At 57.4% G+C, this 56,364-nt stretch carries 57 protein-coding genes and 1 tRNA gene (2 of these 58 running past the window's edge); 46 read left to right on the forward strand and 12 right to left on the reverse strand.

All coding sequences use genetic code 11. From position 1 onward, the window contains the following. The 5 genes from VRY85_RS09510 to VRY85_RS09530 form a co-directional block, all read right to left on the reverse strand. Positions 1-149 carry the beginning of a CHAD domain-containing protein gene (locus VRY85_RS09510; protein WP_414598349.1) on the reverse strand. It extends 1,378 nt beyond the left edge of the window, so the window shows 149 of its 1,527 coding nt (coding positions 1-149); the start codon lies at positions 147-149; the stop codon falls past the left edge of the window. A 91-nt stretch (positions 150-240) separates the two neighbouring features. Next, positions 241-582, reverse strand: a complete 342-nt coding sequence (locus tag VRY85_RS09515) for a zinc ribbon domain-containing protein YjdM (protein ID WP_414598350.1) — start codon at positions 580-582, stop codon at positions 241-243. A 137-nt stretch (positions 583-719) separates the two neighbouring features. Next, on the reverse strand, positions 720-1,655 hold the full coding sequence (ppk2, locus tag VRY85_RS09520; protein ID WP_414598419.1) for a polyphosphate kinase 2: 936 nt from the start codon (positions 1,653-1,655) through the stop codon (positions 720-722). 136 nt (positions 1,656-1,791) lie between these two features. Next, positions 1,792-3,558 carry an SLC13 family permease gene (locus VRY85_RS09525; protein ID WP_414598351.1) on the reverse strand — a complete coding sequence of 589 codons (1,767 nt, stop codon included), beginning with the start codon at positions 3,556-3,558 and terminating at the stop codon, positions 1,792-1,794. A gap of 344 nt (positions 3,559-3,902) precedes the next feature. Then, entirely contained in the window at positions 3,903-4,139 is a 237-nt protein-coding gene (locus VRY85_RS09530; protein WP_414598352.1) for a hypothetical protein, read from the reverse strand. Positions 4,140-4,375: 236 nt separating this feature from the next. Here VRY85_RS09530 and VRY85_RS09535 point away from each other — a divergent pair, with 236 nt between their 5' ends. The 11 genes from VRY85_RS09535 to VRY85_RS09585 all read left to right on the forward strand — a co-directional run bounded on the left by VRY85_RS09535 (position 4,376) and on the right by VRY85_RS09585 (position 14,669). After that, positions 4,376-4,990 (forward strand): DNA-3-methyladenine glycosylase I, encoded by a 615-nt coding sequence (locus VRY85_RS09535; protein ID WP_414598353.1) that lies wholly within the window; start codon positions 4,376-4,378, stop codon positions 4,988-4,990. 291 nt (positions 4,991-5,281) lie between these two features. After that, positions 5,282-5,548 carry a hypothetical protein gene (locus VRY85_RS09540; RefSeq protein ID WP_414598354.1) on the forward strand — a complete coding sequence of 89 codons (267 nt, stop codon included), beginning with the start codon at positions 5,282-5,284 and terminating at the stop codon, positions 5,546-5,548. A gap of 2 nt (positions 5,549-5,550) precedes the next feature. Continuing rightward, positions 5,551-6,846, forward strand: coding sequence for a hypothetical protein (locus VRY85_RS09545; protein WP_414598355.1), 1,296 nt, complete (start codon positions 5,551-5,553; stop codon positions 6,844-6,846). A gap of 3 nt (positions 6,847-6,849) precedes the next feature. Beyond that, entirely contained in the window at positions 6,850-7,635 is a 786-nt protein-coding gene (locus VRY85_RS09550) for a hypothetical protein (protein WP_414598356.1), read from the forward strand. A gap of 193 nt (positions 7,636-7,828) precedes the next feature. After that, a complete protein-coding gene (locus tag VRY85_RS09555; RefSeq protein WP_414598357.1) occupies positions 7,829-8,344 on the forward strand; it encodes a hypothetical protein in 516 nt (171 codons plus the stop codon). A 1-nt stretch (position 8,345) separates the two neighbouring features. Beyond that, positions 8,346-9,437, forward strand: a complete 1,092-nt coding sequence (gene cpaB, locus VRY85_RS09560) for a Flp pilus assembly protein CpaB (RefSeq protein WP_414598358.1) — start codon at positions 8,346-8,348, stop codon at positions 9,435-9,437. Positions 9,438-9,441: 4 nt separating this feature from the next. Next, on the forward strand, positions 9,442-10,848 hold the full coding sequence (locus tag VRY85_RS09565) for a type II and III secretion system protein family protein (protein WP_414598359.1): 1,407 nt from the start codon (positions 9,442-9,444) through the stop codon (positions 10,846-10,848). A gap of 9 nt (positions 10,849-10,857) precedes the next feature. Next, a complete protein-coding gene (locus VRY85_RS09570) occupies positions 10,858-12,579 on the forward strand; it encodes an ATPase, T2SS/T4P/T4SS family (protein WP_414598360.1) in 1,722 nt (573 codons plus the stop codon). Beyond that, positions 12,567-13,415, forward strand: coding sequence for a type II secretion system F family protein (locus tag VRY85_RS09575; protein ID WP_414598361.1), 849 nt, complete (start codon positions 12,567-12,569; stop codon positions 13,413-13,415). The genes VRY85_RS09570 and VRY85_RS09575 overlap by 13 nt, the downstream gene beginning before the upstream one ends. A gap of 106 nt (positions 13,416-13,521) precedes the next feature. Beyond that, positions 13,522-14,283, forward strand: a complete 762-nt coding sequence (locus tag VRY85_RS09580) for a type II secretion system F family protein (protein WP_414598362.1) — start codon at positions 13,522-13,524, stop codon at positions 14,281-14,283. Beyond that, positions 14,280-14,669 (forward strand): DUF192 domain-containing protein, encoded by a 390-nt coding sequence (locus VRY85_RS09585; protein WP_414598363.1) that lies wholly within the window; start codon positions 14,280-14,282, stop codon positions 14,667-14,669. The genes VRY85_RS09580 and VRY85_RS09585 overlap by 4 nt, the downstream gene beginning before the upstream one ends. Here the strand turns inward: VRY85_RS09585 and VRY85_RS09590 are convergent. Both VRY85_RS09590 and VRY85_RS09595 read right to left on the reverse strand, forming a co-directional pair. Further along, the gene (locus VRY85_RS09590; RefSeq protein WP_414598364.1) at positions 14,615-15,400 is read right to left on the reverse strand and encodes a BPSS1780 family membrane protein; all 786 of its coding nucleotides are present in this window, start codon (positions 15,398-15,400) and stop codon (positions 14,615-14,617) included. The two genes, VRY85_RS09585 and VRY85_RS09590, sit on opposite strands and share 55 nt — an antisense overlap. 13 nt (positions 15,401-15,413) lie before the next feature. Next, a complete protein-coding gene (locus VRY85_RS09595; protein WP_414598365.1) occupies positions 15,414-16,382 on the reverse strand; it encodes a homoserine kinase in 969 nt (322 codons plus the stop codon). A 234-nt stretch (positions 16,383-16,616) separates the two neighbouring features. On the opposite strand from VRY85_RS09595, the gene dusA reads away from it, so the two are divergent. After that, positions 16,617-17,591: a tRNA dihydrouridine(20/20a) synthase DusA gene (gene dusA, locus VRY85_RS09600; RefSeq protein WP_414598366.1), complete on the forward strand. Its 975-nt coding sequence runs from the start codon at positions 16,617-16,619 to the stop codon at positions 17,589-17,591. A 138-nt stretch (positions 17,592-17,729) separates the two neighbouring features. Here the strand turns inward: dusA and VRY85_RS09605 are convergent, their stop codons facing one another. Both VRY85_RS09605 and VRY85_RS09610 read right to left on the reverse strand, forming a co-directional pair. After that, on the reverse strand, positions 17,730-18,182 hold the full coding sequence (locus VRY85_RS09605; protein WP_414598367.1) for a CBS domain-containing protein: 453 nt from the start codon (positions 18,180-18,182) through the stop codon (positions 17,730-17,732). 53 nt (positions 18,183-18,235) lie between these two features. After that, a complete protein-coding gene (locus VRY85_RS09610; RefSeq protein WP_414598368.1) occupies positions 18,236-19,426 on the reverse strand; it encodes a YihY family inner membrane protein in 1,191 nt (396 codons plus the stop codon). Positions 19,427-19,577: 151 nt separating this feature from the next. On the opposite strand from VRY85_RS09610, the gene VRY85_RS09615 reads away from it, so the two are divergent. From VRY85_RS09615 to VRY85_RS09680, 14 genes are all read left to right on the forward strand, one after another. Next, positions 19,578-19,967: a DUF2069 domain-containing protein gene (locus VRY85_RS09615; RefSeq protein WP_414598369.1), complete on the forward strand. Its 390-nt coding sequence runs from the start codon at positions 19,578-19,580 to the stop codon at positions 19,965-19,967. Beyond that, on the forward strand, positions 19,967-21,436 hold the full coding sequence (locus VRY85_RS09620; protein ID WP_414598370.1) for a protein adenylyltransferase SelO: 1,470 nt from the start codon (positions 19,967-19,969) through the stop codon (positions 21,434-21,436). The genes VRY85_RS09615 and VRY85_RS09620 overlap by 1 nt, the downstream gene beginning before the upstream one ends. Positions 21,437-21,568: 132 nt before the next feature. Further along, the gene (gene aroC / locus VRY85_RS09625; protein ID WP_414598371.1) at positions 21,569-22,630 is read left to right on the forward strand and encodes a chorismate synthase; all 1,062 of its coding nucleotides are present in this window, start codon (positions 21,569-21,571) and stop codon (positions 22,628-22,630) included. Positions 22,631-22,671: 41 nt separating this feature from the next. Continuing rightward, entirely contained in the window at positions 22,672-23,508 is an 837-nt protein-coding gene (locus VRY85_RS09630) for a M48 family metallopeptidase (protein ID WP_414598372.1), read from the forward strand. Between the two features lie 143 nt (positions 23,509-23,651). Further along, the gene (gene leuC / locus VRY85_RS09635) at positions 23,652-25,055 is read left to right on the forward strand and encodes a 3-isopropylmalate dehydratase large subunit (protein ID WP_414598373.1); all 1,404 of its coding nucleotides are present in this window, start codon (positions 23,652-23,654) and stop codon (positions 25,053-25,055) included. A gap of 10 nt (positions 25,056-25,065) precedes the next feature. After that, a complete protein-coding gene (leuD, locus tag VRY85_RS09640) occupies positions 25,066-25,716 on the forward strand; it encodes a 3-isopropylmalate dehydratase small subunit (RefSeq protein WP_414598374.1) in 651 nt (216 codons plus the stop codon). 38 nt (positions 25,717-25,754) lie between these two features. Then, entirely contained in the window at positions 25,755-26,831 is a 1,077-nt protein-coding gene (gene leuB, locus VRY85_RS09645; RefSeq protein ID WP_414598375.1) for a 3-isopropylmalate dehydrogenase, read from the forward strand. Between the two features lie 48 nt (positions 26,832-26,879). Further along, a complete protein-coding gene (gene asd, locus VRY85_RS09650) occupies positions 26,880-28,010 on the forward strand; it encodes an aspartate-semialdehyde dehydrogenase (RefSeq protein ID WP_414598376.1) in 1,131 nt (376 codons plus the stop codon). Further along, positions 28,000-30,003 (forward strand): FimV family protein, encoded by a 2,004-nt coding sequence (locus VRY85_RS09655; RefSeq protein WP_414598377.1) that lies wholly within the window; start codon positions 28,000-28,002, stop codon positions 30,001-30,003. The genes asd and VRY85_RS09655 overlap by 11 nt, the downstream gene beginning before the upstream one ends. Positions 30,004-30,006: 3 nt before the next feature. Beyond that, positions 30,007-30,810: a tRNA pseudouridine(38-40) synthase TruA gene (gene truA / locus VRY85_RS09660; protein WP_414598378.1), complete on the forward strand. Its 804-nt coding sequence runs from the start codon at positions 30,007-30,009 to the stop codon at positions 30,808-30,810. Positions 30,811-30,905: 95 nt separating this feature from the next. Then, positions 30,906-31,526, forward strand: coding sequence for a TRAP transporter small permease subunit (locus VRY85_RS09665; RefSeq protein WP_414598379.1), 621 nt, complete (start codon positions 30,906-30,908; stop codon positions 31,524-31,526). Between the two features lie 2 nt (positions 31,527-31,528). Beyond that, complete coding sequence (locus VRY85_RS09670) at positions 31,529-33,268, forward strand: TRAP transporter large permease (RefSeq protein WP_414598380.1); 1,740 nt, start codon at positions 31,529-31,531, stop codon at positions 33,266-33,268. A gap of 33 nt (positions 33,269-33,301) precedes the next feature. Next, the gene (locus VRY85_RS09675; RefSeq protein ID WP_414598381.1) at positions 33,302-33,964 is read left to right on the forward strand and encodes a phosphoribosylanthranilate isomerase; all 663 of its coding nucleotides are present in this window, start codon (positions 33,302-33,304) and stop codon (positions 33,962-33,964) included. A gap of 86 nt (positions 33,965-34,050) precedes the next feature. Continuing rightward, the gene (locus VRY85_RS09680; protein ID WP_414598382.1) at positions 34,051-34,845 is read left to right on the forward strand and encodes a siderophore-interacting protein; all 795 of its coding nucleotides are present in this window, start codon (positions 34,051-34,053) and stop codon (positions 34,843-34,845) included. 198 nt (positions 34,846-35,043) lie between these two features. Here the strand turns inward: VRY85_RS09680 and VRY85_RS09685 are convergent. After that, positions 35,044-35,120: transfer RNA gene (locus VRY85_RS09685), tRNA-Val, on the reverse strand. A gap of 340 nt (positions 35,121-35,460) precedes the next feature. Between VRY85_RS09685 and thrS the strand changes: the two genes are divergently transcribed. The 15 genes from thrS (at position 35,461) to VRY85_RS09760 (ending at position 49,605) form a co-directional block, all read left to right on the forward strand. Beyond that, positions 35,461-37,383: a threonine--tRNA ligase gene (gene thrS / locus VRY85_RS09690; RefSeq protein ID WP_414598383.1), complete on the forward strand. Its 1,923-nt coding sequence runs from the start codon at positions 35,461-35,463 to the stop codon at positions 37,381-37,383. A gap of 30 nt (positions 37,384-37,413) precedes the next feature. Further along, positions 37,414-37,983 carry a translation initiation factor IF-3 gene (gene infC, locus VRY85_RS09695; RefSeq protein WP_414598384.1) on the forward strand — a complete coding sequence of 190 codons (570 nt, stop codon included), beginning with the start codon at positions 37,414-37,416 and terminating at the stop codon, positions 37,981-37,983. A gap of 75 nt (positions 37,984-38,058) precedes the next feature. Beyond that, a complete protein-coding gene (gene gshB, locus VRY85_RS09700; protein ID WP_414598385.1) occupies positions 38,059-39,018 on the forward strand; it encodes a glutathione synthase in 960 nt (319 codons plus the stop codon). Beyond that, positions 39,019-39,420 (forward strand): PTS sugar transporter subunit IIA, encoded by a 402-nt coding sequence (locus VRY85_RS09705; protein WP_414598386.1) that lies wholly within the window; start codon positions 39,019-39,021, stop codon positions 39,418-39,420. A 54-nt stretch (positions 39,421-39,474) separates the two neighbouring features. Next, on the forward strand, positions 39,475-39,744 hold the full coding sequence (locus VRY85_RS09710; RefSeq protein WP_414598387.1) for an HPr family phosphocarrier protein: 270 nt from the start codon (positions 39,475-39,477) through the stop codon (positions 39,742-39,744). 113 nt (positions 39,745-39,857) lie between these two features. Beyond that, positions 39,858-41,549 (forward strand): phosphoenolpyruvate--protein phosphotransferase, encoded by a 1,692-nt coding sequence (ptsP, locus tag VRY85_RS09715; protein WP_414598420.1) that lies wholly within the window; start codon positions 39,858-39,860, stop codon positions 41,547-41,549. A gap of 363 nt (positions 41,550-41,912) precedes the next feature. Continuing rightward, positions 41,913-42,425 carry a hypothetical protein gene (locus VRY85_RS09720; RefSeq protein WP_414598388.1) on the forward strand — a complete coding sequence of 171 codons (513 nt, stop codon included), beginning with the start codon at positions 41,913-41,915 and terminating at the stop codon, positions 42,423-42,425. A gap of 83 nt (positions 42,426-42,508) precedes the next feature. Continuing rightward, a complete protein-coding gene (locus VRY85_RS09725) occupies positions 42,509-42,799 on the forward strand; it encodes an accessory factor UbiK family protein (RefSeq protein ID WP_414598389.1) in 291 nt (96 codons plus the stop codon). 112 nt (positions 42,800-42,911) lie between these two features. Then, entirely contained in the window at positions 42,912-44,435 is a 1,524-nt protein-coding gene (locus VRY85_RS09730; protein ID WP_414598390.1) for a YifB family Mg chelatase-like AAA ATPase, read from the forward strand. Between the two features lie 205 nt (positions 44,436-44,640). Then, the gene (gene rpmI, locus VRY85_RS09735) at positions 44,641-44,838 is read left to right on the forward strand and encodes a 50S ribosomal protein L35 (RefSeq protein ID WP_414598391.1); all 198 of its coding nucleotides are present in this window, start codon (positions 44,641-44,643) and stop codon (positions 44,836-44,838) included. Between the two features lie 16 nt (positions 44,839-44,854). Then, positions 44,855-45,214 (forward strand): 50S ribosomal protein L20, encoded by a 360-nt coding sequence (gene rplT / locus VRY85_RS09740; RefSeq protein ID WP_414598392.1) that lies wholly within the window; start codon positions 44,855-44,857, stop codon positions 45,212-45,214. Positions 45,215-45,283: 69 nt separating this feature from the next. Then, positions 45,284-46,306, forward strand: coding sequence for a phenylalanine--tRNA ligase subunit alpha (pheS, locus tag VRY85_RS09745; RefSeq protein ID WP_414598393.1), 1,023 nt, complete (start codon positions 45,284-45,286; stop codon positions 46,304-46,306). A gap of 79 nt (positions 46,307-46,385) precedes the next feature. Next, positions 46,386-48,794, forward strand: coding sequence for a phenylalanine--tRNA ligase subunit beta (gene pheT / locus VRY85_RS09750; protein WP_414598394.1), 2,409 nt, complete (start codon positions 46,386-46,388; stop codon positions 48,792-48,794). 23 nt (positions 48,795-48,817) lie between these two features. Then, positions 48,818-49,135, forward strand: coding sequence for an integration host factor subunit alpha (locus tag VRY85_RS09755; protein WP_414598395.1), 318 nt, complete (start codon positions 48,818-48,820; stop codon positions 49,133-49,135). Positions 49,136-49,173: 38 nt separating this feature from the next. Further along, the gene (locus tag VRY85_RS09760; protein ID WP_414598396.1) at positions 49,174-49,605 is read left to right on the forward strand and encodes a MerR family transcriptional regulator; all 432 of its coding nucleotides are present in this window, start codon (positions 49,174-49,176) and stop codon (positions 49,603-49,605) included. A gap of 101 nt (positions 49,606-49,706) precedes the next feature. On the opposite strand, the gene VRY85_RS09765 is transcribed toward VRY85_RS09760, so the two are convergent. Beyond that, on the reverse strand, positions 49,707-50,918 hold the full coding sequence (locus VRY85_RS09765) for an anti-sigma factor domain-containing protein (protein WP_414598397.1): 1,212 nt from the start codon (positions 50,916-50,918) through the stop codon (positions 49,707-49,709). After that, entirely contained in the window at positions 50,915-51,409 is a 495-nt protein-coding gene (locus VRY85_RS09770; RefSeq protein ID WP_414598398.1) for a sigma factor, read from the reverse strand. The genes VRY85_RS09765 and VRY85_RS09770 overlap by 4 nt, the downstream gene beginning before the upstream one ends. A gap of 130 nt (positions 51,410-51,539) precedes the next feature. Here VRY85_RS09770 and VRY85_RS09775 point away from each other — a divergent pair, with 130 nt between their 5' ends. The 5 genes in view from VRY85_RS09775 to VRY85_RS09795 are tightly spaced (at most 15 nt apart) and all read left to right on the forward strand, a layout consistent with a single transcriptional unit that may run on beyond the window. Beyond that, positions 51,540-52,040: an SUF system Fe-S cluster assembly regulator gene (locus VRY85_RS09775; protein ID WP_414598399.1), complete on the forward strand. Its 501-nt coding sequence runs from the start codon at positions 51,540-51,542 to the stop codon at positions 52,038-52,040. Further along, positions 52,037-53,488, forward strand: a complete 1,452-nt coding sequence (sufB, locus tag VRY85_RS09780; protein ID WP_414598400.1) for a Fe-S cluster assembly protein SufB — start codon at positions 52,037-52,039, stop codon at positions 53,486-53,488. Before VRY85_RS09775 ends, sufB begins: the two co-directional genes overlap by 4 nt. Positions 53,489-53,503: 15 nt before the next feature. Beyond that, the gene (gene sufC / locus VRY85_RS09785) at positions 53,504-54,271 is read left to right on the forward strand and encodes a Fe-S cluster assembly ATPase SufC (protein ID WP_414598401.1); all 768 of its coding nucleotides are present in this window, start codon (positions 53,504-53,506) and stop codon (positions 54,269-54,271) included. After that, the gene (sufD, locus tag VRY85_RS09790) at positions 54,268-55,578 is read left to right on the forward strand and encodes a Fe-S cluster assembly protein SufD (RefSeq protein ID WP_414598402.1); all 1,311 of its coding nucleotides are present in this window, start codon (positions 54,268-54,270) and stop codon (positions 55,576-55,578) included. The genes sufC and sufD overlap by 4 nt, the downstream gene beginning before the upstream one ends. Further along, positions 55,575-56,364 carry the 5' portion of a cysteine desulfurase gene (locus VRY85_RS09795; RefSeq protein ID WP_414598403.1) on the forward strand. The gene runs 473 nt beyond the window's last position, so 790 of the gene's 1,263 nt are visible here — the first part of the coding sequence; it begins with the start codon at positions 55,575-55,577; the stop codon falls past the right edge of the window. The genes sufD and VRY85_RS09795 overlap by 4 nt, the downstream gene beginning before the upstream one ends.

Here is a 56,364-nt window from a genome sequence, read left to right on the forward strand (position 1 = left end):
AGGGGTTGATCAAAGCAGTCCAGAGCTGTGAACGCGGTTGACTCGGCTTCAAGAGTAGAAACTGGAACTAACTTGCCGACGGGCCGGCTAATGAGGTGATCGACGCTGGCGAGCAGCAGAAGTTGGTGTTGGATCTTTGACTGGCTCATCGTGTCTGACACCCAGAGGTTCCTTAATGCGTTGTTTTTCGTTGGCCGGCGTTGCGACTTGATGTCATGGCGCTGGCATGGCCTGCCAGCATCAGATCTTTTTCACAAACTGCGTTTTCAAGCTCATAGGGCCAAAGCCGTCGATTTTGCAATCGATATCATGGTCGGAATCCACCAAGCGGATATTCTTGACCTTGGTACCCATTTTGACGACGCCGCTTGAGCCTTTTAGTTTCAAATCCTTAATCACAGTAACAGTATCGCCGTCCTGAAGCACATTTCCGGCGGAATCACGGTAAACCTTTTCGGTGGGCTCGCCCGCGCTAGATTCGCTCTGCGACCATTCGTGCGCGCACTGGGGGCAAACATAGAAATTGCGGTCTTCGTAGGTGTAGTCAGCCTGACATTCGGGGCAAGGGGGTAAGGTGCTCATTGTGGTTTGAAAGACGGGCGCTGAAGCGCCTTCATATGGTTGATTACCAGGCCATTGTCTCATTTTCATTCGTATCGGGCGAATAAGCGCCGATGTTCCGGCCTGTGCCGGTGAGCTAGCCTTGCCTTGTCGTGCGGTCAATACACGTCGGGTACGTACATCTCGTCGGGAACGGGGGTGCGCAGGTAGTCCGGGTGATATTCGCGTTTGGGCAGCACAATATTGGGCTGATCTAAATCACCATAAGGAACTTGGCTGAGCAAATGGGATATGCAGTTCAGGCGAGCCCGCTTTTTGTCCACCCCTTCAACAATCCACCAGGGCGCTTCTTCAATATGGGTGCGCTCCAGCATGATTTCCTTTGCCAGAGTGTAGCTTTCCCAACGGCGACGCGACTCAAGATCCATGGGGCTGAGCTTCCATTGCTTGAGAGGGTCGCGGATACGCATCAGGAAGCGCATATGTTGTTCATCATCCGTGATGGAGAACCAGTATTTCACTAGGATGATGCCCGAGCGCACCAGCATTTTCTCGAATTCGGGAACAGTGCGGAAGAATTCTTCGTACTCATCTTCCGTACAAAAGCCCATCACGCGCTCGACGCCCGCGCGGTTGTACCAACTGCGGTCGAACAGCACCATTTCTCCGCCTGCGGGAAGGAGAGAAACGTAACGCTGAAAATACCATTGCGTGCGTTCTCGTTCGCTAGGAGCGGGCAGCGCTGCTACACGGCAGATACGGGGGTTGAGCCGCTGTGTGATGCGCTTAATGGCGCCTCCCTTGCCTGCGGCATCGCGGCCTTCAAACAAAACAACGACTTTTAGCTTATGTGCTTGCACCCAGTCTTGGAGTTTGACCAGCTCGCGCTGCAGGCGAAACAGTTCTTTGAAGTAGAAACGCCGGTCCAGACGGCCTTGTTGAACGGGGCCTTGCGGCGGGACTTCCAGCAGCAGCTCATCCAGCCTGTCATCGTCCAGCTCCATCTCAAGCTCTTCGTCAAAGCTGTCTAGCATGTCGGCTTCGACACGTTGAGATGGGGTAAGTGACGCATACGGTAGATCGGAATCGGTCATGTCGGGTGGGTCGGTAAAAAGATTCATCCAGGGTGCCCGCATGGTACGTGTCGCAAATGAATCTTTTGTGACAGCGTCATAGTCGTAAGGAATTAATACAGGCTCAAGCCTGGCCCGTGCAAAAGAGCGCGGCTTACTAGAATGGCCAGAAGACCGGGATGAAGATAACGCCCAGCACCCAGAAGATCAGATTCAGTGGCAGGCCGACTTTTACGAAATCACTGAAACGATAACCGCCCGCGCCGTACACCATGGTATTGGTCTGATAGCCCACCGGAGTGGCGAAGCTGGTGGAGGCGGCAAAGGTTACCGCGATCAGAAAAGGCGTGGCATCCACACCCATGAGTTCGGCAGTTGAAACACTTATGGGGGTAAGCAGCACGGCAGCAGCGGCGTTGCTCATGAACTCTGTCAGTAGCAGCGCCATTAGATACAAGACTGCCAGCACCACCAAGGGGCCCATGGCGCTCACCAGGCCCAGTGTGTTTTCCACCAGGAATTGAGCCGCGCCCGTTTCACTCATGGCCACGCCCAGCGGCAACAGCCCCGCCATCAAGATGATGATGCGCCAGTCGATAGCGTCGTACATATCTTCGGCATCCAGACAGCCCGCCAGAGTCATTGCGACCGCGCCGGCCAGGGCTGTCACGGCAATGGGCGCCCAGCCTATGGCAGAAATCCCTATCACTAACGCCATGGTGATGAGCGCAAAGGGTGCCCGCCATCCGCCGCTTTTTGGGGGCTGGCGCTCAGACAGCACAATGACATTCCTGTCGGCACGCAGGGCAGGCATTTCAGATTCGGGAATCAGCACCAGCAGAATATCACCGACTTGTAGGCGCACATTGCGTAGTTCATCACGCAATATTTGACCGCGCCGGTGGATGCCCAGCGAGGTGGTGTTGTGATGCCAGCCTGGGTCCAACATACCCAGCGTACTGCCAATGACTCGCGAGCGCGGCGCAATCATGACTTCCGCCAGCACCATCTCGACCTCTTCAAATGAGCGCTGCTTGAGCTTGAACTCGGCGTTCACTTCCAACCCGGCCTCTTTGCGCAGCTCATCCAGTTTTGACCAGTCGCCACGGGCCAGCAGAACATCGCCTTCTTGCAGTGTCTGCGACTTTGGCGACCAGACCTTTTCACTGCCACGCAGCAGTTCCAGAACATAGACGCCGTATTCCTCGCTGAGTTTGGCCTCGCCTACAGAAGTGCCGATCAGTGATGAGTCTGGCATAACGCGCAATTCTGTAATGTATTTGCCCAATTCGTAGTGATCGACCAGCTCAGCGCCTCGCGTGTCCGGCAATAGCCAGCGCCCCAGCGTCAGCAGATAGAGGCAACCCGCAGCCATGCAGATCACCCCCAGGGACGTGAACTCGAACATGCTGAAGCCCGGGTGGCCGAGATCCCGTGCCATGCCGTTCACTAGCAGGTTGGTCGAGGTGCCGACCAAGGTGCAAACCCCGGCCATCTGTGACACATAAGATAAGGGAATCAGCGCCTTGGATGCCGACATGCCAATACCGGCCGTGGCGGCAATGACAATAGGCATGAACACAGCCACAACTGCCGTGTTATTGACGAATGGCGCAATTAGCGCAAGAACGCCAAACAGAATGAGAAGAAATTGAAAAGGAGACTTGGCCCGGCCAAGTAGATTACCGATACCCGATAGCGCACCGCTGTTCTGTAGACCAGCCGCCAGAACAAACATGGAAGCCACCGTAATAGTGGCGGGGTTGCTAAAGCCGCTGAGTGCCTGGTTGGTATTGATCAGACCGGTTATCGCCAAAGAAGTCAGCACCAGCAGCGCCACGGTATCCATCGGCAGCTTTTCGGTGGCAAATAGCGCAATGGCCACCAGCGCGATGAAAAGAACCACGGCGATTTCTAACGTCATTGTTGGGCGGCTCCCGCTTCTTGCTCTTTAAAAGGTTCTTCCCGGCTAACCTCAATATACTAAGCCGGGAAAAACTCCAGCCATAGCAGGTGTAGCTTTGCCGCCACAGTGCCGGCCACCTGCGATGCGTTCAAGTTGCGTGGATTAGCTCTGCCCCGAATGACGGGGCAGCCGCCCATGTACAGCGTGAATGTGACATTTTTGTGATCAAAGAACCTCGGATGCTGATGGAACAAGCGTTTGCGCGATGTTTCCTCGGGTTATCCCTAGGGTTATGCACACGGACAGTGGATAACTGCGGCCCCGAATGCCCGTCTTCGAGGCGCTGCACCAAGCCACATAAGTTAATTCACCCGGTCACGCAGTTGAGTCACGTTCTGCTGGCCGGCGCAATGCGCGCAGCAGAACATGCGCCCGCTTTGTTCCAGCCCGTGCCCGATGATGGGAACGTGGCAATGCTCGCAGCGCGGAGCCATTTTATGAATGGCGCATTCAAAACTGTCGAAGGTGTAAGTTTGGCCTGAGAGGGTGATTTGAAACGATTTATCGTAATCGTTGCCGCAAGAGTCGCATATCGCCATGGAAGTCCTCCTTGTTAGCGGGCCGACGCGCCGTCCGCCCGCGAGTATGAGTGCGCCGACCCATGGTGGATTGCCAGGGTCGTGCAAACCGGGAATCCGCCAGCCAGCAAACGGCATACCTTCTTGGCCGCAAGGTTGGCTTCAAGTATTGACGCGGTGCAGTGCGTGCCTCACAGTAAGCGCTTGATTGGAGGGCGTGGCTTGTGCACAGGTGCATGGCCATGCAGTGAACACGTATGTCTACATCGTTACTTGACCTCGGCCCGGATGGGCATCTGCGTTGCCGCTGGTGCCTGGCTACCCCCGGCTATCAGCATTATCACGATACAGAGTGGGGGTTTCCCGTCGCCGATGACCAGCGGCTATTTGAGAAACTCTGTCTTGAGGGCTTTCAGTCGGGCCTGAGCTGGCGCACCATATTGGAAAAGCGTGAAAATTTCCGCCTAGCCTTCCATGGCTTCGATTACCAGCGTATCGCTGACTACACCGAGCAAGACGAAAAGCGTTTACTTAACAACGCAGGCATCATCCGTCATCGGGGTAAGATCGCCGCCACCATCAATAACGCCAGGCGAATGCAGGAATTGGTGGAGCGCGAAGGCTCGCTGGCCGCTTTTGTATGGCGCTACGAACCGGATCCCGCCACACTACCGCCCCCGGCAACCACTACCACTTCGCCGGAATCGGTGGCTTTATCAAAAGAACTGAAAAAGCGCGGATGGAAGTTTGTCGGGCCGACCACGGTGTATTCCTTTATGCAGGCCATGGGCCTGATCAATGACCATGCGCCCGGGTGTGTGGTGCGCGCCAGAGTTCAGGCAGCCAGGCAGGTGTTCCAACGGCCTGCGTGACATTTTTATGACCAATGAACCTTGGAAGCTGATGGCACAAGCGTTTGCGCCATGTTTCCTTGGGTTATCCCTAGGGTTATGCACACAGACAGTGGATAACCCCTTTAAGGTGATCAAGAGAGGAGCGGCGCCAAAGAGGTCGGGACGAATTCATCCGTCTCGGTATTCGCGAATTGGCGGAGCTTGAGTCGGGCGGCACACTGGCGAAACAGCAAGGTAACCCCTGAGCCGCCAGTGTGCTGAGTCTGCATTCCACATGTGCGTCCGGGGTTTTAAAACCGTGGAGGACACATGAAAAAAGCAGATAAAAAACAGCGCGGACAGGGTATGACCGAATACATTATTGTGGTCGCCCTGGTGGCGGTTGCCGCCATTGCCGTCTATCAGTTGTTCGGCCAGGTCGTGCGTTCGCAAACCGCGGCTATGGCCCGCGAGCTGGCAGGCGAGGACGGCTCGGAACAATCCGCAGCTGCCCAAGCGGCGGCCGATGCCGCAGCAGGCCAAACAGCCGCCCGGACGCTCAAATCCTTCACTGGCAATGCTGAAGCGGGGCAATAAGCATGCGCCCGAAGCGACTCCATTCCCAACAAGGGCAGGTTCTGATTTTAGGCCTGTTGCTGGCTAGTGCTGCCGCGTTGGTCTTTGTACGGTATTTCGATACCGGCATGGTGGTGGCCGAGAAAGCTCGGCAGGATCATGCTCTGGATGCCGCCGCCTACAGCGGCGCGCTGGTACAGGCTCGCGCCCTGAATATGCTGTCTTACATCCACCGGGCGCAGGCCGCCCACCAGGTGGCGATGGCGCATCTCGTCACATTGGGCTCATGGGCGCATTTTGCGGGCACGGAGGCGCTCAGAGCGTCCATGGGCAACCCGCCCGCCTATGTTATAGGCATGCATTTTGGCCCTGAACATGCGGCTGCCTATCTGGCGGCGCTTAAAGCAAGCGGCCTGGAGCACCGTGCCAGCGAACACGGCATATTGGCATCTGCGTATGCTGAGCACGACCGGCTGAGCCGTTCGGTGCTGGCTTCAGCAGGTAGGCAAGTGGCACATGGGTGGGGGGCTGCACGCAACCAGGCTATGCGCGAAGTTTTGGCGGCAAATTATCCGGGTGAAACTCGCTTTGATCTGAGCATTACACACGATGGCAGCGTGGGTTTTTTGGCGGCTCACCAGGGCAACCCGGGTTTCATCCCTTTCCTACGGCAGTTGGCTGGGCTTTACCAGTTTCTTGAACCCCGCAATTACACAGATCGCAGCTTATTCCCCGTCAGCGCCCGATGCCCCTCACGCCGCCACGAACTGCGCCGTAGAGGAAGCACGATTCTAAGTGGCGATGGGCTGTGGCAATCCATGGACACCCAGTCCTACCATGCGGTGAGATCTAACAAGTGGATAGGCTGCTACTACCGCGAATACCCCATGGGTTGGGGCTGGATACCCCCTGCAGAATCGGCGCTCATGAATGAAGATTACGTCGAGAATCCGCCTGAGGACTTTAGCAATCAGGATTTCTGGCGTTGGGTGAGTGGCGCGACCAACTGGGATCTCCTTGGCGATCGTTCAAATCCGCTGGCAAATTCTTGGGCGTATTCCGCCCGGCGCCCTTGGAGGGGGGGAGGGCTGCCGGTTTTCCACGATCTGGCCTCCTCTGACCGGCAGAGAACCGCACATTTCACGGTGGTTTTGAAACGAACCGGTAGGAATGGTTTATCGCTGACATCGCGCGCAGCAGCGGAAACTTATTTCAGGCGTCGGCATCTCCGGGCCGATGGGCGTCGCGAACTTCCCAGTGTGTTTCATCCCTACTGGCAGGCGCGCCTACGCGAGCCGGAACATATCCAGACGAGGTAGGCCATGCCGTTTCCTGTTGATCACATCGGCTCATTTTCCGGTTTACCAAGGCAACGAGGCCAGGCGTTGGTGGAATCGCTTGTTGCGCTACTAGCGTTGGCCGTTCTATGGGTGGCGTTGAGCTGGTTGGCCCATTATCAGGACGCTGCACTAGCCGCCACACACGCTAGTCGTTACGTCGCTTTTGTAGCGGGTCGCGGCGAACAGTTGGGTGCCTACCAGGCTTTATATGCGACACGGCAGGCGTTTCCGTATCGCGGAGGTGAGTCTGTGGTTGTTTCAAGTGAAGTGCCTGATGCCTCTGTAAGCATTTCCCGCCAGCGATTGACACCGTTGTCAGTGTCGGCGCAACCGGGTGCCGGCTCAGTCACAGCTACGACACTGCGGAATGACTGGTCGTTAGCGGATAAAGGGATTGTGCGTGCGCGGGTGAGCCTGAGCTTTGGCGATCCCTCGCTTGGTGTCGGTGCAAGCCAAGATGCAAGCTTGTTCAAGCTGCGAGCTTTTGATCTGGCTTACCCGCCGCTGTCGCGCAGCATCAGCATACTGACTGGGGCGGGGCATGGTGTTTCAGATGGCGAGGTTCAGTCTCGTGTGGCGGCGTCCTCAATCGCGTGGGCGGCGGCTTACGGGGCCTCACGGGCGGCAGGGTCTGAAGTCACGATGCGGGCTGATGGGGTGGAGCGGGGTTGGGGCCGCTCAGCGCCCGACTTTGACTGGCTTCAGCCCTGGAGTGGGCAGGTACCGGGCCACTTGTTAGCTGACTATGCGGCCAATGGAGGGAACTGAGATGAGGGTGGGTTCTGTTGTCGTAGATACAAAGTATATTTATTGTGTGGTTAGGAAGAGGGCGGCGTCCATCCTAGCAACATTAGTCTTGTGCCTGACGCCGGCCCAGCAGGTATGGGCAATACAGTGGCACCAGCCCTGGGCGGTGAGGGTAAATGGGCAGCATCTTCTCGTTGAACCCTTCAGCAGTGATATGCGGCCTGATGCCGTTTTACGGGAACTATTGCGAGCACGGGCTGTGTACCAGCGATATTTGGTGGGTGACGGGCGTATCCTGCTTTCCGGCGTCAACCCGGGTGAGCACTGGTTGGCGGAAATCCATGCTTGGCAAGGTGGTGCGCAAGGATATGTATCTGCACTGTATTTCGATGCGGCGCGCGCCGATCAGCTCTCATTATCTGAGCGTGAACACAGTTCGATATCGTGGCAAGCCGCGGCCCCTGTGTTTCCGTATTGGGGGGCGGAATCTCAATCGGACAAGAATGCCACACCGCATGCTTGGCGCGGCCAAACGCTCAGGGTGTTCGAGTTTGATGATTCCTCCTGGGTGCGTATTGTGGCCTTGCCTGAAAAGCCTGCTTTTATCGAAAAGGACGATAGCCAGGCGGCGTCGCGCTTGTTGGAATCTACGGGCTCCGAAGCCATCACGTTGATTCCCGCAGACGAACAAATAGGGCTGGCTCTGGCCGTTTCCATGCGGGAGCCCTGACATGAACGGGCGGCGCTTTATTCCAGGTTTCGTTTTTCGGGCCGGGGCTGCCCGTTCGATAGCTGTACTGGGTGCAGCGCTGGCTGCAGGCTTGGCAGCGGCATTGGCGGCAAGGCAGCATATACAAGGTCATGTCGAGCAATTGGAAGCTCAGGCTCGCATACCGGTGGTTACTCGAGTCGTTGCCGCCCACGATCTGCCCGCCGGCACCCGCCTGAACGCTAACCACCTTGCTGCCCGGCAATTCCCCGCCAATCTTGTGCCCAGCGACAGCATCGACGTCGCGCATCATGAGCAGTTGGCGGGCATGGTCTTGCGCAGCGCCTTGCGGGCAGGAGATCTGATTCTGGAAGCCCACGGGCGCAGTGCGGAGCGTACGGCGTTTTCCAGTCATCTGGGGGAAGGGCGTCGTGCGGTCACCATGCCGGTGGATGCCATCAATTCAGTGTCGGGCTTGCTTGAGCCCGGCGATCTTATAGACCTTTATGTGTCTTTCGACTATCAGCGCAGGCGTATTACGGCGCCATTGTTGCAGGGAGTACTGGTGCTGGCCACCGGCACACAGACCGTGTCGCCTTTCGAGCCCTCCGCGCCAACGGGGCACGGGTTTTCCACCGTGACACTCGATACTTCCCCGGAAGATGCCGTCAAACTTGTCGCAGCGCGCCAAAGCGGCACGATCACCGCTGTGTTGCGCCATCCTGGCGATGATCGTCCTACACGCAAAGCGGTGCGCGGCGATCTGGCGAGTTTGATTGGTGTTGCCAACCCGCCTCCGGTCCGAAACCAAGCCAGGGCTCCGGTGTTGTATGGGAATCAGCGTGCTCGCAATGTTCCGAGCTTGGTGCCCAATGCTCCGACGGTGCGAAATCCTTCCGGTTTGTTCGATCTTCCCGAAGCACAGTCGTTGGTCAGCGCCTGGCTGCTGCAAAATGCCGCAGCACAGGGGGGCAATGATGATGCGTCCAACGGTGCTGGAGGAGAAGCGCTGGGAGCGGGGTCTGACTCTCTTTTTATGGGTGACCAGGAGGGCTGGGCAAACGGCGTAGGCCCGGCGCAGTTAACCGCTCAAGCGCAAGGTGATTTGGAGTAGGCCGATGTTGCGTTTTGCTTCGTCTCTCATGCTTTTCTCATTGTTGCTCTTGCTGCCTGTTAAAGGCTGGGCCGCCACCTTGCTGCGGATGCAGGTTGGGGAAGTCAGAGTACTTTCCGCGGTTGATGTCGCACGGGTGGCAGTGGGTGATGGCCATGTATTGAATGCCGTCACCACTGAAGAAAAAGAGGTAATTGTGTTCGCACGCAACGAGGGCTCCAGCGCTTTGCAGATTTGGTCTGCCGATGGCAGCCGCAAGCATTACGAGGTGCAGGTAGCGCCTGAGGGGGCTCGACGCATTGAGCAGGAGCTGCGTGAAGTGCTGGGGCGGATTCCTGGCGTTGAATTATCAACGGTGGGAGACAAACTGCTGGTAGAAGGTGATGGTTTATCGGATGACGACTTACTGCGGATCGAAGAACTGGCACAGCGTTACCCGCAGTTGCTGAACTTCACGGGCCGAGTGGGGTGGGACAGCATGGTGTTGCTCGATGTGCAGGTGCTTGAAATGCCGCGCTCCTTGATCCGCGATTTAGGTATTCGCTGGCAATCGCCCGCTGTGGGGGGAGTGAATGCCGCGCTGGCCTGGGACGGCGGCAGCCGCCGCTTGGCTGATCGTCCCGGCGAAAGCGCCGTGCCGGCAATGTTTCCCACCGGGGTGGCGGCAGGCTATCTGGGCGCAAGTGTGCTGTGGCCTGCTCAACTTCATGCGCTATTGCAGGCAGGCCACGCCATGATGTTGGCCCAACCGCAATTGTTAGCGCGTAGTGGTTCGACAGCTGAATTTCTAGCAGGGGGTGAAGTTCCTTACTCTACGACCGACGCGAATGGGGCGACGAGCACGGCTTTCAAACCCTATGGGGTGTCATTGCGTATTACGCCACGCATCGAGCGCAGCGGCATCGTCCGCTCCCGCATCGAAGTTGAAGTTAGCTCGGTGGACCACGCCTTGTCGGTGGAAAACGGCCCGGCCTTGAAAACGCGCCGCGCTTCTACAGAATTCAATGTGCGTTCAGGGCAAACACTTGTGCTGGCGGGATTTCTCTCGCGCGACGATGCCCGCAACATTGATAGCGTTCCTGGTTTGGGAGGTTTGCCTTTGGTCGGGGCACTGTTTCGCTCAGTGAAAACGCAGAGGAATGACACCGAACTGGCGGTATTCGTGACCCCCGTTGTGGTGACGGCTGACCACCCTGATGTCGAACAGCGGGTGCGTCAGGGCCGGGCCTTGGTCGAGGAGGGCTTTCCGGATGCGCCGCGCCTGAATACCCCTATTCGTGAACGTGAGCCTTTGCCCGCGCCACGTGTGGCTGCGTCAGCACCCTCTTGGGTTCCTTGGGGGGGGGCGGGGGGTCAATGGGTGGGCGCCGCCAGCGGGCAAGGGGGTGCGCAGGCGTTGGCCGTGGAATGAGGAGGCAATATGCTGGAACTGGAACTGGCTTATGAGGATGGCCGTTGCAGCCGTCAAGTATTTCCCCTGCCGCTGCTGGTCGGTCGTGCACCTGAATGCGTCCTGGTGTTGAAATCATGGCGAGTGGCAAAACAGCACGCCCGCATTATCGAGAAGGGAGGGCTGCTGTTTATTGAAGACCTGGGCAGTTTGGTGGGGACATTCGTGAATGGCCGCAGGGTGACGGAATACGGCCCGCTATCGGCCGGCGATGAAATCATCATCGGGCCCTGCTGCATGAGGTTGTTGCGCCTGCCGCCTACCGATTATTCCGCTATCGTCGCGCCCCTTGAGCAAGAGCAGCTACATGCGGGCGTGCCGCCTCGGGTGTCAGAGCCCGCCCTTATGCTGAGTGAGCGGTTTGTACCAGAAAGGAATTCGCTGCCAAAGCAAGATAAACCCTGTACTGATTCAAAAGAGCATGTGCGACACCGACAGCGACTACATAAAGCGTTGCTTGAGGCGCTTGACCTGCGGCGGCGCGATATTCTGGCGCTGAGCGATGAAGCCTTGCGCCGCGAAGCGACAGAAGCGCTATCCGCCATACTCGCTGATGATGCCGACTTGCCCGATGATGTGGACCGCGAGGTGATTCTGCGCCAAGTGGTGGACGAGGCGGTGGGCCTGGGGCCCTTGGAGCCTTTGCTGGCGGATCGCAGCGTAAGCGAAATCATGGTGAACTCACCTGAAGAAATCTATGTTGAGCGTGCTGGTCGTCTGCAGAGACACGACACCCGTTTCAGCAGTGAGCAGGCAGTGGTCGCCATAATCGACCGCATCGTTGCGCCACTTGGCCGTCGGGTAGATGAAGCCTCGCCGATGGTGGATGCCAGGCTGCGCGATGGTTCGCGCGTCAATGCCGTCATCCCGCCCATCGCTTTGCGTGGCGCGTGTCTCACGATTCGAAAATTCCCGCAGCGGCGTCTGGAAATGCAAGATCTGCTTGACGTCGGCAGTCTTGATCGCCACATGGCTGATTTTCTGGATTTTTGCGTTGGCGCTAGAAAAAGCCTGCTCGTATCGGGCGGTACTGGCTCAGGTAAGACGACTCTGCTCAATGTGTTGTCGAACTGCATTCCGGCAGGGGAGCGTATTGTCACTATTGAAGATGCGGCGGAACTGCGTCTGAATCACGAGCATCTCATCGCTCTGGAGTCGCGGCCTCCCAACTCAGAGGGCAAGGGCAGGGTAGATATACGCGATCTCGTCAGAAACGCACTGCGAATGAGGCCCGACCGCATCATTGTCGGCGAATGCCGGGGCGCCGAGGCCTTCGATATGCTGTCGGCCATGAATACCGGGCATGAAGGTTCTCTCACCACCTTACACGCCAACTCGCCGCGTGATGCCTTGGCGCGGCTGGAAACCATGGTGTTGATGGCGGGCATGGATCTACCCCTGGCAGCGATTCGCGAACACATTGCGTCAGCCGTCAATCTCATCGTGCAACAGGCCCGCTTGTCGAACGGACGCCGCCTTGTGACTTCTATTGTCGAGGTGACCGGCATGGAGGCCGGGCGCATCCAGACGCAGGAGCTTTTTCGTTATTGCCAAGGGCCTGAGCCACGTTTCGAAGGTTGTGGCGTGCAGCCGGAATGCCTGCAGGGAGGCGAGCATACCGTGCCGCTGGAATGGCTGACACAGACAACACTGTTGCGTGATCAACGGGAGTCGCACACATGGCAATCCTGATTTTCATGCTAGCTACCGGCCTAGCCACCGCCATTACAGCCTGGGCAGGCATACATCTGCTGCAAAAAGAATATGCGCGTTATCGAGCGACCTTCCAGCATGAAACGGTTCATGGTTTAGCTGACTTTTTCCTTTTTCTGGATCCTGGCCAGCTCTGGGGGGTAAACCTGTTGTTAGCCATGTTATGGGCTGTCCTGCCTTTGCTATTGGGAATGCCGCTAGTCGTTGCGTTGGGAGCCGGGGCGGCCGCCCTGGTGCTGCCGCCCCGGCTGCTTGCATGGGCAAGGCAGCGCCGCTACCGCCGGGTCGATGAACAATTGCCGGATTTCTTGCTGGCGCTGGCCGGGGCTTTACGTGCGGGTTCGGGGCTGCAGTCCGGCTTGCGCATGGTATCCGGCCATGCCCAGAGGCCTTTGGCGCAAGAGCTTGGGCTGTTGATGCAGCAGCAGCGCATGGGGTTGGCGTTCAACGATGCGCTTGACGCCTTTCATCGTCGCGTAGCGACCGAATCCGTAGGGTTGGTGGTAGCCGCCATCAAAGTCGCTGGCCACACTGGCGGCAGCCTGGCGGAAACCCTGGAACGCATTTCTCTTACTCTGCGCACCCGTTTACAGTTGCTGGGGAAAATACGGGCACTCACCTCTCAAGGGCGTATGCAGGCTCGGGTGATGGCCTGTCTGCCCATCGCACTTGGCCTAGCGTTGTACGCCCTTGATCCGCACGCCATGTCCCAACTGTGGGGCACAGCCATTGGCTGGGGCGTGCTCGTGTTGGTGGCCGTGCTTGAAGGCGTAGGCATGTATCTGGTGCGCCGCATGGTCAGCATTGAGGTTTGAAATGTGGATCTGGGTCAGCATGGCACTGGCTGCCAGTTCTTTATCCTTGGTGTTTTGGTGGTTGGGGCGTCCTTATACGCGGGCGGCAGCGGGTGGAGGAGCCCCCATGAGGCTGCCCTTGCGCCTGCTTTGGCCGTGGGTGGAGGCTGTGGCAGTTCTGTGCCGCCCCTTGATGTCCTGGCATTTGCGCCGCCGGCTGGAACACCTGTTGCGTCAGGCGGGGGCCCCGTCCTATTGGTCACCGCATCATTTATGTGCTTGGCAGGCCGTGCTTGCCATGCTGGCCGTGGCAGCCGTGGTAGTGCTTTTGCACCGCAGCCTTTCGGTGCCGGCGTTGTTATTCTGCGCCGCGTTTGCGGCGGCGCTTGCAGCAGTTTGGCCATGGCAGCGGCTGCGCGAGTGCACACGCCGCCGTAAGCAAGCAATGTTGAGGGAGTTTCCCTTCATGCTGGACATGATTACGCTGTGTGTGGAAGCGGGCCTGAATTTGCATGGGGCGCTGGGGCAGGCTGCCGCCAACGGCCCACCCGGGCCTTTGCGTGACGAACTACGCCACATGTTGTCAGATATCCGCGCCGGGGCTTCGCGTCAGCAAGCGTTGGCGCAATGGGCGCAACGTTGTGGGCTTACGCCTTTGCATCATTTTGTTGGTGCTGTTGCCCAGGCAGAACAGTCAGGCATGAATCTGGGGCCGGTGTTGCGAGCCCAGGCCGATCAACGGCGCAGTGAGCGTTTTCTCCAGGCGGAGAAGCGGGCACTGGAAGCTCCGGTAAAGATGATGTTTCCCTTGGTCATCTGTATCTTCCCTTGCTCTTTTCTGATCATCGCCTTTCCCATCGTTGTTCAGTTTACGGAACTATGGAAATGAACGCTGTGGCTCATGAACACTGCCGGACAGCATCGCCATCGCCAGTGCTAAAGCTAAGGCGTGCCGACACGTTCTTTCTACGGCTGCTTGGCCTGCAGGGCTTTGGGAAGCTGGCGGCTGACGAAGGCGTGCTGCTCACGCCCTGCCGGGCGATTCATACCTTTTTTCTCAGGCAGCCGCTTGATATCGTGTTTCTTGACGGCCGGGGCGGGCAGCGCCGCTGCATTCAGCGCTTGCCGCCATACAGAGTGGCGATGGACGCAGGAGCCAGGGCGGTGGTTGAGCTGCCAGGCGGTTACTGCGAACGTCACCCCGACTATCTTGAACGCATTCAGGTTGCGTTGTCGCGCACCGGCTGTTCTTGCGGCCGGAACACGCTGATGTAGGCCGGGTAAAAGCTGGCGTAGAGCACGGCCGCAATGGCGATGTTTAAAGGGGTTAAGAGCAGCTGCATGACAGGCGCTGAAAGGCCCATGGCAATCAGAAAGCTGCTGGCGAACTGCACGCCCAGGAAGATGGCACCCCAGCTCAAGCCATAGAGCATGAATGCCCATTTATTGCGCCAACAGGCCACCATGGAATAGAACAGGGCACGCTTCATGGGTACGCCATGCCAGCCGATCAGGGCGGGAGCGTGCCAGAACAACATGGAAATCAGTATGTAGAACACGCCAAAGGTCAGCAGCGGGGCACGCATGGCTTGCAGCAGGGCAAATTCGTCGACCTGTCCTTGCCCTTCGATGACGGCGGTCAAACTGCCCAGGTAGGGCAGAGTAGCAAGTACGCCTGCGGCAAGCGAGCAGCCCAGATAAGTGATGCCCAGCACGATCAGGCGTTTGCGCACGTTTGGATCGCGCAAGGGCTGGGTCCACATCCCGAACTGCATGGCTTCGCCCGCTTCAATGTGGCGGCAGGCGGACAGCGTCATGAAGGTCAGGCTGGGCGTGGCAATGATGAGCGCCATCTGCCCAAAAAGGGGAATCAGATAGCTGAAGGTAATAAGCAGGCCCAGCGTCATGCTCCAAAAGAACATGGCCAAGGGCTGCTGACGACAAATGCGGTACCCCTGTTGGATCCAGAACCAACCGGCATGGATGGGAAGTATGGCTGCTTGCATGGTTATAGACGGCTTAGGGCAGGCTCGGCGCTGCAACGTGGCGGCGCTGTGTCAGTATGCGTTCAAAATGGCGCGGGTCGTGTGGCTTAAGCGTCTGAGCCGGGCGCGGTAGGAAGTAATCGTACAGACGGGAGATCCAGAAACGTAGTGCCCCGGCTTGCAACATCATGGGCCAGGCTTCGCGCTCTTCTTCGGTAAAGGGGCGAATTGCGGCATAGGCTTTCAACAGTGCTTGCAGGCGCTCGGGAATAAAGACGCCTGTTTCGCGTTCGATACACCAATCATTGGCACAGACTGCTACATCAAACAACCAGCTGTCGCAGCCGGCGAAATAGAAATCTATGATGCCACCCATGCGAGGTGTTTCGTATGTACCGTCGAACAGCACGTTGTCGCGGAACAGGTCGCAATGCGCCGGGCCGAATGGCAGAGCGGCGTAGGTAGCGGTTTCTGCAAAAGCAGTTTGTTCGTCCAGTGTGGCCTTCAGCATGTCGGCCTGTGCACCGCTCAAAAAGGGCAGCACATGTGGCACGGTTTCCTGCCACCAAGCCAGCCCACGCAAATTGGGTTGCTTGATTGAAAAATCAGCGGCGGCCAAATGCATGCGCGCCAGGGTTTCACCGGTCTGGGCGCAGTGAGCGGCGCTGGGGTCGGGCTCGTATCCCCCGGACAATCGAGTCACAATGGCGCAGGGCTTGCCGTGCAGGGAGGTCAGGCGGCTGCCGTCATGCATCTGTTGAGGGTGGGGAACTGGTACGCCGCGTTCTGCTAAATGAGTCATGAGCTCAATGTAGAAGGGCAGTTGTTCCGATGTGAGCACCTCAAAAAGCGTCAACACATATTCGCCACGTGTTGTGCTCAAGAAGTAATTGGTATTCTCGATTCCTGCAGTGATGCCGCGCAGGGATACCAGCTCTCCCAATGTGTAATGCTTCAGGAGCGCGCGGGCGTCGTCATCGCTGACGGAGGTGAAAACAGCCATGGATGCTTATGATTCCTTCTATCCGGCGAGGCGAGAGCCCTAGGGGCCGCCATCGTGATGTTTTTCGTATCGGTATGCTGCAATTGTTGAAAACTGCGCCGCAGACTGCTGGATTTTAGTCTAGCTTGGCAAGGCATGCGAAAATGGCGGGTTTGAGTCTCTTTCGGATCTGGCGTCAAGGCCTCTCCGATGAGCCCATCTTTTTGTACCGATGCGGGCCTTGTGCCCCTTGCCATGACAAATCTTGATCCCCAGGCGTGGCGCTTGTGTGTTGCGCCAATGATAGATGTTACAGACAGGCATTGCCGTTACTTCCATCGTTTGCTTGCGTCTGCTGCACGTCTGTACACCGAAATGATTACGACGGGTGCATTACTGCATGGTAATGTGCCGCGCCATTTGGATTTCGACGAAAGCGAACATCCTGTTGCTCTGCAGCTAGGGGGCAGTGAGCCGGCTGAGTTGGCCGCCGCCGCTCGCCTCGGCCAGCAATGGGGTTACGACGAAATCAACCTCAACTGCGGTTGCCCTTCAGAGCGCGTGCAAAAAGGGGCGTTTGGCGCTTGTTTGATGGCTGAGCCGGCCCTGGTGGCAGACTGTATGAAAGCCATGCAAGACGCAGTACAAGTGCCGGTTACTGTGAAACATCGACTGGGGCTGGATTACGACGAATCCTATGGGTTTGTGCGTGATTTCGTTGGTCAGATTCACGATACGGGATGCCGGGTGTTTGTCGTGCACGCGCGTAACGCCGTACTTAAGGGTTTGAGCCCCAAGGACAATCGCGAAATTCCGCCGCTTCGCTATGACGTGGCCGCGCAGCTGGCGGCCGATTTTCCCGACGCCATATTTGTGCTGAATGGCGGGCTGGCGGAAACTGGGCAGTGCTTGGAAGCCTTAAAAACCTTTCATGGCGTGATGCTGGGGCGGGCGGCATGGCATACGCCTGGGGTGCTGTCTGAATTATCGGTGGCGCTGGGCGACATGGATGCGCTCCCGCCGGCGGAGCAGGTGCTGGAGGCCATGATGGCTTACGCCGCTCGCCAGGTTGAAAATGGCGCAGCACTGCGCATGGTGGTGAAATCCATGTTGGGTTGGCAGAGTGGGCGGCCGGGTGCTCGCCGCTGGCGCCGCATGTTGTCGGATTCCACCGAATTGGCGAGTAACGACCCGCAGCTGTTGGCGCGCGCCTGGGCTGAACTATCTTGACCGTACACCTAAGTGAAAGCCCCGCCGACTAGGGCGGGGCGAGCTAGGTAGCTAAAGTAAGGCTCCACAGGAGCACCGTGTCGAGACTGCGCCGCTACGGCCTACACGAGCCAGGTTTTGGCTAGCTTATTAAAGGCGCTATACAGCGGCCTGGTCGCCTGGCCAGTCGCGGATATAGGCCTTGAGCATGGTGTTTTCAAATGCTTGGGCCGCTACGATGGCGGCGGCCATGTCGTAGAAAGAAATCACACCTTGCAGCGTGGGGCCGTCCATCACCGGAATATAGCGCGCATGTTTTTCCAGCATGAGGCGCTGCACTTCTTCAAAGCCGGTATTGGGCGAAACGCTGACCGGGGCATCGTCCATGATGCTGCGTACGGTGTAGTCGCCCACTGTACCCCCGCTGGAGTGCAGATAGCGGATGATTTCGCGGAAGGTGAGCATGCCCGCCAGCTGGCCGTGCTCCATGATGACCAACGAGCCGATGTCTTGTTCAGACATGGTGTCGATGGCGGCCTGGATGGGGGTGTCGGGGGTGGCGGTATAGAGCGTATTGCCCTTGATCCGCAGAATTTCACTGACTTTCAACATATTGGTCTCCCGAGGAGGCGTCCATAGTGGCGCTTAGGACATTGTGCACCAAGCTATGAACTTAGGGTAGGGGAAGGTTTTTGGAATAGGGTTTCGAGCTGCACGGATTCCCCCGACAATGAGCGGGCGGTGGCGTGCAGCAACTGGGGCTCGCTATGCAAGCCGGGCTGTTGGGTGTCAAGCAGCCAGGCGTCGATCAGCGGCTGAAGTTCGGTGGTGGCCGGGTCGCAGGCTAATACCCAAGTTTCGATGGTGTCGTGTTCAGTGTTCACCGCGTAGCCCAGATTTTTAAGGGTGTGCAGCACGTTATCAAGCTCATCTTGGTGCAGGTCGAGGTGTTCGCATAAGTCGCCGACGCTGCGCCCGGGCGTGTTGGTGCGCCACGTGTCCCACAAGGCGCGCAGCACACGCACGCTGTCAACGAAACCTGCCCCGGTGTAGTGTTGCTGCGCCCAACGGCGCTGCCGCAAGGCAGGCAGCAAGGATGTCACGGTGGCGCCCAGCAGGATCACCAGCCACGACAAATACACCCACAACAAAAAAATGGGAATGGTGGCAAACGCGCCGTAAATAATGGTGTACGAAGGGAATTTGCTCAGATAGTAAGCAATGCCCACTCGCAGAATTTCCAGAATAATGGCCGTGACAAACCCGCCTGCTACGGCATCTTTCCAATAGACACTGCGGTTGGGTACGGTGAGAAACAAGGCGGAAAAACCGCAGCCTGTTAAAAGCAGTGGCAGTAGCGACAAGGCGACATTGCCCACGGCGGGAATATCGCCGATCAGGCCGAGTGATTCGCGGGTAACGATAGATAGCGCCCAAAGGCTGGCGCCGACCAGAATGGGGCCTAGCGATAGCACCGCCCAGTACACCAGCACCCGTTGGCGCAACGGGCGGCGGGTTTCTACCTGCCAAATATCGTTAAAAGCCTCGTCGATGGTGCGAAACAGCATGACGGAGGTGACGATCAGCACCAAACCACCAATGGTGGTCAGGCCCGATGCCTTGGCAGCAAATTCATTCAAGTACCCCAGCACGGTCTCGGACACCACTTCCGGCATGACGCTGCTTGCCAGAAAAGTTTCCAAGGCATAGCGGAATTCCGCAAATAAGGGAAAGGCGGTAAAAAGCGACAGCACGACCGCGAGCAGGGGAACAAGGCTGAGCACCGACGTGTAGGTCAGGCTGGAAGCCACCTGAGTCAGTTTTTTTTCCTGCGCGCGCCGCAAGGCATATTTCACAGCCTTCCAGATTGTCGACCAGGAGATGTCCCGAAGCTGCCTGCGGCTCTCGTGTGGGGGCTCAGGGAGCGGGCGAGGGGAAGGGGATTGCGTATCAGTAAGCCGTTCCATGGCCTGTCAGCCTTGTATCCTTTCGGGTGATAATACCAGTATGACGACTTCTGTAAATTCCGTATGGCGCTGGGTCGCCTCTGGCGCCCTGATCGGCCTCATTGTCCTGTGTGTTGTGTGGGAGCTCTGGCTGGCTCCTATTATTCCCGGCGGTTCTTGGTTGGCGCTTAAGGCGCTGCCTCTGTTTTGGCCGTTGCGAGGCGTGTTAAAGGGTAATCTTTACACCATGCAGTGGGCATCGATGTTCATTCTTCTATATTTCATGGAAGGCGTGATGCGTGCCTGGTCAGACCTGAACCCGCTGTCTGCTTGGCTGGCAGGTCTGGAAATTGCTTTATCAGTCATATTCTATGTGTCGGCCATCCTTTACTGCCGACCTGCCAAAAAGGCGGCGCGCAGCCGGGCGGCCAAGGCCGGGGTGAAATCATAATGAACCTGGACGCTTTGCAGGTCGCCAACTCTTTCGCTGAACTGCCGCGCGAATTCCACACGTTTCTTGATCCGCAACCTCTGAAAGGCGCGCGCTTGCTGCATGCGAATGCAGAGGTCGCGGCGCTATTGGGCTTAGACGCAGCAACGCTGCGCTCTCCCGAATTTCTCGAACTGGTGTCCGGCCAGCGCCCTTTGCCGGGCGGGCGTACGCTTGCCGCTGTATATAGTGGCCACCAATTCGGCATGTGGGCGGGGCAGCTAGGCGATGGGCGCGCGCATCTGTTGGGTGAAATTCTCACGCCACAAGGGTCTTGGGAAGTGCAGCTCAAGGGTGCGGGCTTAACGCCGTATTCACGCATGGGCGATGGGCGAGCGGTATTGCGTTCGTCGGTGCGTGAATACCTGGCCAGCGAAGCCATGGCAGGCCTGGGAATCCCTACCACACGGGCCCTGGCCTTGGTCACGTCTGACGACCCGGTTTATCGGGAAACGGTCGAGACCGCAGCCATTGTGACTCGGGTGTCTCCCAGCTTTGTACGCTTTGGCAGTTTCGAGCATTGGGAACGCAAACCTCAGCCTTTACGCATTCTCACGGATTACGTTATCGACAGGCATTTTCCTGAGGTGCGTGAAAGTCAGGGGGGCGAAGCGGTTTCGTGGGAACAGGCCGTATTGCGCATGCTGCGTGAAGTGGTGCGACGCACGGCTTCCATGGTGGCCGACTGGATGACTGTCGGTTTTTGTCATGGCGTAATGAATACCGACAATATGTCCATTCTTGGCCTGACTATCGACTACGGCCCTTATGGTTTCATGGATGGCTTTCAGGCGGGTCATATATGCAACCGCAGTGATACTCATGGCCGTTATGCCTGGAATGTACAGCCTGCGATTGCGCACTGGAATTTGTATAGGTTGGCCAGTGTTTTCCTTACCTTGGGGCTGAAGGAAGAAGAATTGCGCGAAGTGGCGTCTGCCTTTGAAGGCGATTTTCTCGCCGCCTACCAGGGCAATTTGCGCCGCAAATTCGGCTTGGAATCCTGGCAACAAGGCGACGATGACTTCGTCGACGCATGGTGGCGCCTGTTGCACGAACAACGGGCGGACTTCACTCTGGCTTTTCGCCACTTGGCTGGGGTGAATAAAGACCCTCAAGCCTTTCTTTCGCTCTTTGGCGACCCCCAGCCTGCGCGTGACTGGCTGGCGCGTTATGAGCAACGCCTGCAAGGCCAGACATTGCCGCAGGCTGACCGAGCCGCGTCTATGCTACGAGCCAACCCGCTTTACGTTTTGCGCAACCATCTGGCCCAGCAGGCAATTGAAGCGGCCGTTCAAGGTGACGCCACCGAAATTGAAACCTTGCTGACCCTGCTACGCCGTCCTTACGAAGAACACCCTGGGTTTGAACGCTATGCAGAGCAAGCGCCCGAATGGTCTGAGAATCTGGCCATCAGCTGTTCTTCCTGAAGGGCGCTGTCGCCGCTGCGCACCGCCTTGTAAGGCCGCTGCGTTCTGTACCGTTTAACCGCAGCGCGGGACGGATACAATGTTTCATCGTCGCTTTGCTATTTCCTCTTACACCCCTACGAAGATCGCATCATGTCCGGTAATACTTTAGGCAAACTTTTTTGCGTCACGAATTTTGGTGAATCGCATGGCCCGGCTATCGGGGCTGTGGTCGATGGCTGCCCGCCCGGTTTGCCCCTGGATGTCACGGATATTCAGAAGGAACTCGATCGTCGCCGGCCCGGCACATCGCGGCATGTCACCCAGCGTCAGGAAGCTGACCAGGTGGAAATCCTTTCAGGTGTGTACGAGGGCCATACTACGGGTACGCCGGTGGCGCTCTTGATTCGCAATACCGATCAGCGCAGCAAGGATTACGGCAATATCGTTGAAACCTTCCGTCCTGGCCATGCCGACTATTCCTATTGGAAAAAATACGGTCGCCGCGACCCGCGTGGCGGTGGCCGCTCTTCGGCCAGGCTCACAGCGCCGACGGTGGCGGCAGGGGCGATTGCCAAGAAATGGCTGGCGGCTGAATATGGCGTGCAGGTGCGTGGCTACATGAGCCAGTTGGGGCCTATTCCCATTCCTTTTCAAGCATGGGAAGAAGTCGGCAACAACCCATTTTTTGCGCCTAATGCTGAAGTGGTGCCGCAACTGGAAGCCTATATGGACGAATTGCGGCGTGCCGGCGATTCTATCGGCGCGCGCATTGAGGTCGTGGCTGAAAATTTGCCTGCTGGTTGGGGCGAACCCGTTTACGACAGGCTGGATGCCGATATCGCTCACGCCATGATGGGGTTGAATGCGGTCAAAGGGGTATCCATTGGTGCGGGGTTCGATTGCGTGACCCAGCGCGGTTCTGAACATGGCGATGAAATCACGCCTGATGGGTTTCAAAGCAACCATGCGGGTGGGGTGCTGGGCGGTATTTCTTCCGGCCAACCTATTACTGTGTCGATTGCGATCAAACCGACGTCCAGCATTCGGGTCGAGCGTCGCTCGGTCAACCTGGAGGGCGAGCCGACCACGGTACAAACATTTGGGCGGCACGACCCGTGTGTGGGAATTCGCGCCACGCCTATCGCTGAAGCGTTGTTGGCGATTATTCTTATGGATCACGCACTGCGTCAGCGGGCGCAGCGCGGTATGTAATGGCCGTATGTAACGACCTTAAGTGTTCAGGCGGGGAAAACATGAAGAAAGCACTAGGAATGAGTCGCCGTATCGTATTGTGGGGCGCGGCGCTGACGTTATCTGCTCTGACCGGCTGCGCTTCGGTGCAGACCACGCAAAGCGGTGTGATCGGGGTGGACCGCAAGCAATTCATGGCGACATCGGTGCCGGCGGCTCAACTTCAGCAGGCGGCGAATCAACAGTATTCGCAAATGATGTCTGAGGCGCGTGCGAAAGGTGCGTTGGATACCAATGCGGCTCAAGTGCGCCGGGTGCAAACAATCACCAATCGCTTGGTCGCTCATGTGGGGGCGTTTCGTCCCGACGCCGGGAGTTGGCCGTGGGAAATACATGTCATCAGTTCCGACGAGGTCAATGCCTGGTGCATGCCCGGCGGCAAGATGGCGATTTACACCGGCCTGATTAACCGTATCAAGCCCACCGATGACGAATTAGCCGCCGTGTTGGGTCATGAAATGGCGCATGCCTTGCGTGAGCACTCGCGCGAACAAATTTCACAACAGATGGCGACTCAAGTGGGGTTGTCGGTATTGTCGGCGGTGACCGGTGTTTCGGCAGTAGGGGATCTCGGCTCAGCACTGACCAATGTCATGTTCACATTGCCAAACAGCCGCACGCATGAGTCCGAAGCCGATCTCATTGGGGTGGAGTTGGCCGCTCGTGCTGGGTACGACCCTCGCGCCGCAGTAACGCTGTGGCAAAAAATGGCGGCTCTGGGCGGGGGCAGTGCACCACCCGAATTCCTTTCCACTCACCCGTCGGCCTCGACGCGCAGCGCCGAATTACAGCGGAACGCGCAGAAAGTAATGCCGCTGTACGAAGCGGCGAAACGTTAAAGCATAGGGCGGTCAAACGGGTATCCGGTTACTACGGATACCAGTATAAATGCTTGTCTTGTACTAGGTAGAGACGCTGGCATAATGGAATCCATACCCCGGTTTACCGGGTTTCCTTTCAAGATTCCAGGAACAAGATAGCCATGCCACAGACTCTTTACGACAAACTCTGGTCCGCCCATGTGGTGCACCAAGAATCCGACGGCACCTGTTTGCTGTATATCGACCGCCATCTCGTGCACGAAGTGACGAGCCCCCAGGCTTTTGAAGGCCTGAGCCTGGCGGGGCGCAAACCCTGGCGTGTCAGCGCTAACCTGGCGGTTGCCGACCACAACGTTCCCACCGAAGACCGTGCCGCCGGGATCAGCGACCCGGTTTCACGCCTGCAGGTTGATACCCTGGACGCAAACTGCGAAAAATACGGCATTACCGAATTCCGCATGAATGATGTGCGCCAAGGCATTGTGCATGTGATCGGGCCGGAGCAGGGCGCGACGCTTCCAGGCATGACCGTCGTCTGCGGCGACTCTCATACCAGTACGCACGGCGCAGTGGGCGCACTGGCTTTTGGTATTGGTACTTCTGAAGTCGAACACGTGCTGGCTACCCAGACCTTGCTCATGAAGAAGAACAAGAGCATGCTGATCAAGGTGGAGGGCGAGTTGCCTCGGGGCTGTACCGCCAAAGATGTCGTGCTGCATATCATTGGCCGCATCGGCACCGCCGGTGGCACGGGCTACGCGATTGAATTCGGTGGCAGCACCATTCGCGCCTTGTCGGTGGAAGGCCGCATGACCGTCTGTAATATGGCCATCGAAGCCGGTGCGCGTTCCGGCATGGTGGCGGTCGATGAGAAAACCATTGAATACTTCCGCGGCCGTCCGTATGCGCCTACCGGCCAGGCATGGGACGACGCTGTTGAGTATTGGAAGACCTTGCATTCCGATGAAGGCGCCCAGTTCGATAAAGTGGTCGAAATCAACGCTGCTGACATTGCGCCCCAAGTCACCTGGGGAACGTCGCCCGAAATGGTGCTTACGATTGAAGATCGTGTGCCCAACCCTGCCAACGAATCCGATGAAGTGCGTCGCAACGGCATGGAGCGCGCTCTGGAATATATGGGCTTGCAAGCGGATATGCCCATTTCAGAAATCACCATTGATAAGGTTTTCATTGGTTCGTGCACCAACTCCCGCATCGAAGATTTGCGCTCGGCAGCGGAAGTTGTACGGGGCCGCCGGGTGGCCGACAACGTAAAGTTGGCCATGGTGGTGCCAGGCTCAGGCTTGGTTAAGTTGCAGGCTGAAAAAGAAGGCTTGGACAAAATCTTTTTGGAAGCCGGTTTCCAGTGGCGAGAGCCAGGCTGTTCGATGTGCCTGGCCATGAATGCCGATAGGCTGGAACCGGGCGAGCGTTGCGCGTCGACATCCAACCGCAACTTTGAAGGCCGGCAGGGGCAGGGCGGGCGCACTCACTTGGTGAGCCCGGCCATGGCTGCGGCTGCGGCAGTCGCTGGCCATTTCGTTGACGTTCGCCAATTCGCATAGGAGCACCATCATGCAAGCATTTACCACGCACAAAGGCCTGGCCGCTCCACTGGATCGCGCCAACGTAGACACTGATCTCATCATCCCGAAGCAGTTTCTGAAATCCATTAAACGCACGGGCTTTGGCCCCAATCTGTTCGATGAGCTGCGTTATCTGGACCACGGCGAGCCGGGCATGGATAACAGCAAGCGGCCGCTCAATCCAGACTTCGTGCTGAACCAGCCGCGCTACCAAGGCGCTTCGGTGTTGTTGGCACGCGAGAACTTCGGTTGCGGGTCCAGCCGCGAACATGCCCCCTGGGCGTTGATGCAATATGGTTTCAGGGCGATTATTGCGCCGTCCTATGCCGATATCTTCTTCAACAACAGCTTCAAGAATGGTCTGTTGCCCATTATCTTGCCCGAAGAGCAGGTGGCACGCCTGTTTGAGGAAGTGGCCGTCACGCCGGGCTACGAGCTTGAGGTCAACCTGGAGCGCCAGGTGGTGATCAAGCCCGATGGCAGCGAACTGCCGTTCGATATCGACCCATTTCGCAAGCATTGCCTGCTGAACGGGCTGGACGATATTGGTCTCACTCTTGAAAAGGCCGACAAGATTCGCGAATTTGAAGCACAACGCCTGGCGCGTTTCCCCTGGCTGGCCGCCGAGCCGACTGCATAAACATATAGCCTGTATTTATCCGGATTTTTAGGAACACCATGACCAAGAAAATTGCCATTCTGCCTGGAGACGGCATTGGCCCAGAGATCGCCGAGCAGGCCGCCCGTGTATTGGGCGCGCTGGGGTTGGATTTAGAAATGAAGACGGCACCAGTGGGTGGGGCAGCCTACGATCAGCACGGCCATCCGCTGCCACCTTCCACGCTGAAGCTGGCGCAGGAATCCGACGCTATCCTGTTTGGCGCTGTGGGCGATTGGAAATACGATTCGCTCGAACGTGCATTGCGCCCGGAACAAGCCATTCTGGGTCTGCGAAAAGCGCTGGGCCTGTTTGCCAATTTCCGGCCCGCTATTCTTTACCCGCAACTTGCGAATGCGTCTTCGCTCAAGCCTGAAATCGTTTCCGGGCTGGATATCCTGATTGTGCGCGAGCTCACAGGCGACATCTACTTCGGTCAGCCTCGTGGCGTGCGCGAAGTGGCGGATGGCCCCTTCAAGGGCGAGCGCCAGGGTTTTGACACCATGCATTACGCTGAATCCGAAGTGCGGCGCATTGCTCATGTGGCTTTCCAGGCCGCAGCCAAACGCAAAGGCCGCCTGTGCAGTGTCGATAAAGCCAACGTGCTTGAAACCTCTCAGTTCTGGCGCGACATCATGATCGACGTTGCGAAAGAGTATCCCAATGTGGAGCTCTCGCATATGTATGTCGATAACGCTGCCATGCAGTTGGTGCGCGACCCCAAGGCTTTTGACGTGGTCGTCACCGGCAATCTGTTCGGCGACATTTTGTCGGATGAAGCAGCCATGCTGACAGGCTCCATTGGCATGCTGCCTTCGGCTTCGCTGAATGCTTCCAATCAGGGGCTGTATGAGCCCAGCCACGGTTCTGCACCCGACATCGCGGGGCAGGACAAGGCTAACCCCCTGGCCATGATTCTCTCAACCGCCATGATGTTGCGCTATTCGCTGGATCTCCCTGAGCAGGCGCTGCGTATTGAGGCAGCAGTGCAAAAAGTGCTGGAGCAAGGCTTGCGTACCCCCGATATTCACGAGGCAGGAAGCGAATTAGTCGGGACCACGCAAATGGGTGGCGCAGTTCTGAAGGCATTGGCATAAAATGGTGTATCACTCTTCAAAAATTCATTTATTTCAAGCGACAGCATCATGAACCAATCTGTAGGTCTGGTCGGCTGGCGTGGCATGGTCGGGTCCGTCCTCATGCAGCGCATGCTCGACGAAAAAGACTTTTCTCTTTTCAACCCGGTGTTCTTTTCCACCAGCAACGCCGGCGGTGCTGCGCCCCGGTGGGCGGCCGGAGCCGGCCCCTTGCAAGACGCCTACGATATCGAGGCGCTGAGCAAGCTGCCTATCATCGTGACAGCCCAAGGTGGCGACTACACATCGGCCGTCTATCCCAAGCTGCGTGCAGCGGGCTGGCAGGGCATCTGGATCGACGCGGCCAGCGCCTTGCGCATGGAAGATAATTCCGTCATTGTTCTAGACCCGGTCAACCGCGACGTCATTGATGCCGCGCTGGCGCGAGGCGTCAAAGATTTCGTTGGCGGCAATTGCACGGTCAGCTGCATGATGATGGGCTTGGCAGGTCTGTTCCGTCACGATCTCATCGAATGGATGACTAGCATGACTTACCAAGCGGCATCCGGTGGCGGTGCACAGCATATGCGCGAGCTGCTTACCCAGTTTGGTCTGCTTAATAGCTCGGTAAAGGGGTTGCTGGAAGACCCTGCATCAGCCATTCTTGAGATAGACCGTGGCGTTCTTGCAACACAAAAAGACAATGCTCTGCCGACGGATCACTTCGGCGTGCCGCTGGGTGGCAATCTCATTCCCTGGATCGATACCGATCTTGGCAACGGCGTATCGCGCGAAGAATGGAAAGCAGGCGCTGAAACCAATAAGATTCTGGGCCGCAGCGAAGCCTCGGGTAATAAGCCGATACCCATCGACGGCTTGTGTGTGCGCATTGGAGCCATGCGTAGCCACAGTCAGGCGCTAACCATCAAGCTCAAGCGCGATGTGCCGCTTGATGAAATTACCGATATCATCAACGAGGGTACGCAATGGGCAAAAGTCGTGCCCAACGAGCGTGAAGCCACCATGCGTGATTTGACGCCGGTTGCGGTCACCGGTACGCTCGATATACCTGTGGGGCGTTTGCGCAAGCTGTCCATGGGTCCTGAGTATCTCAGTGCGTTCACCGTTGGTGATCAATTGCTTTGGGGGGCCGCAGAACCGCTGCGGCGCATGTTGCGCATAGCTCTTGGTGAACTATAAAAATATGCTGATGTCGCGTCGCGGTTCAGGTCCGGTCGCTCCGGCCATTCAAGCCAGCCACGGGCTGGCGCCCGGGTTACGTTTTTTTCGGCCAGGGCAGGCGGGGCGATTTACCCGCAGCGTGCTGGGTACCCTGATCGCGACGTCATTGTGTGTGTCCGTAGCTCAAGCAGCTACGTTTGGGCATTCACGCATTATTTCAGCACCAGGGCAGTCCTTGCACCTGGAAATTCCTGTCACCGATCTCACGCAGCAGGAAATCGAGTCGCTGCGGGCAACGCCTGCGCCGGCGGAAGCGTGGAGCGCGGCAGGCATGACACCGCCTGTGGCGCTCGATTCTATGCGGTTGGCGTTGCTTGACGGCTATCGTCCCAACACCAAGGTTATCCGGCTGCGTTCGGACCAGGTGTCCGATCGCTCCGTTGTAGATGTCTTGCTTGATATCCGCAGTGCTTCGGGGCAGCAGCGCTATCAGGTCAGCCTGCTGGCGCACGCCGACCGGCTTGCTGTTCAACGGGCTGGTGTGGATGAAAGTCGGTATGAACGTGCTCTCGATGAAAGATCTGCAACGGCTGTGCAAACCGGGCAAAGCGGCCACGAAGCAGCTGGGCGAATGATTTCGGTGCACTCCGGCGACACCATGTTTGCCATCGCGCAGCGCAATGCCGTACAGGGCGTCACTGTCTACCAGATGATGATGGCTCTGCAGCGCTCCAACCCGCAAGCTTTTATCCAAGATAACGTGAATCTGGTGAAAGCGGGCGCAACGCTGACCATGCCCGACATGGCAGTCCTGACCGCACTGTCCGACCGCGAAGCACGTCGCATTTTCCAGCAGCATGCGCAGGCCTTCGCTCGTTTCGGGCGCGGTGGGCCGGCGGGCGATGCGGTCGCTGTGTCCACCATAGGCGAAGCCGCTGAAGGCGAGGTTCTGGAAATGGCTGCGGCATCCGACGCCTCCGCCGGAGTAGCGCCCTCGGCCTCGGGTGGTGATTTGCTGCGTTTGTCCGGCGGCTCTGACACCGCCTCGACCCTCTCTCAAGGTGTAGCAGGGGGTAGTGCGGCATCGGGCTCAGAAGCGGCTTCTCACCGTAGCGGTGCTGCGGTCGGCGCCGCGGGTGGCAATGGTGGCGCAGGCGCTACTGCGTTGTCGGGCGCTCTCCAGGGGGGGCAAGGTAATGGCGGTCCCGCTGTCAACATGTTGGCGTCTTCGGGCGTCATCGCTTCCGATGCTGTGGCCAATAATCATGCTGCCACTGCAGCTGCAGGCGACGCGGCGAACAAGGGTGGGCCCGCGTTTGGCTCCGATGCTTCCTCAGGCGGCACAGTCGTAGAATCCGGCGTGGTCGCCAGCCACCCCGATGATCAGGCAGCCGCCAAGAAAAATGTGGAAGAATCGCAAAAGCGTATTCTTGAGCTTGAAGACAACGTCCGCCACTTGAATGAAGCCTTGCAGAAGCAGGGGCATGTTGCGGCGGAAGCAGCCTTGGAAGGCGCACGCAGTGTCAGCGAGGCTATTAAAGAGGTCATGAGCCTGGTGGAGACCGAAGAGGACGGCGCTTCGGTAAATGCCGAAGGCGGTTCAGGCGAAGTGGTCGGTTCTACTGGTTCTACTGGTTCTGCCGCTGGCCCAGGTACGGCGTTACAGAGTTCGGGCGAAGCCGCTTCAACGCCCGCCGCCACTGCTTCGGGCGGCCATGTCGCTACACCAGGAAATTTCGGGCAAGACGCTACTTCGAGCTCATCAACTATACCCGTTAAAGCAGGTCAAAAAGTGTCGTGGTTCCAAGAAAATATGCTCGCCATCCTTGGGGGCGGGTTGGCTCTCGTTGTACTACTTATCGTATGGGCGTTGCGGCGTGCTGGCGCGGCTAAGCGCAATGTGTTCGAAAGCGATAGCCCCATCACGGATTCCATGTTGCAAGAGAAGTTGCGTGAGATTGACCTTGATCTCGGTACGCCGCCAGAGGGCCAGACAGGGCTTCGACGTTGATCCATGGCCCGTATTGCCCTAGGCTTGGCCTATGATGGCGCTCCCTGGCAGGGCTGGCAGACCCAGCCGGGAGGCCGCACCGTACAAGATCGTCTGGAGGCCGCACTGGCCTCTTTTCTCGCTCAGCCGGTGTCTACGATATGTGCCGGTCGAACCGATACCGGCGTTCATGCGCTAGAACAAGTTGTGCACCTGGATGCGCCCGTTGAGCGGCGAATGGAATCTTGGGTGCGCGGCGTCAACGCGTCGCTGCCTCCCTCCATCAGGGTGCAATGGGCTTGCCCGGTCGGCGATGATTTTCATGCACGATTTTCAGCCCACGCGCGGAGTTATGTGTATCTGCTGCGTGCGCATCGGGTGGCCAGCCCCATCTTGCACGGTAAAACCGGGTGGATACATCGCCCGCTCAACCTAGAGCACATGCGCCAGGCAGCCGCCTACTTGCTGGGAGAGCACGACTTCAGCGCGTTTCGTTCGTCTGAGTGCCAGGCAGCCAGCCCTGTGAGGTTGCTGGAACGCCTTGATATCACTCAGCATGGCGAATTCTTTGTTTTCAGTTTCCGGGCCAATGCCTTTCTACACCATATGGTGCGAAACCTGATGGGGGCACTGGTAGAGGTAGGAAAGGGTAAATACGAGCCTAGTTGGATGGCGGAGCTACTTGCTCAACGTGACCGCCGCAAGGGGCCGGCAACGTTTTCAGCTGCGGGCTTATATTTGGCACGCGCACACTACCCTGAGTCGTATGGGCTGCCCTCTCTCAGTGAGTCTGAAGCACTATTGAGTCATTTGGGCATCCAACTGTAATCGTGCAGGTTCCGATATGCGGGCTCTTACCAAGGGCGCATTACCAACCGTTACGCTAGAATCCTAAAGTTTTCGCACCCAGTTTAAGGGCCATCATGAAATTTCTATTGGCGATAGCGCGCCTGATCGATGCGTTGAATGAGCGCATCGGGCGTGCAGTACTTTGGTTGACACTCATTGTTGTTCTTGTGAGTGCCGCGAATGCCGTGAGCCGCAAAGTTCTGAATATGAGTTCGAACGCCTGGCTCGAACTGCAATGGTATTTGTTTGGAGCCATTTTTCTGTTGGCAGCAGGGTATACCTACTTGCGCAACGAGCATGTGCGGGTCGATGTGCTTTCCGCTCGGTTTTCAACTCGCGTCCAGGTCACTATAGAAATTGTCGGCATTCTGTTTTTTCTATTGCCTGCGGCAGGCCTGGTTTTCTGGTTGGCGATTCCGTATTTTTATGATTCTTGGCGTATTCAGGAGCTTTCATCCAACACGGGCGGGCTCATACGGTGGCCTGCCAAGCTTTTGATACCCGTCGGCTTTGGTTTACTAATACTCAGCGGCATCTCGCGTCTGATCCGGTGTGTCGCTTTTCTCTCAGGCCAGGGGCCGAACCCGCTGGTAACTACGCAGATGAAGACTGCAGAAGAAGAACTCGCTGAAGAAATTCAAAGGCAACAGGAAGCGCGTGAAAGAAGCGCCAACGGCAAGGTAGAGGGGCGCTAATCATGGAATTTATTGTCTCGAACCTAGCGCCAATTATGTTTGGCAACTTGGTGCTGTTCCTGCTGCTGGGCTTCCCTGTTGCATTTACACTCGCTGCCGTTGGCATTCTGTATGGCCTCGTCGCCATTGAGTTTGGTCTCATGCAACCGGCCTTGTTCCAGGCATTGCCTAATCGGGTGTTTGGGATTATTGCGAACGATACCTTGTTGGCAGTACCGTTCTTCACCTTGATGGGGCTCATACTTGAACGATCAGGTATGGCTGAGGATCTGCTTGAAACAGTCGGTCAGTTGTTTGGGCCGATTCGTGGCGGGTTGGCGATTGCGGTCGTCGTGGTGGGAGCCATGCTGGCTGCAACCACTGGGGTCGTGTCGGCGTCGGTGATTTCCATGGGTCTGATATCGCTGCCCATTATGCTGCGCTACGGGTACGACCGGCGCTTGGCCACTGGGGTTATTGCAGCGTCGGGAACGCTATCGCAGATCATCCCGCCATCCATCGTGCTGATTATTCTGGCTGACCAGCTGGGGCGCTCGATCGGCGACATGTATCGCGGTGCTATGGTGCCGGGGTTGTTGCTCACCGCGACCTACATCCTCTACATCGTTATCATGAGTGTGTTCAAACCGTCGTCGGCGCCGGCATTGCCCAAAGAGGCGCGGGTCTACGACAGGCCAGACGGTACACGAGGGCTGAAGTCGTTATCCCTACTCACCCTTGTCGCGGCGACGGTGGCCTATTTTGGCTCTGAAGCCTATTTCAGCTCGCGGGAAGTGGTGCCCATTGATGAGCGGGTTGTCATTGTGTTGATGATGTGGGGTGTCACCGCTTGGGCGGTGGCACTGATCAACCGAGCTTTGCGCTTGAATCTGCTTTCAGCCATTGCGGAGCGGGTCACGTTCGTAATGATTCCGCCGCTCTTCCTCATTTTCTTGGTGCTGGGGACCATCTTTATCGGGGTAGCCACTCCAACCGAAGGGGGAGCAATGGGGGCTGTCGGTGCGCTGGTGATGGCTGTCATGCGGGGCCGCTTCTCCTGGGCGCTGTTGCGTCAGGCGATGGACACCACGACCAAGCTCTCATGCTTTGTGGTGTTTATTCTCGTCGGCTCAACGGTGTTCAGCTTGAGCTTCCGTGGCATTAACGGCGACCTTTGGGTTGAAGACCTGCTTCTGGCCATGCCCGGCGGTGAGTGGGGCTTCCTGATTTTTGTCAGTATTCTTATATTTTTACTGGCATTCTTCCTCGACTTCTTCGAACTGGCCTTCATCATTGTGCCGCTGGTCGGCCCTGTGGCCGAGAAGCTCGGCATTGACCTGATCTGGTTCGGTGTGTTGCTGGCCGTCAATATGCAGACGTCCTTCATGCACCCGCCGTTTGGTTTCGCACTGTTCTTCTTGCGGTCAGTCGCGCCAAGAGAAGATTATGTTGATAAGGTCACAGGCAAGGTAACAGCAGGCGTCACGACGGGTCAGATATACTGGGGTTCCGTGCCATTTATCGTCATTCAGATTGTTATGGTGGCGGCAGTTATGCTGTTCCCTGGTATGGTCACACATTACAAGAATGATTGGGAGGTAGGCGACCCTTCTGCGGTTGAATTCGGGCTAGACAATGTCTATGGGTCAGGCACCTATGGTGATCCGGATTCAATGTTTGGCGGTGGGGATCCCGCGGACGCCTTTGGCCCTGCGCCAGGCGATGCGAGTGCGCCAGTTGACCCGGCTGCCGCGTTCCAATAACTACAATTACTCATTTAGGAGACGATAGGCGGTATGACAAAACGTACCCGAATTAAGTTTTGCGGCTTCACTCGACTAGAGGATGTGAAAGCCGCTGTGGAGGCGGGTGTTGATGCCGTGGGCGTCATCTTTTTTTCCAAAAGCCGCCGAGCGGTAAGTATTGAGCAAGCCAGTGCGTTGCGGGCTGCTGTGCCAGCATTCGTTGATTTGGTGGCGTTGTTCGTCAATGCTGACCAGGCTTACGTTCAGGAGGTCATCGATACCGTTTCACCGGATATTTTGCAATTCCATGGTACTGAGCAGCCCTTTGAGTGTGAGCGCTATAACAAGCGCTACATGAAGGCCTTCCGCGTAGGTGGTCCAGGTATGGAAACACGTGAGGAGGTGCTGGAACAATGCCGCCGCTACGGTTCCGCCGATGCCTGGCTTTTCGACAGCTTTAGCGATAGTTACGGAGGCAGCGGCGAAGGGTTTGATCTTTCGTTGTTAGGGGCGGTCGTTAATGCGCCGGATGCTCGGCCCATCGTGTTGGCGGGCGGGTTGGCAGCGGATAACGTGGCGAGTCAGATGCGTAAGCTGCGCCCTTATGCTGTCGATGTCGCCAGCGGCATCGAGGACGAGCCCGGTATCAAGTCGGTTGAAAAAATGAAAGCGTTTAGCCAGGCAGTGAGTGCCGCCGATAACGAAGTGAGCTGAAGCCAATAAGGGGCGGGGTGGCGTGGAACCTGGGGCCCCAACCTGCTGTCTAACGCAGTAGAGTTTTGTAAACGGTTCGGAGAGTCATGCCTAACACAAATCCCCCGGCGCCTGTAGTGCAACGCGTTCGCCACCCCTTTCGGGCACGCCATGTCCAGGTGTTAGCCCGCGAGGTCATCAGCCCGGGGTTCGTACGCCTGACAGTAGGTGGCCCCGAAATGGAAGGTTTTTTAAGTTCTGGGTTTGACGACCACGTTAAGCTGATCCTGCCACAAGAGGGGCTGGAAAAGCCGAATCTTCCTATTATGGTGGATGGCCGACCACATATTGAAGGCGAACGCCCAACCATGCGGGACTACACGCCGTTGAATTTCGATGCGTCAGCCAATACCTTGCAACTGGACTTTGCCATTCGTGGCCCCGGCCCTGCGGCTCAATGGGCGCGTAGCGCACCGATCGGGCAGTGGCTAGGCTTGGCAGGGCCCCGAGGCAGTTTGCTCATTCCAGAAGGGCTGCATTGGCAATGGATGTTTGGCGACGAAACTGCGCTGCCTGCGGTTGAGCGTCGCTTGGCAGAGCTGCCTAAAGGGGCCAAAGTGGCGGTGCGCTTGCAGCTTGAAGATGAAGCGGATCGCCGGAATTGGCAAAGTGCGGCCGATGTCGACTTGCAATGGGTAGAATCGCTAACGGATGCGATGGCGGCGATGCCCCTTCCTGCTGGCAAGGGTTTTATCTGGGCAGCAGGCGAACACCGCTTAATGGCCGATTTACGTAAGCTGGCCCTAGCTAAACCGGGTGCCAACCCCAAGCGCATGCGCGTTGCCTCATACTGGAAGCAGGGCGAAACCGGGCACCACGAAGAGCTTAGCGCTAACGATTAGCTGATGCCCATCCTGTATCCCCATACCCTTAATAAATTTTCGATACCCCGAAGCGTACCCCTATAAAGGGTAGCGGCAACTACAGGGATAGGGAGGGAGTGATAGTTATTGCAGGCAACAAAAACCCGCATTAGCTAGGCTTTATGCGGGTTTCGTAGGGTTATTGGCGACCTATAAAAGCTATCGGCAATATGTATCTGGTAGGCAGTACTGGATTCGAACCAGCGACCTCTACGATGTCAACGTAGCGCTCTAACCAACTGAGCTAACCGCCTGTAATAAAGAAAGCAATTATAGGGCTATAAAACTTAGTGTGTCAAGCCGTGCATTGCTGAATAATCTTTTTTTCTGCTACCTGTGTAAGCGCATGGGCTTTTTCACAACATAGCGGATGCGAATCATAGCCTAAATTGAAAAGTTGTGCAGATTGCGGCGCCAAGATAGGGGCGAGGTGTTACACTAAAGCAACGAAAAATCACTCATGGAAGGCCTTGCAACAATGAACACTACGCGAACTACGACATTTACGCAGTAACCGTCGCCGCGTTTTTCATTGCTATTCAAGGCACCCATAAAAACGCGGCATAGGCCGCGTTTTGTCTTTTCAGGACACTTATGGTTCAGATTACATTGCCGGACGGTTCCAAGCGGGACTTTCCCGGCCCCGTTACTGTCAGCGAGGTTGCGCAATCCATTGGTGCGGGCTTGGCAAAGGCCGCGCTTGCGGGTCGTATCTCCCGCGAAGGCGCGGAGCCTCGCTTGGTTGATACCAGCCATGTGATCGATTCAGATGCGCAACTGGCTATTGTGACAGCGAAAGACCCCGATGGTCTGGATCTGATACGTCACTCCACTGCGCACTTGTTGGCCTATGCGGTAAAGGAATTATTTCCCGATGCCCAGGTCACCATTGGCCCTGTCATTGATAACGGCTTCTATTACGACTTCTCGTATAAGCGGCCATTCACGCCGGAAGATCTCGAGCTCATTGAAAAGAAAATGACCGAGCTGGCGCGCAAGAACGAGATCGTGGTCCGAGAAGAGTGGAAGCGTAGCGATGCTGTGGAGTTCTTCCATAGTATCGGTGAGCACTACAAGGCCGAGATCATTGCGTCGATTCCGGCCGAAGAAGGCATTACCTTGTATCGGGAAGGCGACTTCATCGATTTGTGCCGTGGTCCGCACGTGCCCTCAACAGGTCACCTGAAAGTCTTTAAGCTGATGAGCGTAGCAGGCGCCTACTGGCGCGGCGACAGCAATAACGAAATGCTGCAACGCATTTACGGCACGGCTTGGGCAACCAAGGAAGAGCAGGCGGCTTACTTGAAAATGCTGGAAGAGGCTGAGAAGCGCGACCACCGCAAGCTTGGGCGTGAGTTGGGCCTGTTCCACATGCAGGAAGAAGCGCCGGGCTTGATCTTCTGGCACCCTAAAGGTTGGACGATCTGGCAGCAAGTCGAGCAATACATGCGCGATGTCTACCGTGATAATGGCTACCAGGAAATCAAAGCCCCGCAGATTCTCGACCTGTCTCTGTGGAAGAAAACCGGCCACTGGGATAACTACGCCGAGAACATCTTCACCACAGAGTCGGAAAATCGCATGTATGGGCTCAAACCCATGAACTGCCCAGGTCATGTGCAGATTTTTAATGCGGGCCTGCATTCCTATCGTGAACTGCCTATCCGCTATGGCGAGTTCGGCCAATGCCACCGTAATGAGCCTTCGGGCTCGTTGCACGGAATGATGCGGGTGCGCGGCTTCACTCAGGATGACGGCCACATTTTCTGTACCGAAGACCAGTTGCAAGACGAATGTGCGGCCTTCACGGCCTTGCTGCAGAAGGTGTATGCAGATTTTGGCTTCACGGAAATTCTCTATAAGGTGGCCACCCGCCCCGAAAAGCGGATTGGTTCCGATGAGGTCTGGGACAAAGCTGAAGACGCCTTGATGGAAAGTCTGCGTCGTACCGGCTGTGAATACGAGGTCACGCCTGGAGAAGGGGCGTTTTACGGCCCGAAAATCGAGTACACGCTGAAGGATGCCATTGGCCGGCACTGGCAATGCGGCACGATTCAGGTGGACTTTTCCATGCCGGAAAGGTTGGGCGCGGAATACGTGGATGCAAACGACCAGCGCCGTACCCCGGTTATGCTGCATCGCGCCATCCTGGGCTCGTTTGAACGCTTCATTGGCATGCTGATCGAAAACCATGCGGGTGCGCTGCCTGCTTGGCTGTCGCCTCATCATGTTGCGGTATGCTGCATCTCGGAGCCGTCCGCTGAATATGCCGAAAAAGTGACGCTAAGCTTGAAAAAACAAGGGTTTAGAGCCTATGCAGATTTGCGTGGTGAAAAAATCACTCGTAAAATCCGTGAACATAGCATGCAAAAGCTTCCCTATATCCTGGTGGTAGGCGAAAAAGAACGCGAAAACGGCACTGTTGCCGTGCGTGGTCGAGGAGGTCTGGATCTGGGTGTTATGCCACTCGAACAGTTTTCCGAACGCTTGCAGCAGGAAATTTCCGCCCGGGTCTGAAGGCGCTATAGTGTGCAGTAACCCGGTCAATTGATTATTCTAGGAGTTGTAGATATCGCAACCGATAAAGCTAATCGCATCAATGGTGAAATCCGTGTTCCCGAGGTGCGACTCATTGGATTAGATGGCGAGCAGCTTGGCGTCATGAAGACGTCTGAAGCCCTCAGCCTGTCGGAACAACACGAAGTGGATCTCGTCGAGATCGCGCCTAACGCGACTCCGCCCGTGTGTAAGCTCATGGACTACGGCAAGTTCAAGTACCAGGAGCAGAAGCGCCAGGCGGAAGCCAAGGCCAAGCAAAAGGCCATCCAGGTCAAGGAAGTCAAGTTCCGTCCTGGTACCGATGAAGGCGACTACAAGGTCAAGCTTCGCAACCTTAAGCGCTTCCTTGAAGACGGCGATAAAGCGAAGGTGACCCTGCGCTTCCGTGGGCGTGAAATGGCCCACCAGGAACTCGGTATGCGTGTGCTTGAGCGGGTTCGTGACGATCTCGGCGATATGGCTCAAGTCGAGGCCATGCCCAAGCTCGAGGGCCGCCAAATGGTCATGGTTCTGGCACCGCGCAAGAAAGCGGCCAAGCCGGGCGAGGCGTCTTCCTAAGCCTCCCAGGGCCTGAAAGCTGATCCATCCTCGCCCGCCGCGGTATTTCGCGGCGGGCAGTTTTACAGGTGCGCCATGCACGTATTGTTCATCATTGACCCGCTACCTGCGCTGCAGGCTTACAAGGATTCTTCTGTCGCGATGATGCGTGCGCTGCAGGCGCGCGGCCATCGCCTTAGCGTTGCGTATCAGCCCGATCTCTACATTGATGAGGGCGCGGTAAAAGCGGTGGCTCAGGAAATTGAGCTTGTCGATAACGCGGATCTCCACGGCCAGGCATGGTGGCGCAATCGCTCTGATGCCGCCGAAACAACGTTGGCGGATTTCAGTGCGGTCATCATGCGTAAAGACCCGCCCTTTGATATGGAGTACGTGTACGCCACGCACATGCTCGAATACGCCGAGGCGCAGGGCGCGCGCGTGTTCAACTCGGGTGCAGCCATTCGCAATCACCCTGAAAAGCTCGCCATTACGGAATTCCCTGAGTTCACCGCGCCCACTCTGGTTACGCGTGACATTGCACGCCTCAGGGCATTTCACCAGTTGCACGGTGATGTCGTTGTCAAACCTCTGGACGGCATGGGGGGCTCGGGCGTGTTTCGCATGATTAAAGGCGAGCACAACGTGGGCAGTATTCTGGAAATGCTGACGCTCGACGGCACGCGCTCCATCATGGCGCAGCGCTATATTCCTGAAATCGTTCATGGCGACAAGCGCATCCTGCTTGTGGGTGGTGAGCCGGTTCCCTATTCGCTGGCCCGCATTCCTTTAGCCGGAGAAACCAGGGGAAACCTTGCCGCCGGAGGGCGAGGCGTAGCTCAGCCGCTCACCGAACGTGATCGCGAGATTGCCGAAACTGCGTGCGCCCGCCTAGCCGGTCGCGGCTTGTTGCTGGTGGGGCTGGACGTCATCGGGGATAATCTTACCGAGGTGAACGTTACAAGCCCGACCTGCTTTGTGGAGATCACCGAGCAGAGCGGTTTTGATGTCGGTGACTTTTTTGCCCAGGCTTTGGAGCGGGCAACGGAAACCTGAATGGCTCGCATTGTATTGGTCATGCATGCGCCCCTGGGCCGCGCTTTTGCTGAATGCGCTGCACATGTGCTGGGCCGGGACCCTCAGTTGGCTGTCTTTGATGTCGTGGCCGACGAAAACCCAGATGCCGCCGCCAAGCGTATCGCTCGTACGTTCATCGAGCACACCGACGGCGAGGTTCTTGTGCTGTCCGATATTTTCGGCGCAACGCCTTTCAATATTGCGCGCAAGGCGCTAAATGAGGCGGCGCACCATGGTGTGCGCGGTCATTTGGTCACAGGCACCAATCTTTGCATGGTGCTCAAGGCGCTAACATCTTGCCAAGAAAACCCCGAAAAATTCAGTGAAACTATTCGGCAGGCCGCCGTGCGGGGCATTGTTGATGCCGCCTCGCTTGTTTGAGACAACTTTCCCAAGCTTTTCGCGCCGCCGCCGGACACAACGACAACGAGAAAAATGCCATCCATCGATATTGTCATCAGTAATAAGCTTGGTTTGCACGCACGCGCCGCAGCAAAGCTGACTCAGGTCGCCGGTCGTTTTAAATCTGAAGTCTATATTGCCCGGGGCAACCAACGGGTGAATGCTAAAAGCATCATGGGGGTCATGATGCTGGCAGCCGGTCTCGGTATTACTGTGACCGTGGATGCAGAAGGGCCGGATGAAAACGAAGCCCTGGAGGCGATTCAGTTGCTGTTTGAAAACAAGTTTGGCGAGCCCGAATGAATATGCCCTCAAATGTCAGCCTGCAGGGTGAGCCCAGCTCAGTTCCTCCAGAAAACCCTTTGACAAAGGAGTCCTGCGGCTATCGCTCTATGCTTTGCATGCAAGGGCAGGGCGTGGTGAAAGGGTATGCCATTGGGCGCGCGGCCATTATGGGCGCTGCTGCGCTGGAGGTTAACCACTACCGTATCCAGGACGATGATGTTGAGGCGGAATGTCAACGCTTGCAGCGGGCAATTGAGGTTGCGGCTCAGGAACTGCAGACTTTGATCGATACCCTGCCGGCTGACGCGCCGCTGGAAATGGGGCCACTTCTGGAAGTGCATCGCTTGCTGCTTGAAGACCCCATGTTGAGCCAACAAGCGGGAGAGTTCATCCGCGAGCGTCATTACAACGCCGAATGGGCGCTCACAACGCAGGGGCAGATCCTAGCCGAACAGTTTCTGGCAATGGAAGACGATTATCTGCGCGAGCGCGGCGCCGATATCCGGCAGGTGATTGAGCGTGTGTTGCGGGTGCTCTCGGGTTCCACCAGCCTGCTGACCAATCTTGAAAGCGTTAACGATTCCAATGATCCGCTGATTGTTGTGGCCCGCGATATTTCTCCCGGGGACATGCTGCGGCTCAGGGAAGGGCGGTTTGCCGCGTTTCTGACTGATCTGGGTGGGCCGACCTCGCATACCGCCATCGTGGCCCGCAGCATGAATGTGCCGGCAGTGGTGGCGTTGGGGCATCTGAGATCTCTGGTGCGCGACGGCGACATGCTTGTGGCCGATGGCTCCTCTGGTGTGGTGCTGGTCAATCCTTCACCCAAGGTGCTGGCTGAATATCGGGAACGCCAGGCGGACTATTTGCGTGAGCGTAAGGAGCTGGAATCCTTGCGCGATGCGCCGGCCGTGACGCTTGACGGCTTCAATATCAAGCTGGAAGCGAATATTGAGCTGCCGGAAGAGGCGCAGATGGCGCTGGACGCCGGGGCTGAAGGCATCGGGCTTTTTCGCAGTGAATTCCTGTTTATGGGGCGGCCCGATCTGCCCACTGAGGAAGAGCAATATCTGGCGTATGCGGCAGTGGTAAAGACCATGGCGGGTAAGCCTGTCACCATTCGCACGTTGGACATCGGATCGGACAAAACCCTGGATGGCGACGCGACCGTAGCGACTAATCCGGCATTAGGCTTGCGCGCGATTCGTTACTGCCTGGCCAAGCCGGAGCTGTTTGCGACTCAACTGCGGGCGCTGCTCAGGGCGACCGTGCATGGGCATGTGCGAATTCTCATTCCCATGATTTCCCATATGCACGAGGTGCGGGCTGCATTGCAAGCCATTGAGGCGGCGGGCCGTGAACTCAATGCGCGAGGTGTGCCGTACACGCGTAATTATTCGGTAGGGGCCATGGTGGAGATCCCGGCCATGGCGATCGCTATCGAACCTTTTGTCGAAGCGTTGGATTTCCTGTCCATCGGTACGAATGACCTCATCCAATACACTTTGGCGATTGACCGGGGTGATGCAGATGTCTCATCACTCTATGACCCCATGCATCCTGCGGTGCTGCGCTTGATCGCCCACACCATCAATGCGGGCGAGCGGGCCGGGAAACCTGTCGCTGTGTGTGGGGAGATGGCCGGTGATGCTCGTGTGACACGCATGCTGTTGGGCCTGGGGCTGAAAGAGTTTTCCATGCACCCCCAGCAATTGCTTGATGTCAAAAAAGAAATTCGCCAAGCGCACTCCAATGCGCTGCGGGTCAAAGTGGCGGCTGCATTGAATCGTGCGCAGCGCATTGATTTAAGTGATCTTTCCTGACGGAGAGTGTGCGGCGGTACTTCAAAGCGGCAAGAATACCTTGCCGCTTTTTCTTTTATGACGCACTGTTGTTTTTTTCTCGGAAAATGTAACAGAACTGACGTGAGTCCCTTATTTTGTGTCTGGCCAGCCTTAATCTGGGAACAGGGCAAGGGTTTACCCGAAGCTTATTTGTCTGGGCTGGGGTAGCAAAGAACGCCGCATCGGTGCAAAAAGCATAGAAATATTGATTTACATAATGCGCCCGCTGTGCATGAAAGCGTCGATAGAATCCAAATAAGGCTGGTTTGTAACAACCGCCTGAATTCATTCTTCGCCGTTGCGCAGTGTCGCGCCTTAGGCGATAAAAGTAGAGAGGAAGTTATGGAAATACGACGCACCCCCTTCGCACTTGCCATCACGGCGGCACTATCGCTTGGCATGCTTGCTGCTTGCTCGGATGAATCGGATCAGGCTGCGGATGCGCCGGTAGAACAAGTGACCCCGGCGCCTAGCACTGCTCCTATGGAGAGCACACCTTCAGCGCCGGTCGTACCCGCTCCCAGTACGACTCCTCCTGCTGAGTCTTCTGGTACTACGCCGGAGGCAGCTGACCCCCTGAATCCCGTTCCTGAGGCGTCCCAGTCGTCAACTGAGCCGACCCTATCGGAGAAATTATCTGCGTCAGGTGAGCAATTGAAGGAGTCTGCAGCTGAAACCGCCGATGCAGCAGGAGAGAAGGCGCGTGAGTTGCGTGATGCGACGAGCGAGCGCATGGCCGAGATGGGGCAGGCGATTCGTGACGGTGCAGCACGTGCGGATGCGGCCATTCAGGAATCCATCGGAGAAGGCGGCGGCACCGCCACCAGCAACGTCAGCGAGTCGCCCGGCAGCTAAGACGGTCTGGACTAAATCAGAGGGAAACGGGCGCGATGCGCCCGTTTTTCTATACACTAACGCAATCAGCATAGGAGAAACTCATGATCAACCGAAACGAATGGGTTGAAGACTTTCAGAAGAACCTCTCAGATTTGATTGCGCGCAGTCCCGCTGCGGATATCGAGCGCAATATGAAGGCGTTGATGGCCCAGACGTTCTCACGCCTGGATCTTGTCACCCGCGAAGAGTTCGACATTCAGGCCCAGCTTCTGCAAAAGGCATTACAACGTATCACCGCGCTTGAGTCGCGTCTTGATCAACTGGAAGGGCGGCGGCCTGCCGAAGGTGCAATGCCCGCGGCCGATGCCGGCGCCCCCCGCGATTCCATATAGAACGGTAGCGGGCACTACGTAAATTTCCCAACGGATATTATCCGGCCCGGCGACTTTGGCTGAGTCGGTTGCGAGGCATACTGACAATCCCGTCATTTGGGAGTGTCATGCTATGTCTCTGGCCATACTTGCTAGTCGAGCGCTCTACGGTTTCCAAACTCAGCCCGTGCGGGTGGAAGTCCATGTCGGGCCGGGCTTGCCCGCCTTCTTGCTGGTTGGTTTGCCGGATGCCGGGGTGCGCGAGAGCCGTGAACGCGTGCGTTCGGCCTTACTGTCGTGCGGGTATGAGTTCCCTGCTGGGCGCATTACCGTCAATTTGGCTCCCGCCGATCTTCCCAAGGATTCCGGTCGTTATGATTTGGCCATTGCTTTAGGAATATTGCTGGCTTCGGGGCAGATTGCGTCAGTTGCTCGCAAAAATACCGAAGTTCTGGAAATTACCGACCGTGTTTTTGTCGGTGAGCTTTCCCTGACGGGTAAGTTGCGCACTATAAAGGGGGTGTTGGCCATTGCCATGGCCGTGGCGCGGGAATCCCCAGGCGTGAACTTGGTCATGCCTTCATCCTGTGCGGCGGTGGCCGCACAGGTGCCCGGCCTCGTTGTGCACGCGGCGGACTCTCTGCTCGAAGTGGTTGAAGAGCTCAGTGGTCGTGGCGCCATGCGGCAAGCGCAGCCCGCTCCGCCCGTTTCGACAGTAGCCGTGCAGCCTTGTCTGTCTGATGTGCATGGGCAAGAAGCAGGCCGCCGTGCGCTGGAAATCGCAGCTTGTGGCGGGCATAGCATGTTAATGTGCGGGCCGCCTGGTGTGGGTAAAAGCATGCTGGCCCAGCGCCTGCCCGGCTTATTGCCGCCGCTGTCCCCTTTACAAAGCTTGGAAGTTGCGGCCTTGCAGGGGCTGATCGGGCAAGATGCCGCTCCAGTAGCTTGCCCGCCGTTCAGGGCGCCGCACCACACGGCCTCCGCGCCCGCAATGATTGGTGGCGGCGGCTGGCCGCGTCCCGGTGAAGTCAGTCTGGCGCACCACGGTGTGTTGTTTCTGGATGAAATTCCAGAGTTTCTCCGGACTGTATTGGAATCGCTGCGTGAACCACTTGAAGCGGGAGTGGTCAGCATCGCCAGGGCTCGTCTGAGTTGCACATTTCCGGCGCGCTTTCAGCTTATTGCGGCCATGAACCCTTGCCCTTGCGGCTGGGCCGGGCATCCGCGCAAAACGTGTTTCTGTCCTCCTTCCCGAGTAGAAGCCTACAGGCGGCGCTTGTCGGGCCCGCTGATGGATCGTATTGATTTGCACGTGGGGTTGAGCGCACCACAAGGAGACTGGCTGGCCATGGCGGCGGGAGAGAGTTCTGCGGCGGTGCGCCAGCGGGTGTTGGAATGCCGGCAAAGGCAGCAGCACCGGCAGGGCTGCATCAATGCGCAGCTTGAAGGCGCTATGCTGCGCGAGCATATCAAGCTTGATGACAAAGGTTCGGCGTTGTTGCGCAATGCCGGCGAACGCTGGGCGTGGTCGCCAAGGGTAATGCATCGCCTGTTGCGGATCGCGCGTACGCTTGCCGATATGGCCGGTTCCGACGCTGTCAGTGTGGCTCATGTGGCCGAAGCGCTGCAGTTCAGGCCAGCTTGGGATATCCATTGAAAGCGGTTAGACATACCCGGCTAAATCATCATATAATCAAGAGCTTCGCTTAGCGGCGAAGAATGGTTCTACCTGTATGGAAATAACTATGCAGGCGGTAACTAAAAAGTAAGTAGTAACTAACTAACAAGCAGATGACAGGTTCTGGAAGAGTAATCAGTTTGGTTTGATTGCCACCTGCGTATGCAGCTAATAGAGTTTTATTATGCCCAAGATGAAAACCAAGAAAAGCGCTTCCAAGCGCTTTAAGGTTCGCGGTAGCGGCTCCATCAAGCGGGGTCAGGCGTTCAAGCGCCACATCCTCACCAAGAAAACGACGAAGAACAAGCGTCAACTGCGCGGTACCACCGCAGTTCACGACGCCGACGTCGCGTCTGTCAAGGCAATGATGCCTTTCGCTTGATTAACGGAGATCACATATGCCACGCGTAAAACGCGGCGTCACCGCCAACGCACGCCACAAAAAGGTTCTCAAGGCAGCCAAGGGCTACCGCGGTCGTCGCGGTAACGTCTTCCGGGTTGCCAAACAGGCGGTCATGAAGGCAGGCCAGTACGCCTACCGCGACCGTCGCAATAAGAAGCGCACATTCCGCGCACTCTGGATCACTCGTATCAACGCGGCCTGCCGCGAGCAAGGCGTAACTTACAGCGCTTTCATCGCCGGCACCAAGAAGGCCCAGATCGAGCTCGACCGCAAGGTTCTTGCCGACATGGCTGTCAATGACAAGGCAGGCTTTGCCGCCGTGGTCCAGCAGGCCAAGGCGGCTCTGGCTTCCTAATCAGCCGAGCTATTTTGATCCGCGAAACGGGGCCCTTTGGTGCCCCGTTCGCATTTGGAAAGACACAAAATGACTACCCAGGCCGATGATCTGATCGTTCAAGCGAAACTGGAATTCGCGCAAGCCCATGATGCGGCAGCGCTGGAGAATGCAAAAGCCAAATTTTTGGGCAAGCATGGCGCACTGACTGCCCTGCTCAAGGGCCTGGGCGCCCTAGACCCGGAACGCAAGCGAGAAGAGGGCTCACGCATTAACCAGCTTAAGCAGCAGGTTGAAAGCTTGCTCAGCGACCGTCGTGCAGAATTGCGGCAGGCAGAGCTCGACCGCCGCCTGGCTGCGGAAACCATCGATGTCACCTTGCCTGGGCGTGGTCGCGGATTTGGCGGCATTCACCCCGTTATCCAGGCTTGGCAGCGCGTAGAGGCCATCTTCCGCTCTATTGGTTTCGATGTGGCCGACGGCCCCGAAATCGAAAATGATTGGACCAACTTCACGGCGCTGAATAACCCCGAAAACCATCCGGCGCGTTCCATGCAGGACACCTTCTATGTGGACATGAAGGATGATCAAGGCCTGCCGCTGTTGCTGCGCACGCATACCAGCCCCATGCAGGTGCGCTATGCCCGCATGCATAAGCCGCCTATTAAAGTGATTGCGCCAGGGCGCACCTATCGGGTGGATAGCGATGCCACGCATTCGCCCATGTTCCATCAGGTCGAAGGCCTATGGATTGCAGAAGACATTTCCTTCGCCGATCTTAAAGGCGTGTACACCGACTTCCTGCGGGCCTTTTTTGAAACGGACGATCTCTCCGTGCGTTTCCGGCCGTCGTTCTTTCCCTTTACGGAACCCTCAGCCGAAATCGACATGATGTTCACATCTGGGCCCAACCAAGGCCGTTGGCTGGAAATTTCCGGCTCCGGCCAGGTGCACCCTCAAGTTGTGCGTAATTACGGCCTCGACCCTGAACGCTATATCGGTTTTGCCTTTGGTTCGGGTCTTGAGCGCCTGGCCATGTTGCGCTACGGCGTGAACGATCTGCGCCAGTTTTTTGAAGGTGATCTGCGCTTCCTGCGTCAGTTCAACCGCTAAGGGCTCATCCCCCCTGGCAGCAAAAACAGCACGCGCCGCGTCCCTATTTATCTGACCGCCTGAGTCATCCGAGAACATCATGCTAATTCCAGAATCCTGGCTTCGTACTTACGTTAATCCTGACCTCGATACCGAGGAGCTTTCCCATCGTCTGACGATGGCGGGGCTGGAAGTCGAAGAAACCGAGAGTGTGGCGCCTGCATTTTCCGGCGTCGTGGTGGCCCATATAACCGACGTACAACCGCACCCCAACGCCGACCGCCTGCGTGTTTGCCAAGTGGATGATGGCAGTGGCACACCGCTGCAAATTGTGTGCGGTGCGCCGAACGCGGCTACCGGACTGAAAGTGCCTCTGGCACGTGTGGGCGCTCAGTTGCCGGGTGGCATGAAGATCGGCCCGGTCAAGATGCGCGGCGTCGAGTCCTCGGGCATGTTGTGTTCGGCCCGTGAGCTGGGGCTGTCGCAAGATCATGGCGGCCTGCTGGAGCTGTCTGCCGATGCCCCCATTGGCGAGGACATCCGCCAGCATCTGGATCTGGACGACACAATTTTCACCTTGAAGCTCACGCCTAATCGTGCAGATTGTCTGTCGATTCGCGGTGTGGCCCGTGAAGTGGCTGCGCTGACCGGCGCGCCGCTCAAGCTGCCGGAGTTCGAGCCGGTTCAACCGACCATCGACGACACACTTCCCATCAAGGTTGAAGCGCCTGATCTCTGCGGCCGTTTTGCAGGTCGGGTGATACGGGGCGTAAACGCTCGCGCAGCAACGCCCGAATGGATGAAGAAACAGCTGGAACGCGCCGGGCAGCGCTCAATTTCTGCTTTGGTGGATATTTCCAACTACGTCATGCTGGAGCTGGGGCGCCCCACTCATGTGTTCGACATTCGTCGTATACAAGGCGGGCTGACGGTGCGTTGGGCGCGCGAAGGCGAAAAGCTTGAATTATTGAGCGGGCAGGTTGTGGACCTGCAGCCCGATGTTGGCGTGATCGCTGCCGGTGACACCGTGGAAAGCATGGCGGGCATCATGGGCGGCGAGGCCACTTCGGTGACGCTGGAAACTACAGACATCTATCTTGAGGGCGCTTTCTGGTGGCCGGAAGCCATTATGGGCAAGGCACGGCGCTACAGGTTCAGCTCTGAGGCCAGCCACCGCTTCGAGCGCGGGGTAGACTTCGAGCACGTTACCGAAGACCTCGAATACATGACGCGGTTGATCGTGGATATCTGCGGCGGCCAAGTGGGCCCGATGGACGACCAAGTGATTGCTTTGCCGGAACGTGAGCCCGTGAGCATGCGTCTGGAGCGCTGCCGTAAAGTGCTGGGTCTGCCGCTGGAGCGCGCTCAGGTGGAGGATATCTTCAAGAGCTTGAACCTGGAGTTCACCGTCGAGAACGACGTTTTCGTCGTGACCCCTCCCAGCTATCGTTTTGATATTGTTATTGAAGAAGACTTGATCGAGGAAGTCGCCCGTGTATACGGTTTTGAACGCATCCCCGATCTGCCGCCAAAGGCTCGTGCGCAGATTCGCGTGGATTCCGAAACTTTGCATGGCCCGCATGAGCTGCGGGCGCGCATGGCCGCTCTGGATTACCAGGAAGTCATTAACTTCTCTTTTGTGGAAGAAGAATGGGAGCGCGATTACTGTGGTGAAACCAACCCCATCCGTTTGCTGAACCCCATCGCCAGCCAACTAGCGGTGATGCGCACCAGCCTGATTGGCGGTTTGGTGGCCAATATTGCGCACAATATGCGCCACCGCCAAAGCCGGGTGCGTGTTTTTGAGCTGGGCAGGGTGTTCATGCGTGCGCCCAATGTGCGGGATGGAGATCTCACCGTTGCAGGGGTCGAACAACCCAATCGCCTGGGTGCGGCCGCCTGGGGGCCGGCGTTGGAAGAGCAATGGGGGGCTGCAGCGCGTCCCGTCGATTTCTACGATGTCAAAGCCGATCTGCAGGCCCTGCTTGGCCAGCAGGCTGCTGCGCTCCAATACATTCCCGATGTTCATCCTGCACTGCATCCGGGCCGCAGCGCCCGGCTTGAGTTGAACGGAAAAACCGTGGGCTGGCTGGGCGAATTGCACCCGCGTTGGGTGCAAAAGGCAGAAATCGGCCAGGCGCCGGTTGTGTTTGAAATCGACGTTGATGCGATTTCCACCGGTACCATGCCCGAATTGAAGAAGCTTTCGCGTCAGCCGGTTGTGATCCGCGACCTTGCAGTATGGGTTAACGCTAGCGTTTCGTATCAGGAATTGTTGAAAACGCTTACCCGGGCGATTGCGTCTGATGCTAACCTAAGCGTAGTGCAAGATATTCAATTATTTGACGTCTGGCGCGATAAGTCCGCTGAAAATGACGAAAAGAGTCTTGCTTTCCGTTTCTGGTTGCAAAATCCTCAGGCCACCCTCGATGACGCCACCGTTGACGAGTGCATGGCGGTATTGTTGCGAGCCCTTGAAACACAACATGGCGCACGCCAGCGTGCTTAAGCCAGGTAGAAGGAATGTTGCCCATGACTGTAGAGCGCACACTGACCAAGGCTGAACTGGCTGAACTGCTGTTCGAGCGAGTGGGGCTGAACAAGCGTGAGGCCAAGGACATCGTTGAAGCCTTTTTCGAGGAAATCCGCGAAGCGCTGGCGCGGGGGACGGAAGTCAAGCTGTCCGGTTTCGGAAATTTCCAAGTGCGCGACAAGCCCCCCCGGCCTGGCCGCAACCCCAAAACCGGTGAAGTCATTCCCATTGAGGCGCGCCGCGTGGTAACGTTCCATGCCAGTCAGAAACTTAAAAGCGCAGTCGAGCAGGCCGGCCGTCCGGCCTCGAAAGCCTGACGTCGGCGCGCTTCCTATAAGTGATCCAAAATCCGTCCATGAGTACGAGCGAAACATCTGTCAACCTGCCCCCCATTCCCGCCAAACGCTATTTCACCATTGGTGAAGTCAGCGAGCTGTGCTGCGTCAAGCCGCATGTGCTGCGCTATTGGGAGCAGGAATTCACGCAGCTCAAGCCGCTCAAGCGGCGGGGGAACCGTCGCTACTATCAGCATCATGAAGTGTTGCTGATTCGTCGTATCCGGCATTTGCTGTATGAAGAAGGCTTCACAATCAGTGGAGCGCGTAACCGCTTGGGCGATGCTGCAGATCGCGCAGCTTACGATCCTGAAGCGGCTGTGCGACTAAGCGCCGCAGAACTCCAAGCGCTGCGCGCCGATCTCACCAGCGTGCGTGATGCGCTGGCAGCGGCTGTGGAGCAGGCAGGCGGCCATGGCGAGCCGGAAAACGGCCTTCAACTCACGCCTTGATTCCGTCTGCTGCCTGATACTGATTATTCCGCTTTAACAAATCGGCCCCTTTTCTAAGTGCTAGTAAAGGGGCCGATTTGCGTAGGCGCTGCAATCCTCGATTAGGGGCTGACCATGCCGCTGGCGGGCGAGGTGCTTTGCGCATTATTCGTGGCGGGTGTGCCGGCTGCGCTCTCAGCACCAAATGTAGTGATCTGGCCAATAAAGAGTATGGGGCCATTGGGTTCCCCCTTGGCGGCATCGTCATTGCTTTCCAAGGTGATTTCCAAGAGCTGGTCGTCCGCCAGAGCGCCCAGCAGGCTGGCCGGGACTTGCACGGGTACGTTGGGGTCGATGCGGCCTAATAAGCGGGGCTCGGGAATTTGTTTGCTGCGAGTCCAAAGCAGTGTCTGGCTGCCTGAGGGCACCTCAGTATGCACCAGGGGCTGCATCATTAAGCCGCCGTCAGCGTCTAGAGTCGCCGTCCAGCCTGGTGTACTGCTGCTGTCGGGTGCTTGCAGAATGGCTGCGCGGGTGGGCGCCACCTTGACGATCTGAACCGGTGGTGGCGGAGGCTCACCGGGCAGCATAAAACCCAAAACTGCGGCGCCCGTTGCACAGACGCTAACTAAGCGCCAGAACCATAGCTTGCGTAGCAACTTGCGCTGTTCGCTGTCAGCCGTGTGGGGATCAGCATGCTCGGGCCGAGGCTTTTCTGAAGGGTTGCCGGTCTGCTGAGCGGCAACAGGCATTCTCACGGCGGGCTTGCTAGTCGGTGCGGGCGATGCAGCAGGCTTGGGCGTAGCGGCGATGGAAGCCGGACCCGCGTTGCCCGCCTCGGGAGTATTAGTGGGCGGCGGGCCAGCTTCTGCAATGGGGGCTTTTTGCGCGTCTGTATGCAGGTTGAGCAGGGTTTCGGCCTGGCTACCGACATACAGTGAGGCGGCCCCAGTAGACGATTTTTCAGTATTTTGCGCCACGCGTTCTGGAGGCGTTGGCGTACTTTCTGAAACTGAAACGGCTGCGCCGGGCTCTCGAGAAGGTTGACGCAGTAATTGAGGCGGCGCCGGTGGTTGAGGAGCAGGCGGCGGGCCGATCTTCAAAGTGGCCTGCAGCCGTTCGCGCAGGCTTGCGCTAGGCTGCTCTCTGGGCAGTGCGTCGACCAAGGAGAGTAACTCGGCCTCCCAGGCTAAGGCTTGCGCCAGCGCCTGATCATCCCGACTCAACAGTACATGGACTTGCGCACGCTCATGAGGTTCGAGCAAGCCGCACACATATTCGGCAACATCCAGGTTAAGTGCGCCTCGGAAGGGTTCGAGTGGGGAGTGCCTCATGCGGAGTGCTCCCCCAGCGCCTGACGGACTTTTTGCCTGAGCAGAATGGGATCTTGTCGCATCCACACCGACAAGCGCGGGTAATCGGCGCCATGCAGGTAGGCATGAGCGACGGCTTCGTATGCGAGCGGGTCAGTGTTGTTGGCAAGCGGGGCCAGATGGCCTCTTATCGCCGAAGCGGGGGGCAGGGCGGGGGCCGAAAGGGGCGCCACTGCGCTGTTGCGCATACGGTAACTGTTGGCCACGTGACGCAATACATTGTATATCCATGGCCGGGCAGGGCCCATGACGGCATCGTACTGGTCGGCATTGCGCCACAGCAAAACGAAGATGTCGTGCAACAGGTTCTCGGCGTCGGCTGCGGGTACCAGGCGGCGGCACAACGCCAGCATATGAGGGGCTTCGTAGTCGTATAAGCGATGGAATGCAGATTCATCGCCGCGTGCGCAGGCGTTCAGGGCAGCGGCGTGATCAAACGGGGCAGCTTCCATTACTTCTCCGGTCAACGCCCGGCGTTCGGGCAAAACCCATATTGTATGAGCAGTCGACCAAGAAAATTTTGCGCATATAGGACCAAAATGGTACTATATTCTTTCATGCAAATAAGGAGTGCAGGCAGCAATGCTGCGTGTTAGTAAAATCATTGATTACGGCACCCTGGTTCTGACCCACATGGCGGCAGACCCAGAAAGGGTATTCAGCGCGGCTGATTTGGCTGCCACGCTGGGCCTGGGGCAGCCTGTCGTAAGCAAGGTGCTCAAGACCCTTACACAGCGTGAAATTGTTAAAAGCACACGCGGAGCACGTGGCGGCTATGCGCTTAGCAAAGCCCCCGAAGCCATCAGCATTGCCGACATTATAGACGCCCTTGACGAACAACCTTTTGGCCTGACGGAATGTACAGCCACGCCTGGGTCGTGCAGTGTCGAGGCTGATTGCAATATCCGCAGCAACTGGCAGCGTATAAACGCCATCGTTCGGAAAACGCTTGAGCAGGTTTCCATTGCCGACATGGTCACGCCCGCCGCCACAATTGAATTCATACCTGGCCAACCTTCTTCTTCGAGACTGGCGTCACCCGTTCCGGCGGCCAGCCCTTCGACATGGAGTTTCTCTGAATGAGCAGTAGCGCAACCGATCAACTCGACTCCTTTCTGGATAGGGAGTACACGGCGGGTTTCATTACTGAAATCGAGTCCGTCACCTTTCCCAAAGGCCTGTCCGAAGATACCATACGCCAACTTTCGGCCATCAAGAACGAACCCGATTTTCTTCTGGAATGGCGCTTGGCCGCCTATCGAAAATGGCTGGAAATGACACCGCCCGAGTGGGCTCACGTCGATTTTCCGCCTATTGATTTCCAAGACCTGCGCTATTATTCGGCACCCAAAAGCAAGGCTGACGGCCCCAAAAGCCTGGATGAAGTCGACCCCGAGCTTTTGCGCACCTATGAAAAGCTGGGCGTGCCCTTGCACGAGCGCGCGCGTTTGGCCGGTGTGGCGGTCGATGCCGTGTTTGACTCGGTGTCTGTCGCGACGACCTTCCGCAAACAATTGGAAGAGGTCGGCGTTATTTTTTGCCCCTTTTCGGAAGCCGTTCAGAAGTACCCTGAACTCATTAAAGAATACTTGGGCACCGTCGTGCCGCCCGGAGACAACTTCTACGCCGCGCTGAACTCGGCCGTGTTTTCCGATGGTTCTTTCGTGTATATCCCCAAGGGCGTGCGATGTCCGATGGAGTTGTCCACGTATTTCCGTATCAACGCTGCGGAGACCGGGCAATTTGAACGTACCCTCATCATCGCTGCCGAAGGCTCTTACGTCAGCTACTTGGAAGGCTGTACGGCGCCAATGCGTGACGAAAACCAATTGCACGCGGCCGTGGTCGAAATCGTGGCGCTTGAAGATGCCAAGGTGAAATACTCCACAGTGCAGAACTGGTATCCCGGAGATAAGGACGGGGTGGGTGGTATTTATAACTTTGTCACCAAGCGCGGCGAATGTCGTGGTGATCGTTCCCATATCTCTTGGACTCAGGTTGAAACCGGTTCCGCCATTACCTGGAAATACCCCAGTGTGGTCTTGCGTGGCGACGATTCCACCGGCGAGTTTTATTCGGTCGCCCTCAGTAACCACCGCCAGCAGGCCGATACCGGCACCAAGATGATCCACATCGGGCGTAACACTCGCAGCACCATCATTTCCAAGGGGATCTCGGCGGGGCGCGGCAGTAACGCCTATCGTGGCTTGGTGCGCATGACGCCTAAGGCCGAAAATGCACGTAACTTCACCCAGTGTGATTCTCTCTTGATCGGCAAAAAGTGCGCGGCACATACCTTCCCGGTCATGGAGGTTCAGAACCCCACCGCCAAGGTCGAGCACGAGGCCACCGCTTCGCGTATCGCAGAAGATCAACTGTTTTATGCCATGCAGCGTGGCCTGACGGCGGAAGATGCCGTGTCAATGATTGTCAACGGCTTTTGTAAAGAAGTATTCAAGGAACTTCCCATGGAGTTCGCGGTTGAAGCGCAGAATCTGCTGGGCGTCAGCCTTGAAGGCAGCGTCGGTTAACAAGGAAATATGATTATGTTGAATATCAAAGATTTGCACGCTTCCGTTGAAGGCAAGCGTATTCTGAATGGCCTGTCGCTGCAGGTGAATGCTGGGGAAGTTCACGCCATCATGGGCCCTAACGGTTCGGGCAAAAGCACGCTTTCTCAAGTTCTCGCGGGTCGCGAAGATTACGAGGTAGAAAGCGGCGAAGTTGAATACATGGGCCAGAACCTCCTGGAAATGGCGATTGAAGAGCGCGCCCGTGCCGGTGTTTTCCTAGCGTTCCAATACCCCATTGAGATCCCCGGTGTGTCGAACGCCTATTTCTTGCGGGCATCGGTCAACGCCGTGCGTCGTCACCAGGGGCTGGAAGAGCTCGACGCCATGGATTTCCTCAAGCGCGTCAAGGAAGAAATGAAAACCGTCGGCATGAAGGAAGAATTCCTCTACCGTTCGGTGAATGAAGGTTTTTCCGGTGGTGAGAAGAAGCGCAACGAAGTGCTGCAGATGTCGCTGCTAGAGCCAAAATTGGCGATTCTGGATGAAACCGATTCCGGTCTCGATATCGACGCACTGCGGGTGGTGGCTGACGGCGTTAATCGCATGCGTTCGCCTGATCGCGCTCTCATTGTCATCACCCACTATCAGCGCTTGCTGGATTACATCGTTCCGGATTACGTGCACGTGTTGTCGGGCGGCCGCATTGTGCGCTCGGGTGGTAGCGAGCTCGCCCACGAACTCGAAAAGAAAGGCTATGGCTGGGTCAAGGAACTGGAAGCCGAGCAGGGAGCGCGGGCATGAGTTCAGTGCAGTCTTGGGTGGCTGACTTTTCGGCCCGGCGCCAGCAGCTTTTGGGCGCCGACCATTCATGGTTGGCAGTCATGCGCCAGCGTGCGATCGACCGCTTTGCGGCGGAAGGCTGGCCGACACCGAAACAGGAAGACTGGCGCCACACGTCTCTGGCCCTGCTTGAGCAGGCCAATTTCAGCACACAGGCGGAATCGCAGGATGTCTCCGCGCAGGTGCACGCGCTCAAAGCAGGTGAGCAAGCTCACTGGCTGGTGTTTGTGGACGGGCGCTATCAGCCTTCGCTTAGCGAAGTTGGCGCTTTGCCGGCCGGTGCGCAAGTGGGCACCCTGGCCGATGCGCTGGCCCGTGACGCCGATCTCGTGCAACAGGCCTTTGGTAGCGAAACCGACGGCAATAGCACTGCAGCGCTTAACGTAGCATTGGCTGAAGACGGCGCATTCGTACACCTGAGCCGGGGCGTGGCGCTCGAACAACCCGTGCATGTGGTGTTTGTCGCAAGCGGCGAGGGCGCCGCTGTGTTTCCGCGGAATGTGTACATCGCCGAGGCCGGTTCGCATGGTCGCGTGGTCGAGCATTACGTGGGGCGTGACGGCAACGTCACACTCACCAATACGGTGACGCGTGTGCAAGTTGCGGCGGATGCCAACTTGAGTCATGTACGTTTGCAGCAAGAAGCACCGCAGGCTTTTCATCTGGCAGACGTGCATGTTGAACAGGAAGGCAAGTCGTATTTCGCCTCGCACTCCATTTCGCTTGGTGCGCGTATCGCGCGTCACGATATCGCCACCCGCTTCGATGGCGAGCGGGCTGAAAGCCTGTTGAATGGTGTTTACTTCGCTAACGGCCAGCGCCATGTTGATCACCACACCCTGATTGGCCATGCGCAGCCTAATTGCGTAAGCAACGAGCATTATCGTGGCATTTTGGCTGATCGAGGCCGCGGCGTATTTCGTGGGCGTATTCTGGTAGCCCCAGGCGCTGATGGCACCGACGCCATCCAGCGTAACGACAGCTTGCTGCTATCCAAACTGGCACGTACCGACTCCCGCCCCGAGCTTGAAATTTACGCGGAAGATGTACGTTGCACACATGGCGCAACAGTAGGGCAATTGAGTGAGGACAGCCTGTTCTACCTCATGGCCCGTGGTCTGGACGAAACACATGCCCGCAATGTGCTGATCTACGCCTTTGTATTGGAAGGGCTGGCCCGCATTGAATCCGAGCCTGTACGCAACCGGGCAAGCAAAGCAGTCAGGGCGTTGATGCCAGGCGCCGATATTCTCGAGGAGCTTGCATGAACGCACCCGCGCAAGGGAAGGAAACCTCGGCCGGCATCGCCGCTTATGCCGCCGATTTCCCGATATTGGCGCGACCAGTGAATGGCCGGCGCCTGGTGTATCTCGATAACGGGGCAACGACTCAGAAGCCGCAGGCTGTCATTGATGCCGAAGCGCGTTTTTATAGCGAATCCAATGCCAATATCCATCGGGGCGTGCATTGGTTGTCGCAGCACAGCACAGACCTCTACGATCAAGGCCGCGAAAGGGTACGAGGTTTTCTAAACGCCGCGCAAGTCGAGGAAATCGTCTTTACGCGCGGTACGACTGAAGCCATTAACCTGGTGGCAGCAAGCTGGGGGCGCCCTAACCTCAAGGCGGGTGACGAAATCCTGCTAAGCGGGATGGAGCACCACGCCAACATCGTGCCCTGGCAGATGGTGGCCGAGCAAACCGGCGCCATCATTAAGGTCGTGCCAGTCACGGACAACGGCGAGCTCGACATGGAAGCCTTCAGCCGCCTGTTGAACCAGCGCACCCGCTTTGTGGGTGTTTGTCATGTTTCCAACGCCTTGGGCACCATTAACCCAGTAGCCGACATTATTCGCCAGGCTCACGAAGTGGGTGCGGTGGTGTTGGTGGATGGCGCCCAGGCCGTGGCGCACCAAGCTGTCGATGTGCAGGCGTTGGGCTGCGATTTTTACGTGTTTTCCGGCCATAAGCTGTATGGCCCCACGGGTATCGGCGCCTTGTATGGGCGTAAAGCCTTGCTCGACGCCATGCCGCCCTGGCAGGGTGGCGGTGACA

The sequence above is a fragment of the Achromobacter sp. F4_2707 genome (assembly GCF_047501535.1).
In the GTDB taxonomy this organism is placed as follows: Bacteria; Pseudomonadota; Gammaproteobacteria; order Burkholderiales; family Burkholderiaceae_B; genus Yanghanlia.

Bases quoted from the DNA above. Each gene is read 5' to 3' on its own strand.
- VRY85_RS09515 (WP_414598350.1), bottom strand. From the start codon at position 582: ATGAGCACCTTACCCCCTTGCCCCGAATGTCAGGCTGACTACACCTAC.
- ppk2 (WP_414598419.1), bottom strand. From the start codon at position 1,655: ATGACCGATTCCGATCTACCGTATGCGTCACTTACCCCATCTCAACGT.
- VRY85_RS09525 (WP_414598351.1), bottom strand. From the start codon at position 3,558: ATGACGTTAGAAATCGCCGTGGTTCTTTTCATCGCGCTGGTGGCCATT.
- VRY85_RS09530 (WP_414598352.1), bottom strand. From the start codon at position 4,139: ATGGCGATATGCGACTCTTGCGGCAACGATTACGATAAATCGTTTCAA.
- VRY85_RS09535 (WP_414598353.1), top strand. From the start codon at position 4,376: ATGTCTACATCGTTACTTGACCTCGGCCCGGATGGGCATCTGCGTTGC.
- VRY85_RS09540 (WP_414598354.1), top strand. From the start codon at position 5,282: ATGAAAAAAGCAGATAAAAAACAGCGCGGACAGGGTATGACCGAATAC.
- VRY85_RS09545 (WP_414598355.1), top strand. From the start codon at position 5,551: ATGCGCCCGAAGCGACTCCATTCCCAACAAGGGCAGGTTCTGATTTTA.
- VRY85_RS09550 (WP_414598356.1), top strand. From the start codon at position 6,850: ATGCCGTTTCCTGTTGATCACATCGGCTCATTTTCCGGTTTACCAAGG.
- VRY85_RS09555 (WP_414598357.1), top strand. From the start codon at position 7,829: ATGCGGCCTGATGCCGTTTTACGGGAACTATTGCGAGCACGGGCTGTG.
- cpaB (WP_414598358.1), top strand. From the start codon at position 8,346: ATGAACGGGCGGCGCTTTATTCCAGGTTTCGTTTTTCGGGCCGGGGCT.
- VRY85_RS09565 (WP_414598359.1), top strand. From the start codon at position 9,442: ATGTTGCGTTTTGCTTCGTCTCTCATGCTTTTCTCATTGTTGCTCTTG.
- VRY85_RS09570 (WP_414598360.1), top strand. From the start codon at position 10,858: ATGCTGGAACTGGAACTGGCTTATGAGGATGGCCGTTGCAGCCGTCAA.
- VRY85_RS09575 (WP_414598361.1), top strand. From the start codon at position 12,567: ATGGCAATCCTGATTTTCATGCTAGCTACCGGCCTAGCCACCGCCATT.
- VRY85_RS09580 (WP_414598362.1), top strand. From the start codon at position 13,522: ATGAGGCTGCCCTTGCGCCTGCTTTGGCCGTGGGTGGAGGCTGTGGCA.
- VRY85_RS09585 (WP_414598363.1), top strand. From the start codon at position 14,280: ATGAACGCTGTGGCTCATGAACACTGCCGGACAGCATCGCCATCGCCA.
- VRY85_RS09590 (WP_414598364.1), bottom strand. From the start codon at position 15,400: ATGCAAGCAGCCATACTTCCCATCCATGCCGGTTGGTTCTGGATCCAA.
- VRY85_RS09595 (WP_414598365.1), bottom strand. From the start codon at position 16,382: ATGGCTGTTTTCACCTCCGTCAGCGATGACGACGCCCGCGCGCTCCTG.
- dusA (WP_414598366.1), top strand. From the start codon at position 16,617: ATGACAAATCTTGATCCCCAGGCGTGGCGCTTGTGTGTTGCGCCAATG.
- VRY85_RS09605 (WP_414598367.1), bottom strand. From the start codon at position 18,182: ATGTTGAAAGTCAGTGAAATTCTGCGGATCAAGGGCAATACGCTCTAT.
- VRY85_RS09615 (WP_414598369.1), top strand. From the start codon at position 19,578: ATGACGACTTCTGTAAATTCCGTATGGCGCTGGGTCGCCTCTGGCGCC.
- VRY85_RS09620 (WP_414598370.1), top strand. From the start codon at position 19,967: ATGAACCTGGACGCTTTGCAGGTCGCCAACTCTTTCGCTGAACTGCCG.
- aroC (WP_414598371.1), top strand. From the start codon at position 21,569: ATGTCCGGTAATACTTTAGGCAAACTTTTTTGCGTCACGAATTTTGGT.
- VRY85_RS09630 (WP_414598372.1), top strand. From the start codon at position 22,672: ATGAAGAAAGCACTAGGAATGAGTCGCCGTATCGTATTGTGGGGCGCG.
- leuC (WP_414598373.1), top strand. From the start codon at position 23,652: ATGCCACAGACTCTTTACGACAAACTCTGGTCCGCCCATGTGGTGCAC.
- leuD (WP_414598374.1), top strand. From the start codon at position 25,066: ATGCAAGCATTTACCACGCACAAAGGCCTGGCCGCTCCACTGGATCGC.
- leuB (WP_414598375.1), top strand. From the start codon at position 25,755: ATGACCAAGAAAATTGCCATTCTGCCTGGAGACGGCATTGGCCCAGAG.
- asd (WP_414598376.1), top strand. From the start codon at position 26,880: ATGAACCAATCTGTAGGTCTGGTCGGCTGGCGTGGCATGGTCGGGTCC.
- truA (WP_414598378.1), top strand. From the start codon at position 30,007: ATGGCCCGTATTGCCCTAGGCTTGGCCTATGATGGCGCTCCCTGGCAG.
- VRY85_RS09665 (WP_414598379.1), top strand. From the start codon at position 30,906: ATGAAATTTCTATTGGCGATAGCGCGCCTGATCGATGCGTTGAATGAG.
- VRY85_RS09670 (WP_414598380.1), top strand. From the start codon at position 31,529: ATGGAATTTATTGTCTCGAACCTAGCGCCAATTATGTTTGGCAACTTG.
- VRY85_RS09675 (WP_414598381.1), top strand. From the start codon at position 33,302: ATGACAAAACGTACCCGAATTAAGTTTTGCGGCTTCACTCGACTAGAG.
- VRY85_RS09680 (WP_414598382.1), top strand. From the start codon at position 34,051: ATGCCTAACACAAATCCCCCGGCGCCTGTAGTGCAACGCGTTCGCCAC.
- thrS (WP_414598383.1), top strand. From the start codon at position 35,461: ATGGTTCAGATTACATTGCCGGACGGTTCCAAGCGGGACTTTCCCGGC.
- gshB (WP_414598385.1), top strand. From the start codon at position 38,059: ATGCACGTATTGTTCATCATTGACCCGCTACCTGCGCTGCAGGCTTAC.
- VRY85_RS09705 (WP_414598386.1), top strand. From the start codon at position 39,019: ATGGCTCGCATTGTATTGGTCATGCATGCGCCCCTGGGCCGCGCTTTT.
- VRY85_RS09710 (WP_414598387.1), top strand. From the start codon at position 39,475: ATGCCATCCATCGATATTGTCATCAGTAATAAGCTTGGTTTGCACGCA.
- VRY85_RS09720 (WP_414598388.1), top strand. From the start codon at position 41,913: ATGGAAATACGACGCACCCCCTTCGCACTTGCCATCACGGCGGCACTA.
- VRY85_RS09725 (WP_414598389.1), top strand. From the start codon at position 42,509: ATGATCAACCGAAACGAATGGGTTGAAGACTTTCAGAAGAACCTCTCA.
- VRY85_RS09730 (WP_414598390.1), top strand. From the start codon at position 42,912: ATGTCTCTGGCCATACTTGCTAGTCGAGCGCTCTACGGTTTCCAAACT.
- rpmI (WP_414598391.1), top strand. From the start codon at position 44,641: ATGCCCAAGATGAAAACCAAGAAAAGCGCTTCCAAGCGCTTTAAGGTT.
- rplT (WP_414598392.1), top strand. From the start codon at position 44,855: ATGCCACGCGTAAAACGCGGCGTCACCGCCAACGCACGCCACAAAAAG.
- pheS (WP_414598393.1), top strand. From the start codon at position 45,284: ATGACTACCCAGGCCGATGATCTGATCGTTCAAGCGAAACTGGAATTC.
- pheT (WP_414598394.1), top strand. From the start codon at position 46,386: ATGCTAATTCCAGAATCCTGGCTTCGTACTTACGTTAATCCTGACCTC.
- VRY85_RS09755 (WP_414598395.1), top strand. From the start codon at position 48,818: ATGACTGTAGAGCGCACACTGACCAAGGCTGAACTGGCTGAACTGCTG.
- VRY85_RS09760 (WP_414598396.1), top strand. From the start codon at position 49,174: ATGAGTACGAGCGAAACATCTGTCAACCTGCCCCCCATTCCCGCCAAA.
- VRY85_RS09765 (WP_414598397.1), bottom strand. From the start codon at position 50,918: ATGAGGCACTCCCCACTCGAACCCTTCCGAGGCGCACTTAACCTGGAT.
- VRY85_RS09770 (WP_414598398.1), bottom strand. From the start codon at position 51,409: ATGGAAGCTGCCCCGTTTGATCACGCCGCTGCCCTGAACGCCTGCGCA.
- VRY85_RS09775 (WP_414598399.1), top strand. From the start codon at position 51,540: ATGCTGCGTGTTAGTAAAATCATTGATTACGGCACCCTGGTTCTGACC.
- sufB (WP_414598400.1), top strand. From the start codon at position 52,037: ATGAGCAGTAGCGCAACCGATCAACTCGACTCCTTTCTGGATAGGGAG.
- sufC (WP_414598401.1), top strand. From the start codon at position 53,504: ATGTTGAATATCAAAGATTTGCACGCTTCCGTTGAAGGCAAGCGTATT.
- sufD (WP_414598402.1), top strand. From the start codon at position 54,268: ATGAGTTCAGTGCAGTCTTGGGTGGCTGACTTTTCGGCCCGGCGCCAG.